Genomic DNA, 57,671 nt, shown 5'->3' with positions numbered 1-57,671 from the left:
TGATTAACGCGGAAGAGATCGACAGCCCGTTTGCCGGTAAAACTGTGGTGCTCACCGGTAGCTTAAGTCAGATGTCGCGTGATGACGCTAAAGCTCGACTGGTCGAACTGGGCGCGAAAGTGGCGGGCAGCGTGTCGAAGAAAACCGATCTGGTGATTGCCGGAGAAGCTGCAGGCTCTAAACTGGCGAAGGCGCAGGAACTGGGTATTGAAGTCATCGACGAAGCTGAAATGCTGCGTTTGCTGGGGAGCTGAGGTGGAAAAAGAGCAGCTGATTGAAATTGCCAATACGGTGATGCCGTTTGGCAAGTACAAAGGGCGTCGCTTAATCGACCTGCCGGAAGAGTATCTGCTGTGGTTTGCCCGCAAAGATGAGTTTCCGGCAGGCAAACTCGGTGAGTTAATGCAAATCACGTTGCTGATTAAAACCGAGGGGCTGGCGCAACTGGTCCAGCCCCTGAAACGTCCGCTTTAAACTTTTCCGGCGCTGCTTTCCTGCTGCGCCTGTAGTTGCTCGGTCTGGCGCTTATAACGACGCGCCAGCACCGCGCAGACCATCAGTTGGATCTGATGGAAAATCATCAACGGCAGTACCATCATACCGATCACCGATGTGGGGAACAGAATGTTCGCCATCGGAATACCATTCGCCAGACTCTTTTTCGAGCCACAGAAGACGATAGTGATTTCATCTGCCTTATTGAAACCCAGTCGACGCGCCATAAAGACGTTAATCACAATCACAATAGCCAGCAATACGCAGCTAACTACCACAATAAACAGCAGCGAACCCCAACCGACTTTGTGCCAGATGCCGTTAACGACGGCTTCGCTGAATGCCGTATAAACGACCAAAAGAATGGATGTCTGGTCGGTTTTTGCTATCCACTTTTTATTGCGTGCGACCCAGTTACCAATCCACGGGCGAGAAAGATGTCCCAACACGAACGGCAGCAGTAGTTGCAACATAATCTTACCGACCTGTTCCAGACTGCCTTCTGCTCCGTGGATATTCATTACCAGACTGACCAGCAACGGCGAAAGGAAAATCCCCAGCAGGCTGGATGCCGACGCAGAACAAACCGCCGCCGCGACATTACCGCCCGCCATTGAAGTAAAGGCGATTGCAGACTGCACGGTAGCCGGGAGAATGCACAAATAGAGAAAACCGGAATAGAGCATCGGATCGACATTTACCGGTTTCCACCAGGCAAACAGTACGCCCAGAATCGGAAACAGTACGAAGGTGCTGCACATTACCCACAAATGCAATCGCCAGTGACTACCGCCAGCAATTATCGCCTCACGCGACAGCTTCGCACCGTGCATAAAGAACAACAGGGCAATAGCTGCCGTGGTCAGATTTTCAAAGAAGGGGACAAAACCGCCGCTGGCCGGAAAGAAAGAAGCCAGCAATACCACCGTGATCAAGGTTAAAGTGAAAGGATCGAGGATACGAAAAAGTTTCATAAAGACTCCAGATGACCGATGCTTTCATTGTGCGTTGTTCTGATTGATAAATAAAACTGAATTGCTTATCAATTTGTGCGTGGTAATGGGAAGTCAGAGGGAGCTTCACCTGGTTGGCAAATAGGGGCTGTTAACTGAGGAAACTATGTGACAGCCGAAAAAATCACAGAAGGTTATTACTGCTGATGTACATAGCAGTTTTAGCGTGGTCAGCGCTGGTTTTAGAACGGGTATTTTATTGAATAAAGAATGTTACACGGAGTTCGCTGCGCTCAACTCGAACCTGCTGCAGGTTCGAATCTTTGAGTATTGCAGATAGCAAAAAAGCGCCTTTAGGGCGCTTTTTTACATTGGTGGGTCGTGCAGGATGACTCGCTTCGCTCGCCCTTCGGGCCGTCGCCGCAAGCGGCTCCGTTGTTTCGCTGCGCTCAACCCGAACCTGCTGCAGGTTCGAATCTTTGAGTATCGCAGATAGCAAAAAGGCGCCTTTAGGGCGCCTTTTTACATTGGTGGGTCGTGCAGGATTCGAACCTGCGACCAATTGATTAAAAGTCAACTGCTCTACCAACTGAGCTAACGACCCGAAGTGGTGGGTGATGACGGGATCGAACCGCCGACCCCCTCCTTGTAAGGGAGGTGCTCTCCCAGCTGAGCTAATCACCCACTTCGGTACTTCACATTTTTACAAGAAATTTAGCTGGCGAGAAAGTGGTGGGTGATGACGGGATCGAACCGCCGACCCCCTCCTTGTAAGGGAGGTGCTCTCCCAGCTGAGCTAATCACCCACTTCTCAATTTCTTGCTACACGGCGGAGACTACATAAAGTAGTTGGTGGGTGATGACGGGATCGAACCGCCGACCCCCTCCTTGTAAGGGAGGTGCTCTCCCAGCTGAGCTAATCACCCCCGCTGTGTGGAGTCGCATTATAGGGAGAGTTGGAAATGAGTCAACGCATTTTCTAAAGAAATTGTTCGTTCGTCGTAAATTTAAGCAAGGCGATCACAAAACAGACCGTATTGCGCAATTTGTCAACGAAAACAATAATGCGTAAGGTAGCAACCCGAACTACATTGAGGAATCAGGCTGGAGTGATAGAATATCGCCCACTCAATTTTTCCAGGATTTGCCGGTTGTCGGCATCTTTCTAAACGTAAGGCCATTTCATGAAAATCAAAACTCGCTTCGCGCCAAGCCCAACAGGCTATCTGCACGTTGGCGGCGCGCGTACTGCTCTTTACTCCTGGCTTTTTGCACGTAACCACGGCGGTGAGTTCGTGCTGCGTATTGAAGACACCGATCTTGAGCGTTCCACGCCGGAAGCTATCGAAGCCATTATGGATGGCATGAACTGGCTGAGTCTGGAGTGGGATGAAGGCCCGTACTTCCAGACCAAACGTTTCGATCGCTATAACGCGGTGATCGATCAGATGCTGGAAGAGGGTACTGCCTATAAATGCTACTGCTCTAAAGAGCGCCTCGATGCGCTGCGTGAAGAGCAGATGGCAAAAGGCGAGAAGCCGCGTTATGACGGCCGTTGCCGCCACAGCCATGAACATCACGCTGATGATGAACCGTGCGTTGTACGTTTTGCTAACCCACAGGAAGGTTCCGTTGTTTTTGACGATCAGATCCGTGGTCCGATCGAGTTCAGCAACCAGGAGCTGGATGATCTGATTATCCGCCGTACCGATGGTTCTCCGACCTATAACTTCTGTGTGGTGGTTGACGACTGGGATATGGAAATCACTCACGTCATCCGTGGTGAAGACCATATCAACAACACGCCGCGCCAGATCAACATCCTGAAAGCACTGAAAGCGCCCGTACCGGTTTACGCGCACGTTTCTATGATCAACGGTGATGATGGTAAAAAATTGTCCAAACGTCACGGTGCAGTCAGCGTAATGCAGTACCGCGACGACGGCTATCTGCCAGAAGCACTGTTGAACTATCTGGTGCGTTTGGGCTGGTCCCACGGCGATCAGGAAATCTTCACCCGTGAAGAGATGATCAAGTACTTCACCCTGAATGCCGTCAGCAAATCTGCCAGTGCGTTCAACACTGACAAACTGCTGTGGTTGAACCATCACTATATTAACGCGCTGCCGCCGGAGTATGTAGCTACTCACTTACAGTGGCACATCGAGCAGGAAAATATTGATACCCGTAACGGCCCGCAGCTTGCTGAGCTGGTGAAACTGCTGGGCGAACGCTGCAAAACGCTCAAAGAGATGGCGCAAAGCTGCCGTTATTTCTACGAAGATTTTGCTGAGTTCGATGCTGACGCCGCGAAAAAACATCTGCGTCCGGTAGCGCGCCAGCCGCTGGAAGTAGTGCGCGATAAACTGTCTGCTATCACTGACTGGACGGCGGAAAATGTTCACCACGCAATTCAGGCAACGGCGGATGAACTGGAAGTGGGCATGGGTAAAGTTGGGATGCCGCTGCGAGTAGCCGTAACCGGTGCAGGGCAGTCCCCGGCACTGGACGTTACCGTTCACGCGATCGGTAAGACACGTAGCATTGAGCGTATCAACAAAGCGCTGGCCTTTATTGCTGAACGCGAAAATCAGCAGTAATTAGCGTATAAAAAGATAAACGGCAGGAGATAATATCCTGCCGTTTTTTTATTTATGCTGATTCGTCAATATCGAGACGGGCGAGGAAATTGCGAATTCCTTCACGTGACAAAAATTGCGCGACTTTTTCCTGCTCAATGTCAGTCATATTATCTATCGCGTTGATAATTTGTCGATACGCCGGGGCGCGTGCTCCAGGAGCGTATTCGGCAATTCTCTCTTCAGCTTCCATCAACATTGGTGTGTTATGGAACGCAGGCGTGTTCTGAATAAACTCGCAAACCTGCGAATCGACCAGAATAAGTCTGGCACGACCTCCTTTCACGCCGGGAAATTTTTCCGTTCTCCAGCCTTTTTCTCTGACCCAACGGTTAACAGTTTGTTTAGCCACACCCAGGCATTCCGCCAGCTCTTCGGTGGTCATTTTATTACGTAATCTTTTCATATTATTTGCTGTCGCGAATCCCTAAGCGTTGTAATAATCCGATAATCCCTTCCCGCAGAAGCAAGGATGTAAACTGTTTTTGTTCAAGAGGCGTCATCTCTTTCGCCAGCGTCACCAGCAGCACTTCAAGAGGCGTATCGGCAGACAGTTCAGGTGCCTCTCTTTGATCGTCCGGACGTTCTGCATTACGAATATATTCACGAACTTGTTTATTGACGTGAATCAGCCGGGCCTTGCCACCCTGGACACCTGGTTTTGGTGATGTCGTCCAGCCTTGCTTGCGTACCCATTTATTAATGGTCTGGCGGCTATAACCGGTCAGCCTGGCAAGTTCATCTGGCGTCATCCTCTCCTTGAACATAACAATTCCCTGAATGATTGCGGGTCTATTAGTGGTTCATTTTATAACACCACTTTACAAGAAACCGTGACAGGAATAACTACTGAATGCGAGCGACTATCCAAAATAGTTCATTTGCCTGATTTTTCAGCGATTGAAACTACGCCTTGCAATTTGCCGTTGACACATTCGGGCGGAATTCATATGATGCCGCCCGTCAACTCGACAAGCTTTACGTGATGGGGCTATAGCTCAGCTGGGAGAGCGCCTGCTTTGCACGCAGGAGGTCTGCGGTTCGATCCCGCATAGCTCCACCAAATTTTGCACCCAGCAAATTTGGTACGTAAACGACTCGTGGGGCTATAGCTCAGCTGGGAGAGCGCTTGCATGGCATGCAAGAGGTCAGCGGTTCGATCCCGCTTAGCTCCACCAAATTTCAAACCCTCGCTGCGAAGCGGGGGTTTTTTGTCTCTGCTTTTTGCCGCTTTTGTAATACAGTCTACCTTCCAGGTTAGTGTTGCCTGTTGGAAACATCATTGGATGAAATATCGGCAACAGGTCGGTCCCTGTTTGCTTCGCGATGCGAATAAACATATTATTTGTGTGCCTTAAAACCCCGATCAGTGAGAGTAGTGTACTCATGTTTGTGGAGCATAACCTGATAAAAAATATCAAGATATTTGCACTAGCGTTTACGCTCACCGTGGTACTTATTCAGCTATCCCGTTTTATCTCGCCACTTGCTGTTATCCATTCCAGCTATATTTTCCTGGCGTGGATGCCACTGTGCGTAATGCTGTCAATCTTGTTTATCTTTGGCTGGCGCGGTGTCGTTCCTGTTTTATGCGGGATGTTTTGCACCAATCTGTGGAACTTTCATCTCTCTTTTTTACAGACCGCGGTCATGCTCGGCAGCCAGACGTTTGTCGTGTTGTGTGCCTGCGCAATATTACGCTGGCAGCTGGGGACGCGTTGGCGTTATGGATTGACCAGCCGATATGTCTGGCAACGTCTGTTCTGGCTTGGTTTGGTGACACCGATCGGCATCAAATGCAGCATGTATCTTGTGGGGAGCTTCTTTGATTTCCCGCTAAAGATATCTACCTTTTTCGGCGATGCGGATGCCATTTTCACGGTCGTTGATTTGCTAAGCCTTTTCACCGCAGTGCTGATTTACAACATGCTTTTTTACTATCTCACCCGCATGATTGTAAGTCCCCACTTTGCACAGATATTGTGGCGTAGGGATATCGCTCCGTCGTTGAGCAAAGAGAAACGCGCATTTACCTTAAGCTGGCTGGCAGCTCTTAGCGTGCTGCTACTTCTGATGTGCACACCGTATGAAAATGACTTTATTGCCGGTTATCTGGTACCTGTTTTCTTTATCATCTTTACCCTCGGTGTCGGTAAGCTTCGCTATCCGTTTTTAAATCTCACTTGGGCTGTTTCAACGCTTTGCCTTCTGAATTACAACCAGAACTTTTTGCAAGGGGTACTAACCGAATATTCGCTGGCATTTATTCTCGCAGTGCTGATTTCCTTTAGCGTTTGCCTGCTCTATATGGTACGCATTTATTATCGTAGCGAATGGCTTAACCGTCGCTGGCATTTGCAGGCACTGACCGATCCGTTAACGCTATTACCCAACTTTCGCGCACTGGAGCAATCGCAGGAGCAAGAGGCTGGTAAGAGTTTTTGCTGTCTGCGCATTGATAATCTTGAGTTTATGAGTCGCCATTACGGGTTAATGATGCGCGTTCATTGTATTCGCTCAATTTACCGTACATTGCTGCCGTTGATGCAGGAAAACGAAAAGTTGTATCAATTGCCGGGGAGCGAATTGCTGTTGGTACTGACCGGGCCGGAAACGGAAGGGCGGTTACAGCATATGGTTAACATTCTCAACAGTCGGCAAATCCACTGGAACAATACCGGGCTGGATATGGGCTATGGTGCTGCCTGGGGACGTTTTGACGGTAATCAGGATACTCTGCAGCCAATGCTGGGGCAGTTAAGCTGGCTGGCGGAGCAATCCTGCGCACATCATCATGTGCTGGCGCTGGACAGCAGAGAGGAGATGGTTTCCGGGCAGACCACTAAACAGGTGCTATTGCTGAATACCATTCGCACGGCGTTAGATCAGGGTGATTTGCTTCTCTACGCCCAGCCAATTCGCAACAAAGAGGGTGAAGGTTATGATGAGATCCTCGCGCGACTGAAGTATGACGGCGGCATTATGACCCCGGATAAGTTTCTGCCCCTTATTGCTCAGTTTAACCTTAGCGCGCGATTCGATTTACAGGTGCTGGAATCCCTGCTGAAGTGGCTGGCAACCCACCCTTGTGACAAGAAAGGCCCGCGCTTTTCAGTCAATTTAATGCCGCTCACTCTGCTGCAAAAGAATATCGCCGGGCGAATTATTCGTCTGTTTAAACGTTACCGTGTCTCCCCGGAGGCTGTGATTATTGAGATCACCGAGGAGCAGGCGTTTTCTAACGCAGAAAGCAGTATGTACAATATCGAACAACTGCATAAGTTTGGCTTCCGTATTGCGATTGATGACTTTGGCACAGGCTATGCCAACTACGAACGGTTAAAACGTTTGCAGGCTGATATCATCAAGATTGATGGCGTCTTCGTTAAGGATATCGTCACTAATACACTGGATGCGATGATAGTGAGATCAATTACCGATCTGGCGAAAGCGAAGTCATTGAGTGTGGTCGCGGAGTTTGTCGAGACGCAACAGCAGCAGGCGCTATTGCATAAGCTCGGGGTGCAATATCTGCAAGGGTATTTAATTGGTCGCCCGCAACCATTAGTTGATTAACAGGCGTAAAAATGCCGGGGAATTATCCCCGGCATTTGAGGTTGATGACAAACGGACAATTGCCTGATGCGCTGCGCTTATCAGGCCTACATGGAAACACAATTTATTGAATTTGCGTTGTTTTGTAGGCTGGGTAGGGCGTTCACGCCACATCCGGCATAAACAGAGCACACTTTGTCAACAAACTGAAGCCGGGGAATTATCCCCGGCTTTTTTAATGGATTCGCTTACAGTACCAGTGCTGCGATTGACGCAGACAGCACACTCACCAGCGTAGAGCCGTAAACCAGTTTCAGACCGAAGCGAGAAACCACGTTACCTTGCTCTTCGTTCAGGCCTTTAACGGCACCTGCGATAATCCCGATAGAAGAGAAGTTAGCGAAGGATACCAGGAACACAGAGAGGATACCTTCAGCACGCGGAGAGAGCGTGGACGCAATTTTCTGCAGATCCATCATCGCAACGAACTCGTTGGAAACCAGTTTGGTCGCCATGATGCTGCCTACTTGCAGTGCTTCACTGGAAGGAACACCCATCACCCATGCAATCGGATAGAAGATGTAGCCCAGAATGCCCTGGAAGGAGATGCTGTAGCCAAACCAGCCAGTCACGGTAGCAAACAGAGCGTTCAGTGCAGCGATCAGGGCGATAAAGCCGATCAGCATTGCGGCAACGATAATGGCCACTTTGAAGCCTGCCAGAATGTATTCGCCCAGCATTTCGAAGAAGCTCTGGCCTTCGTGCAGGTCGGACATCTGAATGTTTTCTTCGCTGGCATCAACACGGTAAGGGTTGATCAGCGACAGCACGATAAAGGTGCTGAACATGTTCAGTACCAGCGCAGCAACTACGTATTTCGGTTCCAGCATCGTCATGTATGCACCAACGATGGACATAGAAACGGTGGACATCGCCGTGGCTGCCATGGTGTACATACGATTACGGGAGATTTTGCCGAGGATATATTTATAGGCGATAAAGTTCTCGGACTGACCCAGAATCAGGGAGCTGACGGCGTTAAAGGATTCCAGTTTGCCCATGCCGTTGACTTTGGAGAGCAGGAAACCAATTGCACGGATAATCACCGGCAATACGCGAATGTGCTGGAGAATACCGATCAGCGCAGAGATAAAGACGATTGGGCATAGCACTTTCAGGAAGAAGAATGCCAGGCCTTGATCATTCATGCTACCAAAGACGAAGTTAGTCCCTTCGTTGGCAAATCCGAGCAGTTTTTCGAACATTTCGGAGAAGCCTTTTACGAAGCCCAGACCAACGTCGGAGTTCAGGAAGAACCACGCCAGTAACACTTCGATAACAAGCAGTTGAATAACATAACGGATACGAATTTTTTTGCGGTCGCTGCTTACCAGCAGTGCGAGAATCGCAACAACGGCAAGTGCCAGTACAAAATGAAGGACGCGGTCCATATTTGCTCCAAATATGAGGCAGGTTAAATTTCCGTGCACATTCTATGTAACATGGGTAAGGAAAACGAGATCTGACACACACTATAATGACGTCCTGTGACAAGCTTCAAAAATAGTGACCTGTCATACATATTTGCTATGTTGTGTATGGAAGCTGAAAGTTATGTAAATGTGCTAACATTAAACATAATTATAACATTCAAATAATCAATCTTTTCGTAGTCATAATCCTGGTCTATCAGAGAAATCACCACAATCCATTTAAATGAATTTGATAATCATTCTCGTTTGACATAGCATGAAACATAGCAAAGGCTATGTTTTAGAGGCACAAGATGACGAACTATCGCGTTGAGAGTAGCAGCGGTCGGGCAGCGCGCAAGATGAGGCTCGCATTAATGGGACCTGCGTTCATTGCGGCGATTGGTTATATCGATCCCGGTAACTTTGCGACCAATATTCAGGCGGGCGCCAGCTTCGGCTATCAACTGCTGTGGGTGGTCGTCTGGGCCAACCTGATGGCAATGCTGATTCAGATTCTCTCGGCCAAACTCGGGATTGCCACTGGTAAAAATTTGGCGGAGCAAATTCGCGATCACTACCCACGTCCGGTAGTCTGGTTCTATTGGGTCCAGGCGGAAATTATTGCGATGGCGACCGATCTGGCGGAATTTATTGGTGCGGCGATCGGTTTCAAACTCATTCTTGGTGTTTCTTTATTGCAGGGGGCGGTGCTGACAGGTATCGCCACTTTCCTGATTTTAATGCTGCAACGTCGCGGGCAAAAACCGCTGGAGAAAGTGATTGGTGGGCTTCTGTTGTTTGTCGCGGCGGCCTACATTGTTGAGCTGATTTTCTCCCAACCGAATCTGGTGCAGTTGAGCAAAGGTATGGCGATACCGAGTTTACCGACCTCGGAAGCGGTCTTCCTGGCGGCTGGCGTGTTAGGGGCGACGATTATGCCGCATGTGATTTATCTTCACTCTTCGCTTACCCAGCATCTACACGGTGGTTCACGCCAACAACGTTACTCTGCGACTAAATGGGATGTGGCGATTGCCATGACCATCGCTGGCTTTGTCAATCTGGCAATGATGGCAACGGCTGCCGCAGCGTTTCATTTTTCTGGTCATACTGGTGTTGCCGATCTTGATGAGGCTTACCTTACGCTGCAACCGATGTTAAGCAATGCTGCGGCAACGGTTTTTGGTTTAAGTCTGGTGGCGGCGGGGCTTTCGTCAACGGTAGTGGGTACGTTGGCAGGGCAGGTGGTGATGCAGGGGTTCATTCGCTTTCATATTCCGCTGTGGGTACGCCGTACGGTAACCATGCTGCCGTCATTTATTGTCATTCTGATGGGATTGGATCCGACACGGATTTTGGTTATGAGTCAGGTGCTGCTCAGTTTTGGTATTGCTCTGGCGCTGGTGCCGCTGCTGATTTTCACCAGTGACAGCAAGTTGATGGGCGATCTGGTGAATAGCAAATGGGTTAAACAAATCGGCTGGATGATTGTGGTGCTGGTGGTAACGCTGAATATCTGGTTGTTGGTGGGAACGGCATTGGGGCTGTAGTTGAATGAGCGTCGCATCAGGCACCACTGGCGGATGCGGCGTAAACGCCTTATCCGCCCTACGCGTTAAATGAAGTGGGTTTGTAGGCCTGATAAGACGCGCAAGCGTCGCATCAGGCATTGTGCTTCATTAGCGAATGTGTTTAATGACGATGCCCATGTCCACGGCCTTTTCCGCGATGATCATCACGGTCGCTCCAGCCTTCGCGATAGCCACGCTCATACGCTTTACGCTTATCCCAACCACGGTGATAGCCATTATCATGACGCCACCAGCGGTTTTTACGCCATTCATAATTACGGTGCCAGTAGTCACGATCGCGCCAGTGGCCACCGTCCCAGTAGTTACCATAATTATCGCGATCGCCAATTTGTAATTTAATTGATGGCAGCAAGGTAATTTCACCTGCGTTTGCTGCAAGCGGGATAAATGCCATCAGGGCGGCCGCCAGAAACAGTGACCTGAACATTGTTATTCTCCTTCACGATCGAAGCCGTCAGCGGCCTGTTAACGCAATATTACGGGGAGGTAAAGCCCCGTTTCATCGCCATAACTCTTAAATCATAAGGGAGAGCATTTTTTGCTAAAGGTTATCGTGGGGTGGCTGTTGTTTTGGACGATTCACCATCATCATCGGTTTACCTGCCAGTAATAACCATGCCGGAAGCATGACGATACACAATAGCGGTAACAATGTGGAATCAGGTACAACGACCGCCGCCATAAACAAACTTAGCCAGCCATCGCGCGTTACCACCAGTACGAGGCCGAGAATCGCGCAGGAGACGGTAATGGCCGCTGGAACGGCGGGAACGTGCGCATGCAGCATCAACCCTAACGCTACGCCGACAAATACCGCCGGGAAGATTCGCCCGCCGCGAAACCCGCTGGCGGCGGCAATGACCAGGGCGGCGAGTTTGATTACCGCCAGCAAAAAGTAATCGCTGGTGCTGAAAGCCTGATTTGTCACCATTTGCTGCATCTCGTCCAGCCCTTTAAATAGCGAAACAGGCCCACCAATAACACCCAGAATACCGAGAATAAACCCGCCAACCCCCAGCATGAGGACCGGATTTTTAATCTGATGCATCATCGCGTGCACCCGTGGGAAACACCACACTGCAACCATACCTGCCGCAATGGCGATCGCCGTCACAATTGCACCACTGATGATGTCTGCTAACTGCATCTGTCCGTAACGAGCAATGGGCAGCGAAAAATGAGGATGGAAAAACAATCCGGTGGTTAGCGCACCAGCCGCCGCTGCCATTAACGGCGCAAAGAGACGATCCCAAAGTGGAACGTCGTGGCTGCTATTTAAGGTTTGCGAAAATATCAACGCCGCCGCAACAGGTGTGCCAAACAGTGCGCCGATGGTGCCCGCAGAGGCTAAAATAGTCCACTCCATCCGGTTCACTCGTGGTAACAGACGCGCGCCAATCGCCACCGCGAGGGCGATATTGACGGTCATAATGGGATGTTCCGGCCCAAGACTGACGCCGCCAGCAAGACCGAGAATTAATGCTACGATCAGTCCTGGTAGCGCAGAGGGAGGGACTGGCGCGCCTATCAGCGCTTCACTGGCAGGATCCGGCCCGGCATGACCCCGGCTGAAACGGATGACTAGCCCAACAGCAGCCCCTGTCAGCGTTAAAATTCCGATGATCCAGAGCGGTGAATCCTGGGCTATCCCCAGACTTCCCGGCAGTCGTTGCCAGAGCAGATTCTGTAATACCGAGGCGATTTTCATTACCACCATCAGAATAAGACTGGACGCAATCCCAATTGCCAGAGCGGGGAGCGATAATAACAACATGGTTCTGGCTCGCGGATGGAGCATGTTCTATTCCTTTATGCGGGTTCAGATATTTAGTTTGCCCAGCTTGCACAAAGACATCGCTGCAATTGATGCTGAAACGATAAAGTAAATGTGTGACCCAGATCGATATTTACAGGGAGCCTGCCTTTTCGGCGTTGTTGTTATGCCCCCACGTATTTACAGTGTGAGAAAGAAGTATTTTGACTTTAGCGGAGCAGTTGAAGAATGACAAAGTATGCATTAGTCGGTGATGTGGGCGGTACTAACGCACGTCTTGCTCTGTGTGATATTGCCAGTGGTGAAATCTCGCAGGCTAAAACCTATTCAGGGCTTGATTATCCCAGCCTGGAAGCGGTCATTCGCGTTTATCTTGAAGAGAATAAAGTCGAGGTGAAAGATGGCTGCATCGCCATTGCTTGCCCAATTACTGGTGACTGGGTGGCAATGACCAACCACACCTGGGCGTTTTCGATTGCCGAAATGAAAAAGAATCTCGGTTTTAGCCACCTGGAGATTATTAACGATTTTACGGCGGTTTCGATGGCGATCCCGATGCTGAAAAAAGAGCATCTGATCCAGTTTGGCGGCGCAGAACCAGTTGAAGGTAAACCTGTCGCGGTGTACGGTGCCGGGACAGGGCTTGGGGTCGCACATCTGGTCCATGTCGATAAACGCTGGGTAAGCCTGCCTGGTGAAGGCGGTCACGTTGATTTTGCGCCAAACAGTGAAGAAGAAGCCATTATCCTTGAAATACTGCGCGCGGAAATTGGCCATGTCTCGGCTGAACGCGTGCTCTCTGGCCCTGGACTGGTGAATTTGTATCGCGCGATTGTGAAAGCGGACAACCGCCTGCCGGAAAATCTCAAGCCAAAAGATATTACCGAACGCGCGTTGGCTGACAGCTGCACCGATTGCCGCCGCGCGTTGTCACTGTTTTGCGTCATTATGGGGCGTTTTGGCGGCAATCTGGCGCTCAATCTCGGAACATTTGGCGGCGTCTATATTGCGGGCGGTATCGTTCCGCGTTTCCTTGAGTTCTTCAAAGCCTCCGGTTTCCGTGCCGCTTTTGAAGACAAAGGGCGCTTTAAAGATTATGTTCATGATATTCCGGTCTATTTAATTGTGCACGATAACCCTGGGCTTCTCGGTTCCGGTGCACATTTACGCCAGACCTTAGGCCACATTCTGTAAATCCTTCCTGTCATATCGGGAGGTGACTCTCCCGATAATCTTTTAAATCAATCAGTTAATTCAATTTTTCTTTGTGTCTCTTCACAAGGCCGACCTGCGTCACACTTCCGCACTACGGGATTAATTCTCCAGTAAATGCATTATTTGTCTGGTAACGGCAATTTGTTTTGCACGTTCATAATTTCATTCGTCAACTATAAACAAACGAGGAAATAACGATGAGTAAGAAACTGATTGCCTTATGTGCCTGCCCAATGGGCCTGGCTCACACCTTTATGGCCGCCCAGGCGCTGGAAGAAGCGGCAGTGGAAGCCGGCTATGAAGTGAAAATTGAAACCCAGGGCGCGGACGGCATCCAGAACCGCCTGACGGCGCAGGATATCGCCGAAGCGACCATCATCATTCATTCCGTGGCAGTAACACCAGAAGATAACGAGCGTTTCGAATCACGCGACGTTTATGAAATCACTTTGCAGGACGCAATTAAAAACGCTGCGGGCATCATCAAAGAAATCGAAGAGATGATTGCCGCTGAACAACAGTAATATTCGACAGGGATAATTGTTATGGCCATTAAAAAACGCAGTGCAACCGTTGTGCCTGGCGCATCCGGTGCGGCAGCGGCAGTTAAGAATCCGCAGGCCTCTAAAACCAGCTTCTGGGGTGAACTCCCGCAGCATGTGATGTCAGGGATTTCACGCATGGTGCCGACCTTAATTATGGGCGGTGTGATCCTCGCTTTCAGCCAGCTGATTGCTTATAGCTGGCTTAAAACTCCCGCAGATATCGGCATTATGGATGCTCTTAATAGCGGGAAATTTTCCGGTTTCGACCTCTCCTTACTGAAATTTGCCTGGCTGTCGCAGTCCTTTGGCGGCGTGCTGTTTGGCTTTGCCATTCCGATGTTTGCCGCTTTTGTGGCGAATTCTATTGGCGGCAAACTGGCGTTCCCGGCTGGGTTTATCGGCGGGTTGATGTCTACCCAGCCCACGCAACTGCTGAACTTTGATCCCAGCACTATGCAGTGGGCGACCTCTTCACCAGTCCCGTCTACCTTCATTGGTGCGCTGATTATTTCTATCGTCGCGGGTTACCTCGTGAAATGGATGAACCAGAAAATCCAGTTACCGGATTTCCTGTTAGCGTTCAAAACCACATTTTTGCTACCGATTCTTTCCGCCATTTTTGTCATGCTGGCGATGTACTACGTGATCACGCCGTTTGGTGGCTGGATCAACGGCGGGATCCGTACCGTGCTGACCGCTGCTGGTGAGAAGGGCGCGCTGATGTATGCGATGGGGATCGCCGCGGCGACAGCAATCGACCTTGGTGGCCCGATCAACAAAGCCGCAGGTTTCGTCGCCTTCAGCTTTACCACTGACCATGTATTACCAGTCACCGCACGTTCTATCGCTATTGTTATTCCGCCGATTGGTCTGGGTCTGGCGACCATTATCGATCGTCGCTTAACTGGCAAACGCCTGTTTAACGCCCAGCTTTATCCGCAGGGTAAAACCGCGATGTTCCTGGCGTTTATGGGGATCAGTGAAGGTGCGATTCCGTTTGCGCTGGAAAGCCCCATCACCGCTATTCCGTCCTATATGGTTGGCGCGATTGTCGGTTCCACCGCTGCTGTCTGGCTGGGTGCAGTGCAATGGTTCCCGGAATCCGCTATCTGGGCGTGGCCGCTGGTCACTAATCTGGGCGTCTATATGGCGGGGATCGCGCTGGGAGCAATCATTACTGCGCTGATGGTGGTGTTCCTGCGTCTGATGATGTTCCGCAAAGGCAAATTGTTAATCGATAGCCTGTAAGAAGGAAAAATCCAGATGACATTACTCGCTTCGCTGCGCGACTGGCTTAAGGCGCAACAACTGGATGCGGTGCTCCTTTCCTCACGGCAGAACAAACAGCCGCATCTGGGGATCTCCACCGGATCAGGTTATGTGGTGATTAGCCGTGAAAGTGCGCACATTCTGGTGGACTCGCGCTATTACGCGGATGTAGAAGCCCGCACGCAAGGCTACCAGCTGCATTTGCTCGACGCGATGCACACGCTTGCCACCATCGTCAGGCAAATCATTGCCGATGAGCAGTTGCAAACGCTCGGTTTTGAAGGCCAGCAGGTGAGTTGGGAAACCGCGCACCGCTGGCAGTCTGAACTCAATGCGAAACTGGTAAGCGCCACGCCGGATGTGCTGCGGCAAATCAAAACGCCAGAGGAGGTGGAGAAAATCCGCCTCGCCTGTGGGATTGCCGATCGTGGCGCAGAGCATATTCGCCGCTTTATTCAGGCGGGGATGAGCGAATGCGAGATAGCCGCTGAACTGGAGTGGTTTATGCGCCAGCAGGGCGCAGAAAAAGCCTCTTTTGACACCATTGTCGCCAGTGGCTGGCGTGGGGCGCTGCCGCACGGCAAAGCCAGCGACAAGATTGTTGCAGCGGGCGAGTTTGTCACTCTCGATTTCGGTGCGCTGTATCAGGGCTACTGCTCTGATATGACGCGCACCTTGCTGGTGAATGGCGAAGGGGTGAGCGCCGAATCTCATCCGCTGTTTAACGTCTATCAGATTGTTTTGCAGGCACAGCTTGCGGCAATCTCTGCAATTCGCCCCGGCGTGCGCTGCCAGCAGGTTGACGACGCCGTGCGCCGGGTTATTACCGAGGCAGGATTTGGCGACTATTTCGGTCATAACACCGGTCATGCTATCGGCATTGAAGTCCATGAAGATCCGCGCTTTTCACCGCGGGACACCACGACGCTACAGCCAGGCATGTTGCTGACCGTGGAGCCGGGGATTTATTTGCCAGGGCAAGGGGGCGTGCGCATCGAAGATGTTGTGCTGGTTACCCCGCAAGGCGCAGAAGTGCTCTACGCCATGCCGAAAACAGTGTTGCTCACGGGAGAGGCATAATGGATTTATCGCTATTAAAAGCGTTGAGCGAGGCAGATGCGATCGCCTCCTCGGAACAGGAAGTGCGGCAGATCCTGCTGGGAGAAGCGGATCGCCTGCAAAAAGAAGTGCGATTTGATGGTCTGGGATCGGTGCTGATCCGCCTGAATGAATCGACAGGTCCGAAGGTGATGATCTGTGCGCATATGGACGAAGTGGGATTTATGGTGCGCAGCATCTCCCGCGAAGGGGCGATTGATGTGCTGCCGGTTGGCAACGTACGCATGGCTGCCCGCCAGCTGCAGCCGGTGCGCATCACCACCCGTGAAGAGTGCAAAATTCCAGGCCTGCTTGACGGCGACCGGCAGGGGAATGACGTCAGCGCCATGCGCGTGGATATTGGCGCGCGCTCGTATGACGAAGTGATGCAGGCGGGAATTCGTCCAGGCGATCGCGTCACGTTCGATACCACTTTTCAGGTTCTCCCCCACCAGCGAGTGATGGGGAAAGCCTTTGATGACCGCCTCGGTTGCTATCTGCTGGTGACGTTACTACGTGAGCTGCACGACGCCGAACTGCCTGCGGAAGTGTGGCTGGTGGCAAGTTCCAGCGAAGAGGTGGGATTACGCGGCGGGCAAACTGCCACCCGCGCGGTGTCGCCGGATGTCGCCATTGTGCTTGATACCGCCTGCTGGGCGAAAAACTTTGATTATGGCGCGGCTAACCATCGCCAGATTGGTAACGGGCCGATGCTGGTGTTAAGCGACAAGTCGCTGATTGCGCCGCCAAAACTTACCGCCTGGGTCGAAACCGTGGCGGCAGAAATTGGCGTGCCGTTGCAGGCAGATATGTTCAGCAACGGCGGCACGGACGGCGGGGCGGTGCACTTAACCGGCACCGGCGTGCCCACAGTGGTGATGGGGCCAGCAACCCGCCATGGACATTGCGCCGCATCGATTGCCGATTGCCGCGACATTTTGCAGATGCAGCAACTTTTATCTGCCCTTATTCAACGTCTTACCCGTGAGACGGTTGTTCAATTGACGGATTTCAGATGATCTCCTGATTAACCCGGAGCGGTTATGTTAACGATTCAATTTCTCTGTCCTTTGCCAAACGGTCTGCATGCTCGTCCGGCGTGGGAACTTAAAGAGCAGTGCAGCCACTGGCAAAGCGAAATCACCTTCATCAACCATCGCCAGAACGCGAAGGCGGATGCCAAAAGTTCGCTGGCGCTGATTGGCACCGGCACATTATTTAATGACAGTTGCAGCCTGAACATTGGCGGCAGCGATGAAGAGCAGGCGCGGCGCGTGCTGGAAGAGTACATCCAGGTGCGCTTTATCGACAGCGTCCAGCCGACGCAGGCAGAACTGACGGCGCACCCGCTGCCGCGTTCATTAAGCCGCCTGAACCCTGATTTACTGTACGGCAATGTGCTGGCAAGCGGCGTCGGCGTGGGTACGCTGACCCTGTTACAGAGCAACAGCCTCGACAGTTATCGGGCAATCCCCGCCAGTGCGCAAGACTCCACCTGGCTGGAACACAGCCTGGCAACGCTTGCCGAGCAACTGAACCAGCAGTTGCGCGAGCGTGACGGCGAAAGCAAAACTATCCTCAGCGCCCATTTGTCGCTGATTCAGGATGATGAATTTGCAGGGAATATCCGTCGCCTGATGGCAGAACAGCATCAGGGGCTGGGAGCGGCGATCATCAGCAATATGGAGCAGGTTTGCGCCAAACTTTCTGCCTCTGCCAGCGATTATCTGCGCGAGCGGGTCAGTGACATTCGTGATATCAGCGAACAGTTGCTGCATATTACCTGGCCGGAACTGAAGCCGCGTAATAATCTGGTGCTCGAAAAACCGACCATTCTGGTGGCCGAGGATTTAACCCCTAGCCAGTTTTTGAGCCTCGATTTAAAAAATCTTGCAGGCATGATTCTGGAGAAAACCGGACGCACCTCGCATACTCTGATTCTGGCCCGCGCCTCGGCGATCCCGGTTTTGAGCGGCCTGCCGCTGGATGCGATTGCCCGTTATGCCGGACAACCGGCGGTGCTTGACGCCCAATGTGGCGTGCTGGCGGTAAATCCTGATGACGCGGTGAGCGGTTATTATCAGGTTGCGCAGACGCTGGCGGATAAACGTCAGCAGCAACAGGCGCAGGCCGCCGCGCAGCTGGCCTATTCCCGTGATAACAAGCGTATTGATATTGCGGCGAATATTGGCACTGCTCTGGAAGCACCAGGCGCGTTTGCTAACGGCGCGGAAGGCGTCGGGCTGTTTCGTACCGAAATGCTCTATATGGATCGTGACAGCGCGCCGGACGAACAGGAGCAATTTGAAGCTTACCAGCAGGTATTACTGGCGGCGGGCGACAAACCGATTATCTTCCGCACGATGGACATCGGCGGTGATAAAAGCATTCCTTACCTCAACATTCCCCAGGAAGAGAACCCGTTCCTCGGCTATCGCGCGGTACGTATTTATCCGGAATTTGCTGGCCTGTTCCGCACTCAACTGCGGGCGATTTTGCGCGCTGCCAGTTTCGGCAACGCCCAGTTGATGATCCCGATGGTCCACAGCCTTGATCAGATCTTATGGGTGAAAGGTGAGATCCAGAAAGCGATCGTTGATCTTAAGCGCGATGGCCTGCGTCATGCAGAAACGATCCCGTTGGGGATCATGGTTGAGGTGCCGTCGGTATGTTACATCATCGATCACTTCTGCGATGAGGTCGATTTCTTCAGCATCGGCTCTAACGATATGACCCAGTATTTGTATGCGGTCGATCGTAATAACCCGCGGGTATCGCCGCTATATAATCCGATCTCGCCATCGTTTCTGCGCATGTTGCAGCAGATAGTTACCACTGCGCATCAGCGGGGCAAATGGGTAGGTATTTGCGGTGAACTGGGTGGTGAAAGCCGTTATCTGCCGCTTCTGCTTGGGCTGGGCCTGGATGAGCTAAGCATGAGTAGCCCACGCATTCCGGCGGTGAAAAGCCAGCTTCGTCAACTGGATAGCGAGGCGTGTCGGGAACTGGCGCGTCAGGCATGTGAATGCCGCAGCGCGCAGGAAATTGAAGCGTTACTCACCACGTTTACGCCGGAAGAAGACGTTCGCCCACTGCTGGCGCTGGAGAATATCTTCGTTGATCAGGACTTTAGCAATAAAGAGCAGGCGATTCAGTTCCTGTGCGGTAACCTCGGCGTTAACGGGCGTACTGAGCATCCGTTCGAGCTGGAAGAAGATGTCTGGCAGCGGGAAGAGATTGTTACTACTGGCGTTGGTTTTGGCGTGGCGATCCCGCACACCAAATCGCAGTGGATCCGCCATTCCAGTATCAGCATTGCCCGACTGGTGAAACCGGTTGACTGGCAGTCAGAAATGGGCGAAGTCGAACTGGTGATCATGCTGACGCTGGGCGCTAACGAAGGGATGAATCATGTGAAAGTCTTCTCGCAGCTGGCGCGTAAACTGGTGAATAAAAACTTCCGCCAGTCGCTTTTCGCCGCAAGTGATGCGCAAAGCATCCTGACGCTGCTGGAAACGGAAATAACCTTCTAAACTTAGCCCTGAAAACGGGCGCTGTACTCTCCCGGCGTCAGGCCAAACTGACGCCGGAAGACGCGACAAAAATAGTCGCTATCCGGAAAGCCGCAACGCTGCGCCACTTCATGAATCGACAGATGATATTTCTGCAAAATCATCCTCGCTTTTGCCATTCGTACCCAGCGAACATACTCGATAAAACGCATCGTCCCATGCTGCGCAAACAGTTTTGACAGATGATTGGGCGTGATATTAAAAAATTGCGCCACGCTCTCGCGAGTGAGCGGCTGAGTGTAGTTATCCTGAACCCAGTTACAAATGCTGTGGTAGAGAAAATCGCTGCGCGGTTGCGAATTACCCGGTGGCATGTTGACCACGTTGCGGCAAAGATGCAGCAAACTTAACACCAACGGTTGAATGATACTCTGCTCCAGCGGCGAACGGCTGAGATGGGTGAGGGCGGTAAGCATCGCTTCACCTTCACCGCGTTGCTGGCTGGGAAGCTGGATCTGGCGAGCAGGATCCAGTAACGACGTGGTGCGGCTATCGTAAAACGATAACCCCAGCCAGGTCGGCGCAAACACCAGGCTTAACAGCATTACCGGTTTGTGGTTGACCGGTAAATTAGCCGCGCGCGCCGGAATAAACAGCATTTCTCCTTCCAGCATACGCTGCTGCTTTGCTTCCAGCAGATTGCCATATTCGCCGCGTAGCACAATATCCAGTCGGGGAAAATCAATACACAAACTGCCTACCGGCAGCGAGGCGGGCTGGCAGGCAAACCAGACGCGCCCAAGCAGTTGCGGGTTAAGCACCAGGCCGCTGAACAGATCGGCGAAAAATTGTTGATCGGCGGGCAAGCCTGCTGCTTTCATGAAAGTTCCCGATTACAGATGCATTAACTGGCGGAATTCTTTAACTTTGCTGCGGCTGACTGGCACTTCAAAATCCAGATCTTTCAGCCGCAGAATATAGGTATTATTAAACCACGGTTCTATCTCGCGGATTTTGTTCAGGTTGACGCAAAACGAGCGATGGCAGCGGAAAAAGTGCGACGACGGCAGTTTGCTGCAAAACTCGGTGATGTTCATTGGCATCACATAAGATTCACGCCGCGTATAGACAAAGGTCATTTTCTCGTGCGCTTCGGCGTAGTAGATATCATTGACCGGCGTCACGATGAGGCGTTCATCCTTCACCAGATTAATGGTGTCATTCTCACGCGTTAACGGCACGGCAGGCGTGCTGCTGGTTTGCTGTTGCTGCCAGGCGGCTTCCAGCTTTTGCAGCATCCCGGTAATCCGTGACTCCTGATACGGTTTGAGAATGTAGTCAAACGCCTCCAGTTCAAACGCTTCCACCGCATGTTCTTTCCACGCGGTGATAAACACAATAAACGGCTTATGGGCGAACTGGCTGATGTTTTGTGCCAGCAGCACGCCATCCAGCGACGGAATATTGATATCCAGAAAAATGGCGTCGACGCGGTTATGCTGCAAAAACTTCAACACGTCCAGACCGTCGTCAAAGGTGCCGACAATCTCCATCTGGCTGTGCTCTTTAATAAGCCAGCTAAGTTCCTGTTGTGCCAGGAATTCGTCTTCAACAATGATGACTTTCACAATATCACTCCGGCTCAAAGCAATAACGTAGCCTGTGAGGCGACAGGGGTGCGTTGGTTAGGAATGTAAAACGCAATTTCCGTTCCTGGTTCCAGGCGGCGGATATGCAGCCCCTCGCCATATAACAACTTCACGCGATGATGCACATTCAGCAGGCCGATTTTATTGCCCGGCATTTCATTCGCTTCGACCCGCTCAATCACCTTTGGATCGATGCCATGCCCGGTATCTCTTACCGCAATACGGACCCGATTACCGCACTCCGCAACGCTGATGGTGACAACACCTTTTCCCTTGCAAGGCTGAATACCGTGGACAATGGCGTTCTCCACCAACGGCTGGATAAGCAGGCTGGGAATGCAGCAATTCACCTCTTCATCAATATCATAGATAACCGTCAGCTTGTCGCCAAAGCGGGCCTGCTCAATGGCGATATAGTCTTTAATTTGGTACAGCTCTTTTTTGATATCAATTTGCTCATCGTCTTTTAATTCAATGTTATAGCGCAGATAGCGCGACAAATTAAAGATTAGCTGGCGAGCAGTGTCTGGATTCAGACGAATCGACGATGAAATAGCGTTCAGAGCGTTAAACAGAAAATGGGGATTAATTTTGCTTTGCAGGGCGCGAAGCTCTGCCTTATTTGCCATTTCCCGTAGCTGCTCGGCGCGAGAAACTTCCAGTTGGGTAGAGATGATTTGCGACAGACCGACCGCCATCTCCTGTAATGATGACGTAATCTGGTGCGCGTGGCAGTAGTAAATTTTCAGCGTTCCGGTCACAACGCCTTTCTCCCACAATGGGATCACCAGCATGGAATGAATCTCTGGTGTACGGTGGGCTTCATCATTGTTTTTAATAATGATTTTCCCATAATTCATCGCCTGGCGGGTAGTCGGGCTAATGAAGTCATCGCCATTCTGATAGTTGTGTTCGCCCACGCCGACATACGCCAGCACATGATCGGTATTGGTGATTGCCACCGCGTCAGCGTGAATGTCATCGCGGATAATTTCGCAAACTTTACGTAATGATTCGCTATTCACATGGCGAAACAGCGGCAGGGTTTTATTGGCGATATCCAGCGCCAGCTTGGCCTGGCGCGCGGCGCTGGCCTCTTTTTCGCCCTCAACACTTTGTACCAGCAACACAATAAAGCCGATACAGACACTGCCGAGGATCATCGGGATACCGATTTTGGAGACGATATCCAGCCCCAGCTCAGTGGTCGGCGCCCAGACAATCACCAGAATCATGGTCAACGTTTCACAGAGCATGCCGCCGAGAATACCGACGCGCCAACGCTGCGCTTTGGGGATTTTCAGGTTGATCCAACCAGAGATGCATCCCGCCAGAATACTGGTGATAAAGCAGGGGATAGCCGTCACGCCGCCGATATCAATTAAATAACGATGAATACCCGCGATTACCCCGGTAATGATGCCCACCCATGGGCCAAACAGAATCCCGCCCGACATCACCGCAATAATACGCACGTTAACCAGCGAACCTTCCACCGGTACGCCAGACCAGGTGCTGAACAAGGCGAACAGCGAGAAAATGGCGGTAACAGCGAGCAGCTCTTTCGCTGAGTGCGCCGACTTGTGCAACAGTTCGCGAAACAGGCGGATACGGATGAGGAAAAACAGGCAGATAAGCATTAGCGCTGCCCGATCGAAGACCGCCAGCAGCATGTTGAATATTTCGTGCACGGGTGACTCTGAATAAGGTTTAAACCTCTATGATAGGTAACCTGAAGGCTGATGACCAGTGCGCGACTTTTGAGGAAAAACCACAAATTTAAAAGGGGATTGAAAGCTAAATGGTGTACTGGCAATGCATCTCTTGTCAGCATCAAGCCAATTGGTAAATTTATTGAATTTATATTGTTAATGTAATGTGTGGTAATTTCTTGTTGGCGAATCTGACTTTCCTGTTTTTAAGGTTTTGTTCCTCTTTTTTCGCATTAATAAAAATTTTCCAAAACGCTGGACAGACAGAAATTAATCAGGCTATTTTCAAAACAGCCACCATCGTGGCAGCGTCGCTCGGACGGTCCGGGCGCTAACGTTAATCTGAGGAAATTATGGCTGACACTCGCCCTGAACGTCGCTTTACGCGCATTGATCGTCTCCCGCCCTACGTTTTTAATATTACCGCTGAACTGAAAATGGCTGCGCGTCGGCGCGGCGAAGATATTATCGATTTCAGTATGGGCAACCCGGACGGTGCGACCCCGCCGCATATTGTCGAAAAATTATGTACAGTGGCGCAGCGCCCGGACACGCACGGTTACTCTACTTCACGCGGCATTCCGCGGTTACGTCGCGCGATTTCACGCTGGTATCAGGAACGTTACGACGTTGAAATCGACCCGGAATCAGAAGCCATCGTCACCATCGGTTCGAAAGAGGGGCTGGCGCACCTGATGCTGGCGACGCTGGATCACGGTGACACCGTGCTGGTGCCGAATCCAAGCTACCCCATTCATATTTATGGCGCGGTGATTGCTGGTGCTCAGGTACGTTCAGTGCCGCTGGTGGAAGGTGTCGATTTTTTCAACGAACTGGAACGCGCTATTCGTGAAAGTTATCCGAAACCGAAGATGATGATCCTTGGCTTCCCGTCAAACCCAACCGCGCAATGCGTAGAACTGGAGTTCTTCGAAAAAGTAGTGGCGCTGGCGAAACGCTACGATGTGCTGGTGGTCCATGACCTGGCCTATGCGGATATCGTCTACGATGGCTGGAAAGCGCCGTCAATCATGCAGGTGCCGGGCGCACGTGACGTAGCGGTCGAGTTCTTTACGCTGTCGAAAAGCTACAATATGGCGGGCTGGCGTATTGGCTTTATGGTCGGCAATAAAACACTGGTCAGCGCGTTGGCACGTATTAAAAGCTATCACGATTACGGTACCTTTACACCGTTGCAGGTGGCGGCGATTGCGGCGCTGGAGGGCGATCAACAGTGCGTGCGCGACATTGCCGAACAGTACAAACGCCGCCGCGATGTGCTGGTAAAAGGGCTGCATGAAGCGGGCTGGATGGTTGAAATGCCGAAAGCCTCGATGTATGTCTGGGCGAAAATCCCGGAACCGTATGCGGCAATGGGCTCGCTGGAATTTGCCAAGAAGCTGCTTAACGAAGCGAAGGTTTGTGTCTCACCCGGCATCGGCTTTGGCGACTACGGCGACACGCATGTACGCTTTGCGCTGATTGAAAACCGCGACCGTATTCGTCAGGCGATTCGTGGGATTAAAGCGATGTTCCGCGCTGACGGCTTACTGCCCGTCAGCAGCAAACATATTCACGAAAACGCGGAATAAACACCATCGCCAGAAATGCAAACAGGAGCCTGATGGCTCCTGTTTTTCGTTTCGCAGTTTACTTTTAGATCATCAGGGCAAAAGTACCGGCCCAAACGATGACCATAAAAGAAATGCCCATAAAGAAATATTTCACTTTACATCTCTCCGCGTAATTACTGTTACGCCTGAATGACTTCATTACACCTGTTACAGTGAGCTGACACCCGCGGGCATCACCTCAGAATTCTGAGCATATTGGCTCGAGACGGCGCTAATGTACGCCTAAAACTAAATCGAAACAAGTGGCATTTTCTTATTTACTTTTAGTAACTTACGAGTGTCGCATATCGGCGACAGATTGATTTCTGGAAGTAATAATTCACGATTCAGCGAAGGGGAAAATCTTAAGAAAAAAGCCATAAAAACCATGATGTTATTATGGCTTATCTGAGGAGGGAAAAAGCCTGGGTTATTTGTTAAACGTATAACGAGGCTTCACCCACCGGACGCGTTTTGAAGCGGCGATGGATCCAGAGATACTGCTCTGGTGCGCGCATAATCTCTTTCTCAATAATTTTATTCATATAGGCGGCGGCCTGAATTTCATCAGCCGGATAGCCTTCCATTTCTGGCGTAATAAACAGACGGTAACCGCTATAATCGGTTTTTCGTACCATCGTCACAGTTAGCATAGCTGCGCCAGAGAGGCGAGAGAGAACGTAGGTGCCATTGGTTGTAGCAACATTTTCTACCGCAAAGAACGGCGCGAAGGAGCTACCTTTACGACCATAATCCTGGTCAGGTGCAAACCATACGGCTTCACCTTTTTTCAGCGCACTGACAATGCCGCGCAGATTATTTCTACCGATCATCGCTTTATTGGAACGCATGCGACCACGGGTCTGTACCCATTCCATCAGTTGATTATTATGCGGACGGTAAGTTGCCATCATCGGTTGGCAAAGCCCCATTACGCGGCCACCCAACTCCAGCGACATAAAGTGCACACCGACAACCATCACGCCGCGATTTTGCATTTGCGCGCGTTGCAGGTTATCCAGCCCTTCGACATCAAACCATTTACGCACGCGACGATCTGGCCAGAACCACGCCATTCCAGTTTCTACCAACGCCATTCCGAGCGAGCGAAAGTTGTCAGTAATCATCTTCTCGCGCTCTTCGGAGGAAAGCAGCGGGAAGCAAAGCTCAAGGTTTTTGCAGGCGATGGATTCGCGACGTTTCAAGAACGGTCTGGCCATTGTGCCGATACGCGTGCCAAGGAAGCACAGAACAGGGTAAGGAAGTTGTACCCAAAGCCAGAGTACGCCAAGACCAAACCACGTCAGCCAGTAGCGAGGATGCAGGAACTCGCGGGAAAATTTGCATTGTGGAAACATAGTTACCTTCTGTAGATACGAATTGTTGTATCGCAGAAGATTCCATGTCTACAGCGGTACACTCAATTGATTGGGCCATCATGTACGACAATGGTTCCTGTAAAGAGTGTAAAGACTAGTCAGGACATAACCACGAGGAGCATGAATACGGTATTTCTATTTTATCACCAGCTGATTATTTTCAGCTACTGATTATTTATCACTCAAGTGAATATTTTTCAGTGATTTATAGTTATGTTGATAATATATTGTTTTTATTGATATTTTGCTGAAATTGCCAGTGGTTAAGAATTGTCTTACTATTGGAGTAATTGAAGTAACACGTTTTTTAGCACGGCAGGAGGTTGAGCTATGATTTATTTATGGATGTTTCTCGCCCTGTGTATCGTCTGCGTTAGCGGATATATCGGTCAGGTATTAAATGTAGTTTCTGCTGTCTCTTCATTTTTCGGTATGGTCATCCTTGCCGCACTCATTTATTACTCCACGATGTGGTTAACCAGTGGCAATGAGTTGGTCACGGGAATATTTATGTTTCTTGCACCAGCCTGCGGATTGATAATTCGCTTTATGGTGGGGTATGGAAGGCGGTAGTGGAGCGAAAATTTTAATGGCAGGTGTTCAGAGCACCAACTGAAGAGATTGTTCACCTGTGACCATCCATTTCGTGAATATATAATGCCACTTTAGAGCAATCGGCTGGACATGATCGTTATTGTTGAGTTGGTGGCCGTTTTTACGTCATTTCCGATAAAAGGTCTTTGCGTAAAATTGTGTACAAACACGAAAAAAGAGAGTGTGAGAAATTCTGGGGCATTTCAGTAACTTGCAATCAGAAAGGAATGACGTATGTCCAGCCCTTCGATTTTGATAAAACCCTTAGGTGCTTCAGTCCGGAGCTAACGGATGAGGACGGCATTTTAGATCATTTAATCAAATAGTTAACCTCAGCTGCATTGACTGAGGAATTTGGCTCTCGTCTGGTTCAGTAGTTGGAAGCCAGGTCTAAAAACGGTTCCAGTAAAAAGATTATTAAAGCCACAAAGGGCAGTTTCGAATGGACTACGGACTACGTCACGCGACTCTAATCGCTCGGTTGATTCCCAATTAGTGAAAAAGGCGCTAGACCACGTTCCCCTATAAGATCGAACGGATTATCATTCTCTTGTTGTGCCTGGGGTACGCTGCAGGATCTCTGTAGTGAGATTGAAGATTTATATGCTTTCAGCGTGCCCGCTATGACCATTATCGCCATGACAAATAAGGCCATTTCTGAGTTAAACCAGTGGCAACAACGTCCACTGGAAAAGTTCTATCGTCTGTCTGGATGCCATTCAATATAAAATACAGGAAGATGACCGTTATCAGGACAAAGCAGTTAAGACGATACAAGAGCTGAATCTGGAAAGTAAAAAGAAGTTCTGAGTCTGTATCGGCTTAAAAAAGAATCGCTAGTTTCTGGTCATTTGTATTAAGTGACTAGCAAAATTAAAGCCCCAGCTTCGGGGCATAAATCATGCAATACTTTAGTGGCAGTGAATTTCGCTAATTAAGTTTGTTGGAACAATCATAACCCAGTTTGCTGGTTTGATTTGTATGGCTGAATTTGCGTTATCAATTTTTTCAGCGTGACATATTGAATAATAAAAATGATCATTTAAAAAAATGTTTTTCTTCGCCATTTCACTTTCTGATATTATGTCTGCATTCACAATATAAATACACAATAACACTCCGGAAATAAAATAAGATAAATAACTGATTGGTTTTGAGAAATTACATTGAGATAAACATGCTATGAACAATAAGATAGAGAGAAAGTTTGTTCCTACAAAATATCTATCGGGAAATGTGGTTTGATAGTTATTCAGGAGATCACTGAGGCCGATTCTACCAAAAACAGTCGTAACAAGACAGATAAAGAGTGCGATCGCTAAAGTAAGTAAATGCTTTTTTATTGTTACATCTTTAGTTTTGTAAATAATAGTTGTACAAAAGATAATATATACAAATGATAGAATTATCGATATTGAATCATTTAATTTTTCATACCACGGAAATACAAATGGATAAAGTAGCAGTCGAGCCGTTACCATTTCAATAATGTTATTAGGATTGTAGCCAGCGTCACCAAGTCCACCAGAGCCGTTGATTCGAGGAAGTATAAATAAAGCTAATATGACCATGGATATAGCTAAAGGTAGCATATCCTTAATTAAAATATATTTATTTTTAACATTCAATAATTTGAAGAAATAATAAACCCCTACAATTATAAATACGACAGGGTTTGTTGCGGCAGTTAACCAGATCATTATGTCAATAATAATTTTGGCAATTTTTTTATTGACGTACTCTCTCTGTATAATAAGAGCACTCGCTATAGCTGGCATATAAAAACCAATTTGTAGCAAATGACCGATATTTTCAGATTGAGAATGACCTAAAGGCAATAAGAGAGCTATGAAGTATGCTAAAATAGAAAATAATGGATTGGATATTTTAATGATTAAATGAAAAGCCATAACGGCCATTAGACTATAGAAAAAATACGATACTATAGCTAGGGATTGCGGAAGAAGTAATAATGGGCTCCCGCTTATAATACTGCTGATTGATGTTGATACAAACAAAAAGAAAATATTAAAGAATACAAAATAATCTTCTCTGGCATTAATGAAGGTTTCTAGCCAACCATGATTCAATGCATTAGCAACCCAGACGCCATCTTCCGCATAAAGCCAGGGGTTGATGATTGGAGTCGTATAACGCATAGCCAAAATTAGCATGCCAAATATTATTAAAATAATATAACTGCTGATGTTTATATTTCTCATTTTCCTTTTCTCTGATTATAAAATCCAAAACACGCTTTAAATAAGACAATCAATACGGAAAAATTTCCTTTGATTCCATTTATTTTTGTAGGTATTTCACCTTTAGGATAACGACGAATGGTCGGAATTTCTAAGCAACGATAACCAAGTTGTGGGACTCGGTATGAAAGATATGCCAGTAGTTCATAAGATGAGAAAATATCTCGGAACGGTGCAACACGCTCGTCAAGCAACATTTTACTACTATAACCCCTAAATCCTTGAGTGGTATCTGTCCATTTAAATCCTGAAAAGAAACTAAGCATAGGCGCATGGATAAAACGTATTGCAATATCTCGGGTGAGAGGAGTATTTTCTGCTAAACCACCATTAAGGAAACGAGACGCTTGGACGAAATGTACACCATTTTTTAGAGCTGTGATAAATTGTGGAATAGCTACAGGATCATCTTTGTCATTTCCATCAATAGTCACAATGCCTTCATAACCTCGCTCAAGAGCAAAAGCATAGGCACATCTTAGCTGTGCGCTTAGCTTACCCGGTGCTGTTTTCAGTATTAGACCACGAACGCCTTTTTCCTGTAGGATATTGGGATTCAGAGAACCATCGGTGCTACCACCATCAACAATAATTATATCCGCATAAGTTGATACATTTATGGCAGCCATTCTTGCTAATAGGTTATGTATACGATTGCCTTCGTTAATTACGGGGATAACGACGCAATAATTGTGTTTTTTACCAAGCCACATTTGGTTTTCGTAGGCAGGGACTTGCCATTTGGCGCGAAGTGTTTGAGATATGAATTCAGTCATAATGTTTACTTAACTTTAAGGGTAATAAGGGCGACACCACTCATCACCAACAGAATTCCAGTAATGGTAGACCAGTAAACTGGTTCGCGGAAAATAATGACAGAGAATAATGCGACACAGGCAATTGCACCAGAGGTCAGTATTGGGTGTGCTACATTCAAAGGTAAAAATGCCAGTGTAACAGCATATAACAAAAAGGCAATTCCATATAGAAATATCCCTAACCATAATGGCCAATTTGCAAGCGCGGCAAGAGGTTCAGCCAAACTTGGGAGCCTTCTGGGAGGGGTTATTGCTAATTTTATAAGAACACTGGCCGAGGCATTAGAAAATATGCCAAGAATTAAAATGAGCCACTTCATGCTATTCCCCCTTTCTACTGGCGATAATGAGAAATTGCGAAATCAAGAGCATCCTCAATAGAGGAAAGCGAATGCTTATTTTGGGGATCGAGCATTTCGATTGTTGCAATAGAGTTCGGTAATGCGTGATAGAGAGCATTAGCAATATGTGTATGGTTCGCACCACTACAGCCTAAAGGAGCCAGATCTGGCTCACTGAGATGAATATGACCTATAATGTCAGCGTCTTGCTGAAGGATATCATTAATATTTTCTTTGTTAATTATGATGGCACCAGTATCCAGCTGCATTTTAATTGCTGGGTGATTTACTTGCCGAACAACAAAAGCAGTTTCAGCACTGTCAATCATAAAGTTTGCCCCGTAACAGACTGGGTTAGGTTCAAGGCAAAAATAAACGCCTTCTTGCCGCGCAATATCACCAAGATGATTAAAGAAATTTATTGCAGTTTCAAGAGTGATACTATCAGATAATCCCTTTCGGTCGCGGTTTTTAGGTGATCCAAACACTAATGCTGGAATTCCTAAACCAGCAGCAATACGACTGATAGCCTGTAAGTGAACCAACATTTTTTTTTGTACTTCGTTGGTTGAAAAAAGATTTAACCCTTGGGTTCCAAATAATAATGATTGCATGCCAACTAATGAAATTCCATTGTCATGCCAGTAATTACGAACGGCAAATATTTCGCGTTCACTAGCATCTAACGGATTGGGGAAGTATTTCCCAGGGACAATATCTATTGCATCAATCTGTCTGGAATGTAGTAGGTGACAGATAGAATCATCATCGGTTATATTCCAGGCCAAACCTGAGAGTGAAAGTCTCATTTTAATTACTGCCTATTTCAGATTGTGCATAAGCGCGTATTGCCATCAATGATTCACGACGGTTATACTGATAGTCATGATCGTTAGTAAATAGGTGGCTATGGCAACTTTTCATATCGTAATATCCAGGTTTATCCTGAATGTGATTGCAAAACTCGAAGCCAAAACTATGTTGTGCTATATCAGCGACGCTTATTGGTGCCGCAGTCAAATGTACCAGTGATAATTTATGTTGTAGCGCAATGTTAATGTCATACCACAAGTTGATCATCGGGTAAAATTGAAAAACACTACGACTTTCGATTTGTAAAATATTATTTTTATGCAAAAAATCATAGATAATGTTTTTTTTGAGACCTGGCCCAACGAGGCCTGGTAATCGTATAATTAGATTGTCAGGGAATTGTTTGCTAACAAATTGTTCTAAATAATATCTGTGTGCACCATAAGCATGTAATCCTTCTGTTTCGATTGATGTAGTCTCATCAACATTAACTGGATCTTTAAATACATCCACAGTACTAATCAAAATAAATTTTTGACAAGATATGGTTTTTAATTTTTCAATTAGGTTATTGATTTTTTTTATGTCGTCGGCAGGGTCTTTATTTGCAAGCCATTTTTGTGCAGGGGCACCGGCACAAACTACAGTATCAAATGTTTTTCCAACAATTTCGTCGATGTTGGTTGAGCGATATAGTGCATCGAAACGACGTTGTCTTAATAAAGTTGTACCGACAAAACCGGTATATCCAATCAATGCGTCCATTCTTCCCCCATAGCCTGTGGTGTTAAACCATCACGACCAGTTTGTACATAATTAGACTCTAGTGGCAGAGAAGTGTGCATAACATTAAACCTATCGGTATTAACCATGACTTCACTTGTTCGTTCATAAACCACTGCATACTCTGCCTGTGAGTTGCTTTCATCTAGCAGGCGTCCCAAATACTCGCCAAAAAAAGCCATCATGACGAACTGAATTATAAATAATGAAGTTACAACTAATATAGACGTTGTCCAGCCTTCAACAACAAGCCCACTGAACAGATGGATCAACACGCTATAACAAGCAAATAGAAAACCTGCAAGACTTCCGCCGAAACCGAGAATAGACATCCAACGTAGCGGCTTCGTGGAGTTAAATATTACCAGGTGCATCAATCGATGCAATGATTTTACTACCCCGGCGCCCTCTGATTGTTTTAGAGGTTTGTAGATGAGGGCTTCGGCTGGATAGCCGGTTTTGTGAATACGAAGATAGAATTGGTGGTGAAATCGCCCGATTCGAGTAACGGCATTTACAGCGCGACGGCTTAAACAACGTAACCCCGTTGAGTTAGAAGGAATCTCATAATCTATGGTGCGCAATGCAACATTCATGAGTCGACGAAGTATCCGATAACGTAGTGAACGAACGCTATTCGAGACACCAATTACGACATCGGCACCTTCACGACATTTGTTAACACTTTGAGGTACGACTTCTACCGGATCGGCCAGTGGATTCCATAAAACAACAAAATCACCGATAGCACTTTCTAATCCAGCCGCTAACGCAACATCATGAAATACGGGAGTGGATAGCTGGATTATTCGTACACAAGGAATATCCTTCAACACACGATCTTCTACCTGTGCACTAGTATTGTCTAACCCCGGTGCTATAACGACTAATTCGTAATCACTGTATAGCGTATCCAGAAGTGAGGCTAGTTTAGATAAAGGAGTATAGATATCATTCAAGTGGTCTGGAATGACAATAACGACTGATACAAAAGATTCACTTTTCATTTTTATCAACTCAACTCGATCACGCGTTCTATTTCATGTAGAGCATCATAAATATTGTCAATTTTCCCACCCATCACGCAGTGAAGCCCCTTCAATATATAATTCGGGCGAAATAAAATTGGGCGAGAATCATCGCTATCACTTCGTGGAAGGATTGTTTTTACTTCCCAGATAGAGCTTTGATATTGGCATTCACCCAAACAAGGGATATAACGCGTGGCATCTCTTATCATATGCCCCCAGGCCGAATGCCGTTCATTCAGTTCATACTTTCTATATGCATCCTCGTAAGGTTTATTTGGTCTGTCATTCCATTGGTAATGGGGGGTGTATCGAACATGGCTGAAGGAATGTAGTTGAGCTGGTGGGAATGGCATAACAGAAAAAAAAGGGCCACACATTAGTGTTAACCCCATTTTTTTTAGCTCGTCTGGAACAGTTACAAGGCACATTTCCGTCATTTCATGACGAAGGGGAATTAATGTAAGCTCAGAGCCATTCAAGAGATAATTAATTCTTGAATAAGTACAATTGAAAAGATGATCAACATAGCTAATATCTGGTTGTCCAGATATTGTTGTGATTACCTCTAACCCCTCACCAGATTTGCTAACTTTTTCAACAACCGCGTCCGTTACAATAGTAACTTTTGCCGCTGAAAGCCGTTGTAGCATTATATTACGCAGCTTATGGGAATCAAATGCATACTCACGGGTAGTAAACACCGCATCGATAAGTACAGGATTAATCAAACGTTTCACTGACGGAGGAGCATCTTCACATTCAGCACCTATACGTTGACAAAATCGGCTAAATTGTGCACCTGTTATTTTACTTAACGCACCTGCAACAAGGTAATATTTGGCAAAATCATCTTCAATGCAGTCGCGAAATTCAGTAACAAAACGGGGGAAAGAGATACGAGAGCGTAACGCTGTCAAGATGCTGCGTGGATAATGATAGCCATTGTGCACTCGAGCCTGATTAACATAGGATGCTCGGGACATGAGTTCTTGACTTTTCTCATAAACTGTAACTTTACAACCCTTCAATGCAAGTTGTTCTGCCAGATACAAACCAAATAAACCGCCTCCTGCGATTGCAATATTTTTACTCCCCATAATCGAAACCTCCGAAAATACGTTAAAACTAGAAGTATTAATGTTTATAAGTATTAACGTTGATAAGTATTAATGTTGGTAAGTTTGGGCGTACAAAAATTTAACTGCGGCTATATTTTTAGATTATCCTTAATATTGGGATAATACTTAATTCGTTAGATGAATGAAAGTCTATTGTGAATTTTAGTGGTTTATTTAATTTGTTCATCTGAACAGAGGTGATATGCTCACCTCAGAACAATACAGGTGCACAAATGAAAAGCCGAAAATCTAGTCCTGAATTCAAACGCGAATCCGCTCAACTGATTGTTGACCAGAACTACACAGTGGCAGATGCCGCCAAACTATTGATGTTGGCCTTTCCACGATGACAAGATGGGGCAAACAACTGCGTGATGAGCGTCAGGGAAAAACACAAACAGACTTCCCGATAACTCCGAAACAAATCGAAATACGTGAGCTAAAGAAAAAGCTACAACGAATTGAAATGGAAAACGAAATATTAAAAAAGGCTACCGCGCTCTTGATGTCAGACTCCCTGAACAGTTCTCGATAATCGGGAAACTCAGAGCGCATTATCCTGTGGTCACACTCTGGCTACAGATACTGGAAAAACCGTCCTGAAAAACCAGACGGCAGACGGGCTGTATTACGCAGTTAGGTACTTGAGCTACATGGCATCAGCCACGGTTCGGCCGGAGCAAGAAGCATCGCCACAATGGCAACCCGGAGAGGCTACCAGATGGGACGCTGGCTTGCTGGCAGGTTCATGAAAGAGTTGGGATTGGTCAGTTGCCAGCAGCCGACTCACCGATATAAACGTGGTGGTCATGAACATGTTGCTATCCCTAACTACCTTGAACGGCAGTTCGCCGTAACCGAGCCAAATCAGGTGCGGTGATGTGACCTATATCTGGACGGGTAAGCGCTGGGCGTACCTCGCCGTTGTTCTAGGCCTGTTCGCAAGAAAACCAGTGGGCTGGGCCATGTCGTTCTCGCCGGACAGCAGGCTCACCATGAAAGCGCTGGAAATGGCATGGGAAACCCGTGGTAAGCCCGGCGGGGTGATGTTCCACAGCGATAGTAATAATGCCGGTATCAGTTTTTATCATCACTCTGTTTGCTGTTTAACCAGATTGGTGTGATTACTGATGCAGTTAAGACCTTCCCGCATCCTGACTCACACAGCGATCGACCTTTTGTGTCCTGCCCTGGACCTGTCGGTTGCCGGAAGCGCCTTCATGCGAGGCATCTCCTCACCGATGCGCGTGACTCAAGAAGGGCCTGACGGCTTGTCTCGTTACTGTCCTGTCCGGGGTATCTGTCTGGAGATTCAACTCTGTTTCCTCACAGGAGCTCTGTCATGGCAGGTAAAGTTACGGAAGCCGCTGTTGTGGGTGGCGTGGATACACATAAAGATCTGCACGTTGCCGCTGTCGTAGATCAGAACAATAAAGTTCTGGGGACCCGGTTTTTCTCCACAACACGGCAAGGTTACCGGCAGATGCTGGCATGGATGACTTCGTTTGGGGTATTAAAGCGAATTGGTGTTGAGTGTACAGGCACCTATGGATCAGGTCTGCTTCGCTATTTACAGAATGCCGGGTTAGAAGTTCTTGAGGTGACTGCGCCAGATCGGATGGAGCGACGCAAACGGGGTAAAAGTGACACGATTGATGCTGAATGTGCCGCTCACGCCGCATTCTCCGGAATAAGAACCGTCACACCCAAAACGCGCAATGGCATGATTGAGTCTCTGCGGGTATTAAAAACTTGCCGAAAAACAGCAATATCAGCCCGCAGAGTCGCTCTCCAGATTATCCATTCCAATATTATCTCTGCCCCGGATGAATTACGTGAACAGCTCAGAAATATGACGCGCATGCAGCTCATCAGGACTCTGGGATCCTGGCGGCCTGATGCCAGTGAATACCGCAATGTTACCAACGTTTATCGTATTTCATTAAAGTCCCTTGCCCGACGCTATCTCGAGTTACATGACGAAATCGCTGATTTGGATGTCATGATTGCGGCAACTGTCGATGAGCTGGCGCCTGAACTGATTAAACGTAATGCTATTGGATACGAAAGCGCTTCGCAGTTGCTGATCACGGCAGGAGACAATCCCCAACGATTAAGATCAGAATCAGGTTTTTCGGCACTGTGTGGTGTCAGCCCTGTTCCCGTATCTTCAGGAAAAACGAATCGTTACCGACTTAACCGGGGTGGAGATCGTGCTGCAAATAGTGCACTTCACATCATTGCCATCGGACGGTTGCGAACTGACGATAAAACGAAGGAATATGTCGCCAGACGAGTAGCGGAAGGGCATACAAAAATGGAAGCAATACGCTGTCTGAAGCGCTATATCTCACGCGAAGTTTATACATTACTGCGTAATCAAAACAGGCAGATCAACAGCATCCCGATAACGGCTTGACTCTTAGAAGGGCGTCCAGGGCAGTCATTATACGAGCACGCAGTTTCGGCAGTTACTGTGGCGATACCAGTTCAGGCAGAGTATGAGCCGGCGCGGAAACTGCTGGGATAACAGCCCAATGGAACGCTTCTTCAGGAGTCTGAAGAACGAGTGGATACCGGTGGTGGGTTACGTAAGCTTCAGCGAGGCTGCTCACGCCATAACGGACTATATCGTTGGATATTACAGCGCACTAAGACCGCACGAATATAACGGTGGGTTACCCCCAAACGAATCGGAAAATCGATACTGGAAAAACTCTAACTCGGTGGCCAGTTTTTGTTGACCACTTCAACTCTGGACGGGTAAACGATGCTTAAGTCTTGCCAGGAGCTTTCCGGATAGAGAACGGTCAGTATTCGAACATGGTTTGTTGTACAAGTGATGGTACTGTCAGAACGGCCTACTATATCAATAACTGTAATGGCCCCACCATGACCAGTTGTGCCTATGAGTTACCATCTGCAACTGATATTGGAATGGGGGTAGGAATGCATTTGCAGTCAGGTAACGATAATACAATTAACGATTTTATACCCGTGATCATTGGAACTGATTGATTTTTCAGCAATCGGAGATCATGCTGTCCAACATGAAAATATTCATCACTGAGCAACAAAAAGCTGAACTTGAACGCCTTCATGATTCCAGCCGTGACGGGCGAGTCAGAGCTCGTATTTAAGCTATTCTTCTGGCCTCCGAAGGCTGGAGTTCTGCCATGATTGCTCAGGCTTTACGCCTACATTAGACAACGATTGATCACCATATCAGTGAATTCCTGAATAAAGGGAAACTGAAGGCCGAAAACGGCGGCTCAGGCCGCAAACTCAGAGCTGAACAAATGGCCCTTTTTATCAGTCAGTTATCCGATAATTTATTTCACCGTACCCGCGATGTTATTGCGTTTGTCACCCGGACATGGAACATCATTTTCAGCATTCCGGGGATGAATAAGTGGCTGCATTGTAATGGTTTCACCTACAAAAACCGTCAGGCGTTCCCCATAAATTCTGTGAAGAGAAACAAAGGCAATTCATTGAATATTATGTGGAACTGAAAACAACTGTGGGTGATGAACCGATTCTTTTTATTGATGGAGTCCATCCGACTCAGGCCACTAAAATCAGCTATGGCTGGATACGCAAAGGCCAGAAAAAAGCAGTAAAAACAACAGGCAGCCGCACACGCCTGAATATCATGGGGCGCTAAATCTGAAAGCACTGACGTCACCGCTAATCTGCGAATATAAAACCATTAATGAATATAATGTATACCGTTTTTTCAATGAGATACGAAAGGTTTATCCTGATTATAACCAGAAAATCCACGTTATTCTGGATGGAGCAGGTTATCACCGTTCACAGTTAGTGAAAGACTGGACGGAAGTGGTAAATATCAGGCTGCATTACCTTCCCCCTTACAGTCCAAACCTGAATCCGATAGAAAGAATGTGGAAATTAATGAACGAACATGCGCGGAATAATCGCTACTTCAGCAGTACGCGAGTGTTCAGGGACGCAATATCTGTCTTTTTTAACCAGACGCTGCCGGATATAGCGGCTGACATCCAGAATTAATGATCACTTTCGGGTGTTCACACCCACATCTTGATGTTTATTGGGTATATATGCATACCAAAAGATGGGGGGGGATCAGATTGTTTCTGTTAAAGATAATAATTACGTAACTTTTAATAATCCAATGCTTTCGTGGGGGAAATCATATTCATGGAACTTCTACATACATGGCCCAGGTAATCATATTGTCATAAATGGCGGTAAATTTGGCACGGGAATGCCGCTAATTGGCTGTACAGATGACGCTGCAGGGTTAACTATTGGCAGGGTCAACTATTGTATATAACACTTCGGCTAATATCTATGCAGCATGAATTACATCTGTTCAGAATGCCTTGCAACTAGAGTCATTAAGAGAACGACGCTCTATTGATGGTGAGATTACGATAACATTTGGTGATTCGACAAATGGTATTTGACTTTTAGCTAGGGATGTTAAATATCATCAAAATGGAAGTTTGGTTACTATAGAGTTTATTATAAGACTGAACGTATTCGCAGAACAATCAGGTTAAATGAGAATGAAAAACCTACCGCACAAAGCCGCAAACCAAGTATCTGGCGTTATTTCCATAACTTTTGGTTTGACAACTGGGTGGCAAGTGTTTACGGCGAGCCATCGATCGCGGAAATGATTACATTGATTTTTACAAATTTAACAACCCTGATTGTGATCCTGTACATAAAAGCGATGTCAATGTTGATGCCACAATAAAAGGTTCTATAACTTATAGTATTGATTCTTATTGGGCATAGAAAACATTTAACAAAAATGGTTTATTAACACATTAATAAGGAAGTTGATGTTTATCATATTTTTACACCGTATATTGCGAATAGTATGATATGGGAAAAGAGAACTGGACTTTCGATCGGTATAGTATAAAATGCATGAAAAAACATTAGGATTTATCCGTGATTAAGTCAATACAAATCTTAAGAGCACTTGCTGCTTGGGCAGTTGTTTATCATCATATTTCTCAAGTCATGTTTCAATGGTCTGCATCATCCAAATTGATGCACACTATTGCACTTAAGGCTGGCAATGGTGTCGATATGTTTTTTATCATAAGTGGCTTTATTATTTATAAGTCAATATCGAAAAATAATATTACACCTACGTCATTTGCTCTCAATAGGATGGTAAGAATTATTCCTGCATATTGGTTCTACACATTGCTGGTAGTGGTAATATCATACAATTTTCACGGAGTTATTCCGTTTGCTGAGATTGGATTAAATAATGTATTAAAAAGCCTTGCTTTTATTCCGGTAATGAATCAACAGATAGGTTGGTATATTCCAACCCTAACGGTTGGGTGGACTCTTAATTTTGAAATGCTATTTTATACGTGCGTATTTATTTCTCTGTTATTCCCTGAAAAAAACAAAAAAATTTGCTGTATTCTAATTCCTCTTGTTGTAATGAATTTGTTTTCATGGCTTGGCAATAATGAGTCTACTGTATTTCTTTTCTATAATGATGAACTGTTGTTTGAGTTTGTTATGGGGGGGGTAATAGCTATATGTTATAATAATGGGCTATTCAGAAATATCGGTGTTAAAACTGCACTAACAATATCCGTATTATCACTGATAAGTATATTTTTTAGCAATGAATCAAAAAGACTTCTCCAAATTGGAATCCCTTGCGCTGCTTTAATTGTTTCCGCTTTATGTCTTGAAAACAATATTGGCAATAGCACTATATCAAGAATTGCATCTAAACTTGGAGATTGGTCATACTCGACATATCTTTCGCATGTGATCATTATATGTATAATAAATAAGCTATGTGATATCTATATGTTAGATAAATTATTGATGGTTGTACCAATTATAGTACTTATTCTTCTGTCTTCATACTTAAGCTATAAATATATTGAGATTCCATGCGGCTTAATTTTGAAAAGAAAATCTAAAATTAAATGCATCAAATAATTCTAAATAAAAAGATACGTTTAAGCGTAAGACAAAACTGAGACACACAAAGCTTTGCACTGGATTGCAAGGCTTTGTGCTATTCGAGATATAGTAAGGTTGGCTCGCTCCATTGCACCGCGATCTTCAAATCTGCGGATTACTTCAAGAAGTTGCATCGGCTCAATATCCTGAATTTCAAGACCGCCGATGATAGGTAAAATGTCGTCGTCAAACATTTTGGCAAGTTCAGTCGCATAGCCGACTGACCATACTTGCCTCTTATGCTCGTACCATTCCTTGTAAATCGCACTAAAGGAATTGTTGTTATACGAAGCCTTTTTCGCCTTTACCGGATCTATACCAACCGAGATATCTTTCCTCGCGGTCCATGCCTTATCCCTTGCCTCTTGCAAAGTCATAAGCGGATATTTTCCGACGGTCAGGATTTTCTCCTTACCGTCAATCTTGTAGCGAAGCTGCCATACCTTTTTCCCGGATACAGGAACATAAAGGTACAGGCCATTACCATCGAGAAGGCGGTATGGTTTTTCTTTCGGCTTTGCTGCTTCAATCTGCTTAACGGTGAGCATGGGTAAAAATCCGGTGGGTAAAATTATTTTATCCACTTTTTACCCGTCATGGTGTGCGGCTGTCAACGATCTGACGCGAACCATGACGAACCGTGAATATACGGAAGGCTTGATATTCAGGGGATTTTGCGGACTGGTACGGATGGGAGCGAACTGATAAATGGTGTCCCCTGCAGGAATCGAACCTGCAATTAGCCCTTAGGAGGGGCTCGTTATATCCATTTAACTAAGAGGACAGCGCGGCATGAGTATACCCGCTAATGGACTGCGGGGTAAGTACACTGCCGCTCGATTGCTTAAACGCTCGCCACTCATGCCGGATTTTTATCATTTTTCTTAATGTTTTCCGCACGTTCTGCTTTCTGACGTGCTTCTTCTTTTCGCTTATTGCTCATGTCGTTGCGAATTTGCGCATGACTCATCAACGCGAAGATAAAGGTGCCGCCACAGATGTTTCCCGCCAGAGTGGGAAGCGCAAATGGCCAGACAAAATCGCTCCAGTGTAGTGTGCCGTTAAATACCAGATAGAGGATCTCTACGGAACCGACAACGATATGAGTGGTGTCTCCCAGGGCGATAAGCCAGGTCATCAAAATAATCACTACTATTTTTGCCGCACCCGCCGCCGGAAACATCCATACCATAGTAGCTATTAGCCAGCCGGAAATGATCGCATTGGCAAACATCTCGCTGGGCGAGTTCTTCATCACATCCATGCCGATTTTGACAAACGCATCGCGGGTTTCTTCATCAAAAATAGGCATATACTCAAAAGCCCACGCCGCAATACCCGTTCCCAGAATATTACCTAACAGAACAACGCCCCAAAGTCGTAGCAATAAACCGATATTGCCCATTGTCGGTTTTTGCATTACGGGTAGTACCGCTGTCACGGTGTTCTCAGTAAATAATTGCTGGCGCGCCATAATAACGATAATAAAACCAAAGGTATAACCGAGATTCTCCAGCAAGAAACTCCCTGGCACGCCTTCCAGTTCGACATGAAATATCCCTTTTGCCAGTAGCGATGCACCCATCGACAGACCTGCTGCAATAGCTGACCACAGTAGCGCCATTGCGTCGCGTTCCAGCTCTTTTTCGCCGTCCTGACGAATATGTTCGTGGATAGCCATTGCCCGGGAAGGGAGCCGATCTTCATCTATTTCAATTTTTTTTCCGCGCTCTTTTTCTTCACTCTCGACTTCAATTTCGTCGCTGTGTTTATCAATTTTATCGTTATCCATGGTGAGTTCTCTTGATTAGCACGTATAGCTAAAGCGTAGCGGCTTTTTTGCTCGCAACTGGCGGGAGTTACTCTGAAAATGAATAAAAGGCAACGTTTGCCTTTTTCTGTTTCTATAGAATCAAGTAGCCTACAGGGCGGTGATTACCAGGCTATGATCAAATCAGCAAAACAGGGCGTATGGACATCATTTGACGTGCTGTTACAATCGCCCACACCTAAACAGGCGGATACGGTATCGTTCCGTCATGGATGGCAAACTGCATAAGCCATAAAAAAAACAGGGAGACATTTATGAAGCTTCGCCTGTCGGCGCTTGCTCTGGGAACTACGCTTCTGGTGGGGTGTGCGAGTTCCGGAACAGATCAGCAAGGGCGTTCTGACCCGTTAGAAGGGTTCAACCGCACCATGTACAATTTTAACTTCAATGTGTTAGACCCGTATGTGGTTCGACCGGTGGCTGTCGTGTGGCGTGATTATGTTCCGCAACCGGCACGTAATGGGTTAAGCAACTTTACTGGCAACCTTGAAGAACCTGCAGTGATGGTTAACTACTTCCTGCAGGGCGACCCTTATCAGGGGATGGTCCACTTTACCCGCTTTTTCCTGAACACTATTTTGGGGATGGGGGGTTTTATTGATGTTGCTGGGATGGCGAATCCGAAACTGCAACGAACGGAACCTCACCGTTTTGGTAGCACGCTCGGTCACTATGGCGTGGGGTATGGGCCTTATGTTCAGTTACCGTTCTACGGTAGCTTCACGCTGCGAGATGACGGCGGTGATATGGCTGATGGCCTCTATCCAGTGCTTTCGTGGTTGACCTGGCCGATGTCGGTAGGTAAATGGACGCTTGAAGGTATCGAAACGCGTGCGCAACTGCTGGATTCTGATGGCCTGCTTCGTCAGTCGTCCGATCCTTACGTCATGGTGCGCGAGGCGTACTTCCAGCGTCATGATTTCATCGCCAATGGCGGAGAACTCAAGCCGCAGGAAAACCCGAACGCGCAAGCGATTCAGGATGATTTAAAAGATATTGATTCTGAATAAGAAGCCAATAAAAAAGGTGAGTTGAAAAACTCACCTTTTTTCTTATTAAGCTAGCGTGTTATTAGAACGCGTAGTTAAAGTTAGTACCGAACAGCCAGGCTTTACCTTCAGATTCGAACTGATACGGGCCTTCGTTGATCTTCACGCTCTGACCGTGCATATAAGAGACACCAACATCGACAGATGCATCTTTATTAAATGCATATGTCGTACCTGCGCTCAGCCAGAAACGGTCCTGATCCGGAATGGAAATCGAACGGTTCTGTGCCGGAACGGGGCTGTCATCGAAGGCGATACCGGTACGGAAGGTCCAGTTATCATCGTAGTAATAAGTGGTACCCAGTGCGATGCGGTAAGCATCTTTAAAGCCTTCATGCTTCTGGAACAGCGTATCACCGCTGGTGGACGTAGCTTTCAACTCCTGGAATTGACTCCAGCTGGTGTAAGCCAGACTATAGTGAATCGCCCACTGCGGCGCGACACGGTTATAACCAGACACTTCCCACATTTCAGGCAGATTTAGCGTCAGATAACCTGACTGCGTAGCTCCGCCCGTAGCCGTTGGCAGACCGAAATTGTAGTTGTTAATAGCAATTGGCAGATCGCTACTGTAGTTACCTTTGAAGTCAATTTTAACTTCAGAACGGTAGGTCAACGCGTAGCGATTATTTTTATCCAGTTCATACAGGATGCCGGCATTCCAGCCAAAGCCCCATTTGTTACCATTCAGATGGGCAATTTTCTCATCGCTTGGGATACTATTAGCCATGCCCGCCAGTTGCTGTCCTTGTAGAGTCGCCCCGGCGGGAGATTGCATAATCTGACCTGCAACCAGCTGCCCCAGATCGCCTGCGAAGCGTTCAATTTTCGCACGGGCATAGACGGCATTCAGACCGAGACCAAAACTCCATGCGTTATTTAAGCGATAGGCGCCGCTTAAGTTCATGTTGATGGTCTCGAGGTCGGTTGTACCACCGACAGAACCGCCTGCATAAGTATCGTTAAACTCTGTCGCCAGGCCATAGTTAGAGGTAATGGAAGCTCCCCAACCAAATTGATCGTTAATTGGCGCAACAAAGTGGGCGTTCGGAACCCATGCCGTAGGCGCGATATTATCCGCGTCCAGGCTACGACCAGACGGAGACGTTCCGCTGATATTTACATCCGGATCAATATAAACCGCGCCCGCTGAAAAAGTTGGGCGGTCAAACATGGTAATCAACGCGGGGTTACGGCTGACGTTACCGGCATCATCGGCAATTGCGCCTTCCCCTGAATAAGCCCGGCCCAGGCCTGAGGAAGAAAATTCGTTTAACTGAAAGCCTGCCGACCAGGCCTGGGTGGAGATAAGTGCCACTGCGACTGCGATAGCAGACTTTGTAAACAGGGTTTTCTGGCTCATGACCATAACCTCAATAATTTATTTTTATACAAACTATGTTACGTGCTGTAACAGGAGCGCGAAGTGTAGGGTCTGATGTACATCTTAGAAATCAGACCAGTGGCGAGAGTATAGGTCGGACCAGATGGAATGTTGCAAGTATGTTTCTATGTTTTTTCAAATATGATCTAAGAAACGCGATCCAGCTGGCAAAATTTGGAGGTAGTGCACTCATAGATTTGGGTGAATTTTGTTTTAGATCATTTTTAAGTGTGATTTCGGTCACTTATCCGATTTTGCAGAATTAACAACTGGAGTGGCACTTTTCAGAAGCGTAAAATATCCGCAACGTTTATCTGGCACCTTAGGTGCACATACAGAGGAAATCAACGATGAGTAAATGTAGTGCTGATGAAACCCCGGTTTGCTGCTGTATGGATGTTGGCACCATTATGGACAACTCCGACTGCACCGCGTCTTACAGCCGTGTGTTTGCAAACCGCGCAGAAGCAGAACAAACGCTGGCGGCGCTGACTGAAAAAGCCCGTAGCGTGGAATCCGAACCATGCAAAATCACCCCGACTTTCACTGAAGAGTCTGACGGTGTGCGCCTGGATATCGATTTCACTTTTGCCTGCGAAGCTGAAACACTGATCTTCCAGCTGGGTCTGCGTTAATTCCTCTCGGGTACGTACGCCCCTGCCAGCAACAGGCAGGGGCGTTTTCTTTTCTTTCTCCTGTCTTCACTGTGTCATAGCTCCCACTTTCCCTTTTCTCCGCTTGGCTAAATGTAAAAAAATGGTTAAGACTATGATCAGGTCAGACCACTTTATATCTTATTTTTACAGGGGAGTGTTATGGGTCAGGTTTTACCGCTGATTACCCGTCAGGGCGATCGTATCGCCATCGTTAGCGGGTTACGTACGCCTTTTGCCCGCCAGGCGACGGCTTTTCATGGCATTCCTGCTGTTGATTTGGGGAAGATGGTCGTAGGCGAATTGCTGGCACGCAGCGAAATTCCCGAAGAAGTGATTGAGCAACTGGTCTTCGGTCAGGTTGTGCAAATGCCGGAAGCGCCCAACATTGCGCGTGAAATTGTTCTCGGCACTGGAATGAATGTGCATACCGATGCTTACAGCGTCAGCCGCGCTTGCGCTACCAGTTTCCAGGCGGTTGCAAACGTCGCAGAAAGCCTGATGGCGGGAACTATTCGAGCGGGGATTGCCGGTGGGGCAGATTCCTCTTCCGTATTGCCAATTGGCGTCAGTAAAAAACTGGCGCGCGTGCTGGTTGATGTCAACAAAGCACGAACCATGAGCCAGCGCCTGAAACTTTTTTCTCGCTTACGTTTGCGTGACTTAATGCCGGTGCCTCCGGCAGTGGCGGAATACTCCACTGGATTACGGATGGGCGACACCGCCGAACAAATGGCAAAAACGTACGGCATCACCCGTGAACAGCAAGATGCGTTGGCCCACCGTTCGCATCAACGTGCCGCCCAGGCGTGGTCAGAAGGTAAATTAAAAGAAGAAGTCATGACCGCTTATATCCCGCCTTATAAACAGCCTCTCGCGGAAGATAATAATATTCGCGGCAATTCCACGCTTGCCGACTACGCAAAGCTGCGCCCGGCGTTTGATCGCAAACACGGGACGGTAACGGCGGCAAACAGTACGCCGCTGACCGATGGCGCGGCCGCGGTGATCCTGATGACTGAATCCCGGGCGAAAGAATTAGGGCTGGTGCCGCTGGGATATCTGCGCAGCTACGCATTTACCGCTATAGATGTCCGGCAGGACATGCTGCTCGGTCCGGCCTGGTCAACACCGCTGGCGCTGGAACGTGCTGGTTTGACAATGGCCGATCTGACGTTGATTGATATGCACGAAGCGTTTGCCGCCCAGACGCTGGCCAATATTCAGTTGCTTGGCAGCGAACGTTTTGCTCGCGACGTACTGGGGCGTGCACATGCCACTGGCGAAGTGGACGATAGCAAATTTAACGTGCTTGGCGGCTCGATTGCTTATGGTCATCCCTTTGCGGCTACCGGCGCACGGATGATTACCCAGACCTTACATGAACTGCGGCGTCGCGGCGGTGGGTTTGGTTTGGTGACTGCCTGTGCCGCAGGTGGGCTTGGCGCGGCAATGGTTGTGGAGGCGGAATAATGGAAATGGTATCAGCGTTTACCCTCAATGTCCGTCTGGACAACATTGCCGTTATCACCATTGATGTTCCCGGCGAGAAAATGAATACCCTGAAGGCGGAATTTGCCTCGCAGGTGCGCGCCATTATTAAGCAACTCCGTGAAAACAAAGAGTTGCGCGGCGTGGTGTTTGTCTCCGCTAAACCAGACAACTTCATCGCTGGCGCAGACATCAACATGATCGGCAACTGCAAAACGGCGCAAGAAGCGGAAGCACTGGCGCGGCAGGGCCAACAGTTGATGGCGGAGATTCATGCTCTGCCTGTTCCGGTTATTGCCGCTATTCACGGCGCTTGCCTGGGGGGCGGGCTGGAGCTGGCGCTGGCATGTCATGGCCGTGTCTGTACTGACGATCCTAAAACTGTGCTCGGTTTGCCGGAGGTTCAGCTTGGATTATTGCCAGGTTCAGGCGGAACTCAGCGTTTGCCACGCCTGACAGGTGTCAGCACAGCATTAGAGATGATCCTCACCGGAAAACAACTTCGGGCGAAACAGGCATTAAAGTTGGGGCTGGTGGATGACGTCGTTCCGCACTCCATTTTGCTGGAAGCCGCTGTTGAGCTGGCAAAGCAGGATCGTCCATCTTCCCGCCCTCTACCTGTACGCGAGCGTATTCTGGCGGGGCCGTTAGGTCGTGCATTGTTGTTCAAAATGGTAGGCAAGAAAACAGAGCAAAAAACTCAGGGTAACTATCCAGCGACAAAACGCATTCTTGACGTTATTGAAACCGGTTTAGCGCAGGGGACCAGCAGTGGCTATGACGCCGAAGCTCGGGCGTTTGGTGAACTGGCGATGACGCCGCAATCGCAGGCGCTGCGCAATATCTTTTTTGCCAGTACTGAAGTGAAGAAAGATCCCGGCAGTGATGCTCCTCTTGCGCCATTAAACAGCGTGGGGATTTTAGGCGGCGGGTTGATGGGCGGTGGAATTGCCTACGTTACTGCCTGTAAAGCGGGTCTGCCGGTAAGAATTAAAGATATCAATGCCCAGGGCATAAATCATGCGCTGAAATACAGTTGGGATCAGCTGGAGGGTAAAGTGCGCCGTCGTCATCTCAAAGCCAGCGAACGCGACAAGCAACTGGCTTTAATTTCGGGGACGACGGATTACCGTGGCTTTGCCCATCGAGATCTGATTATTGAAGCGGTGTTTGAAAATCTCGAATTAAAACAGCAGATGGTGGCAGAAGTTGAGCAAAACTGCGCTTCTCATACCATTTTTGCATCGAACACGTCCTCTTTACCGATTAGCGATATTGCCGCGCACGCCACGCGACCAGAGCAAGTTATCGGCCTGCATTTCTTCAGCCCGGTGGAAAAAATGCCGCTGGTGGAAATCATTCCTCATGCGGGGACATCGGCGAAAACCATCACCACCACGGTAAAACTGGCGAAAAAACAGGGCAAAACGCCGATTGTGGTAAAGGATAAAGCTGGGTTTTATGTCAATCGCATCCTGGCGCCGTATATTAATGAAGCTATCCGCATGTTGACCGAAGGCGAACGTGTTGAGCATATTGATGCCGCGCTGGTGAAATTTGGTTTTCCGGTGGGGCCAATCCAACTTTTGGATGAGGTAGGAATTGATACCGGGACTAAAATTATTCCTGTACTGGAAGCAACTTATGGAGAACGTTTTAGCGCGCCTGCAAATGTTGTTTCTTCAATTTTGAATGATGATCGCAAAGGCAGAAAAAATGGCCGAGGTTTCTATCTTTATGGCCAAAAAGGGCGTAAAAGCAAAAAACAGGTCGATCCCGCCATTTACCCGCTAATTGGTGTACAAGGGCAGGGGCGACTCTCCGCACCGCAGGTTGCTGAACGGTGTGTGATGTTGATGCTGAATGAAGCAGTACGTTGTCTGGACGAGCAGGTTATCCGAAGTGTGCGTGACGGGGATATTGGCGCGGTATTTGGAATAGGCTTCCCACCGTTTCTTGGTGGCCCGTTTCGATATATCGATGCTCTCGGCGCGGGGGAAGCCGTTGCAACAATGCAACGACTGGCCACGCAGTATGGTTCTCGTTTTACCCCTTGCGAGCGTCTATTAGAGATGAGCGAGCGCGGGGAAAGTTTTTGGAAAACAAGTGCAACTGACCCTCAATAAAAGGGTCAAAGCTATATGAATCCGCGCTGAATGGCGGAGTGTTGGTTAAAATGTAAACACATATTGACTATACTTGCGCCATTGAGGTAAAAAACAGCGTTTCATTCGGTGAATGGATAAGGCACAATGCCGGCCACCGCCTTGTTTCTCTGGTTTCAGATGAACGGGGCGGGTGAATCTGGTTAACAAAAGCGGTGCAATATGCAAGTTTTTATCATGCGTCACGGCGACGCAGCCCTCGATGCCGCCAGTGATTCGGTTCGTCCTCTGACCACTAACGGTTGTGACGAATCTCGCCTGATGGCGAACTGGTTGAAAGGTCAAAAAGTGGAAGTCGAACGTGTTCTGGTGAGCCCGTTCCTGCGAGCCGAGCAAACACTGGAGGAAGTAGGGGATTGTATGAACCTGCCTTCCAACGTGGAAGTTCTGCCGGAGTTGACGCCCTGCGGCGATGTAGGGCTGGTCAGTGCATATTTACAGGCGCTGACCAATGAAGGTGTCGCTTCGGTACTGGTTATCTCCCACTTACCGTTAGTCGGGTATCTGGTTGCCGAGTTATGTCCGGGCGAAACGCCGCCTATGTTTACCACTTCGGCCATTGCCAGCGTAACGCTTGATGAAAGCGGAAACGGCACATTCAACTGGCAGATGAGTCCGTGTAATTTGAAAATGGCAAAAGCAATCTGATGTGATCGTAAAGTGCCCGATGGCGCAAGCTATCGGGCCTGAATTTTTCATACCTTATTGAAATTCTCCCAATAACGATGCAGATGGCGTCTTTTTAGCGTTTAATCGCCGATTTGTATAAAGTTACATCTAGAAACATTCATTAACTTTTCTTGTATTTTATTTCCAGAGTTAACCACTGTGAACGCAAAATAAGAGAGTAGAAAAGAGATACTTTTTGGTCTTGATTTTATATTAATTATAGTGTTTTAATATTGTATCGGCAAAAAATAAAAATACAATCGTGTTATTTGCTGTTGGTTGTTTTTTGCTCTTTAATCATTCACTCCATGATGTGTTTATACCATATTTTAGCCATTTGCCACGTAATTCCAGGAAAGTTCTCAAAATATTATTTGTTTTGTTAATTATTTAAATATTTCTAAATATTGTTGTTAGTAAATTTAAATTGTGCCACGCGCTCTATAATATCAACATGCTCGCCACGCCAAAGAATATCATCTCACGAGACCTCAGAAATCCTATTCAATGGTGGGTTATAAGCCACTGCAAATTACACTGAAAGTTATTATATTCAGTATTAATATGTCAGTTGGCTGACATTTTAATCATTTATGATTTAAGGACAAATAATGAGTAAGTTTGTAAAAGCAGCCGTCGCCACAGCAATGCTTATGGGGGCGCTGACTTCAGCATCGGTCGTAGCCGCAGGGAACAACGGTACAGTGAGATTTTTCGGTATAATTGAAGACTCTCCGTGCTCAATTGTTCCTGATGACCATAAGCTGGAAGTGGATATGGGGAGCATCGGTACCGGTTCTTTAACGGGTGGCAAAACTACCACACCAAAAGATTTCCAGATTCGTTTACAGGATTGCAATTTCAATACTGAAACAACGATGACCACGACATTTACCGGTAATCCATATTCCGGTAATCCAAATAATTACTCCCTGTCTAACCTGGATAATGGCACCGAAGTTCCAAACGTAAGTCTGGTGATTGGCGACCAGCGTGGTAAAGGCTATGACCTGGGCAAAGGTATCGATCAGGCCATCGCAATGGACAGTTCAACGGGTAAAGGCAAACAGAAACAAACGCTGAAATTTAAAGCCTGGTTAGTAGGTGAAACTGCTGCGGTAACACCAACTCCGGCTCCGTTTGAAACGCTAACAACATTCCAGATTACGTATCTTTAATGTGACTCCCCCATAACTGCAAAGTTATGGGGTTTTTAAATGAAAGAGAATTAAATTATAATAATTACGGATGGATACGTAAATGCCCGAACATTCTTTTCTCCGTTTACGGGGGCTTTCGTGGTGGATTGCTCTGGCAATTTCCGGAAGTCCATTTTATGCCCTGGCAGATGATACCATTCAGTTTGATGCCCGATTTCTCGAGTTAAAAGGGAATACCAAAATTGATTTGGGTCGTTTTTCCCAAAAAGGTTATGTTGAGCCGGGTAAATATAATTTACAGGTTCATGTAAATAACCAATCCTTACCTGATGAATACGATATCTACTGGTACGCAGTCGAAAACAATCCTGATAAATCGTATGCCTGCTTACCGCCTGAACTGGTTGCTCAGTTAGGCTTTAAAGAAGATATCACGAAAAACTTGCAATGGATTCGTGATGGTCAGTGTCTGAATACTGAACCGTTAAATGGCATGGAAATGACTGGTGATTTAAGCCAGTCAGTTCTCGTGATTTCTTTGCCACAGGCTTATCTTGAATATACCGACAGTGAATGGGATCCACCTTCACGTTGGGATGAAGGTATTCCCGGTCTTATTGCCGATTACAGTATCAACGCCCAGACCCGGCATGAAGAAGGTGGGGATGATACTAACGATATTAGTGGTAATGGTACGGTTGGCGTTAACGTTGGCCCGTGGCGCCTGCGTGCCGACTGGCAGAGCGACTATCAGCATACCCGCAGTAACGATGATGGTGATGCTAACGATAGCGGCACGCAAAAAAACTGGGAGTGGAGCCGTTATTACGCCTGGCGCGCCTTGCCGTCATTAAAAGCCAAACTTTCGCTGGGTGAAGATTACCTCAACTCCGATATTTTTGATGGCTTTAGCTACATTGGCGGTAGCATCAGCACCGACGATCAAATGTTGCCGCCAAACCTTCGCGGCTACGCCCCGGATATTTCCGGTGTAGCACATACCACCGCGAAAGTTACGATAACGCAAATGGGGCGCGTCCTTTATGAAACCCAGGTCCCCGCAGGCCCGTTCCGTATTCAGGATATTGGTGATTCGGTATCTGGTACTCTGCATGTCCGCATTGAAGAACAAAATGGTCAGGTGCAGGAATATGACGTCAGCACGGCTTCCATGCCGTTTCTGACCCGACCAGGCCAGGTGCGATATAAAGTGGCGATGGGCCGTCCGCAAAACTGGGATCATCATGTCGAAGGGAGTTTCTTCTCGGGAGGCGAGGCATCATGGGGGATAGCCAATGGCTGGTCGCTCTATGGCGGTGCGTTAGCGGATGAAAACTATCAGTCAGCGGCAATTGGGCTTGGACGCGATTTGGCGCTGTTTGGCGCGTTAGCGTTTGACGTTACCCACTCCCGTACTCGTTTTGACGACAACAGCGTATACGGCAACAAAACGCTGGATGGTAACTCTTATCGTGTCAGTTATGCCAAAGATTTTGATGAACTCAACAGCCGTGTGACCTTTGCCGGATATCGCTTCTCTGAAAAAAACTACATGACCATGAGCGAATACCTGGATGCTAACAACGCCGATCGGGCGCGCACGGGTAACGACAAAGAGATGTATACGGTCACTTACAACCAGAACTTCAGGGATGCGCGTGTTTCGGTCTATCTCAACTATTCCCACCACACCTACTGGGACCGCGAAGATCAAACCAACTACAACATGATGCTTTCTCATTATTTCAATATGGGAAGTATCAGAAACATGAGCGTTTCTCTGACCGGTTATCGCTATGAATACGATAACAATGCCGATAAAGGTATTTATCTTTCCTTAAGCCTGCCGTGGGGTGACAGCAGCACCATTAGTTACAACGGCAACTATGGCAGTGGTGCCGACAGCAGCCAGGCGAGCTTGTACCATCGAATAGATGACGCCAGCCACTATACGGTGAGCACAGGGACCAGTGAAAACCACGCCAGTGTAGATGGTTATTACAGCCACGATGGCACTATGGCAAAAGTTGATCTGAGCGCCAACTATCATGAAGGGCAATACACTTCCGCGGGCATCTCTTTACAGGGCGGTGCAACGCTGACTGCCCACGGCGGCGCGCTGCATCGCACGCAGAACATGGGCGGCACGCGTTTGCTGATTGATGCCGATGGCGTTGCCAATGTGCCAGTAGAAGGCAACGGTGCTGCTGTTTATACCAACATGTTTGGTAAAGCCGTGGTGGCCGATGTTAACGACTACTACCGTAATCAGGCTTATATCGATTTGAATAACCTGCCAGAAAATGCTGAGGCCACCCAGTCGGTGGTCCAGGCAACGCTAACGGAAGGTGCCATTGGTTATCGTAAATTTGCGGTGATCAGTGGGCAGAAAGCAATGGCGGTATTGCGATTGCAGGATGGTAGTCATCCGCCATTTGGTGCGGAAGTGAAAAATGTTAATAAACAGCAAGTTGGTCTGGTTGATGATGAAGGGAATGTCTATCTGGCGGGCGTTAAACCGGGTGAACGCATGACGGTATCCTGGGAGGGAGAATCCCACTGCGATATCAGTCTGCCGGACCCGCTACCGGATGATCTCTTCAATGGCTTGCTGTTGCCATGCCAGCAAATTGGGGGAAGTGCTCCCGCAATATCACATGATATTCAGCCCGTCATTCAGGAGCAGACACAACAGGTGACACCAATGGAACCACCAATCTCTGTTTCATCGAATTAATAACGTGATTAAGGAATGATCCATGTCTAAACATATCTCTTCAAAAAAGATCGTCACTGCATTGACGTTGATGGCGGCGGCTGCAAGTTTTTACGCACAGGCTTCAGTGACGCCCGATCGTACCCGTTTGATTTTTAACGAAAGTGACAAATCTATTAGTGTTACCCTACGTAATAACGATCCTAAACTTCCTTACCTGGCGCAAAGCTGGATTGAAGATGAAAAGGGTAACAAGGTGAGTTCACCATTAGCTGTTTTACCTCCTGTACAGCGTATTGATGCGATGATGAACGGTCAGGTGAAAATTCAGGGATTGCCAGATATCCACAAATTGCCTGCCGATCGCGAAACGATGTTCTACTTTAACGTTCGCGAGATCCCGCCTAAATCGAATAAAGCTAACACGCTGCAAATTGCTCTGCAGACACGTATCAAACTTTTCTGGCGTCCTAAGGTACTGGAAAAAAGCAGCACACAAACTCCCTGGCAGCATAAAGTGACCCTAACCCGCAGCGGCCAGGAATTTACCGTCAATAACTCAACGGCGTATTACGTCATCATCAGCAACGCCAGTACGCAGAAAAATGGCAATCCAGCGGCGGGTTTCTCGCCGTTAGTCATGCCGCCCAAAACCAACGCCCCGTTAAACGTGAAAATGGATAGCACACCAGTGCTGACCTATGTCAACGACTATGGTGCGCGTATGCCGCTCTTTTTCCGCTGTAGCGGTAGTGCCTGCCTGGTGGATGAAGAACTAAGCAGCAAAGGCTGATTCCAGGAGAATCCGATGAGAAAGATGTTTCTGGTTAAATTACTGCTGGTTTTTGGTGTGGTGAGCCATCCTGCGGCAGGCGGAGAATCGAAATCCGTTGATCTGATATTGCGGGTGCTGGTCGATGCTCCGCCACCTTGTTCAGTAACGGGTAGTGCTGTGGAGTTTGGTGATGTGATCATCAAAAAGATCAATGGCACCAACTATCGCATGAATGCTGAGTACAAATTGGACTGTAAGGGAAGTCTAAGTGACGACCTGCAAATGCAGTTTAAGGGAACGACTACCACGATTAATGGCGAAACAGTGTTGAGTACAGGAATTTCTGGATTTGGGATTCGAATTGAAAGTGCGTCTGATAATTCGCTGTTTCCGATTGGCGAAAACAACTGGACGCCTTTCAACATCAACAGCCAACCGAAACTGAAAGCGGTGCCAGTAAAAGAGAGCGGTGTATCACTCGCGGCATCGGAATTTAACGCCAGTATGACGATGGTGGTGGATTACCAATGAAACGACTCGGTTTTTTTGTGATTTGTGGTTGCTGTTGCGTGGTACAGGCGGCGACACCAGACATTACTTTTCACGGAACTTTGGTATCACCGCCAGTTTGTACCATTAGCGGCGGGAAAACCATTGAAGTGGATTTTGGCGACATCCTTATTAATGTCATTGACGGTGTTAACTTTCGTCAGACTGTACCCTATGAGATCACCTGTGATTCTGGAGTTCGTGATGCGGTTTGGGAGATGACTCTGACCTGGAAGGGGACTCCCACCAATTACAATACGTCGGCAGTCCAGACCAGCGTTACCGACCTGGGCATTGAAATGCAACAAAATGGCAGTCCGTTTGAGCTGGATAAACCTCTGAGTATTGATCCTGCCAGCCCCCCAATGCTCAAGGCGGTACCGGTGAAAGCCAGCGGCGCGGTGTTGGGAGACGGAGCATTTTCCGCGTATGCCACGCTACAGGTGGATTACCAATGAAAACACAAGAATATGTTCTCGCAACGCTGCTGGGGAGCTTAATGCTGATCTGTGTAGCGCCGGTGCAGGCGGCTGACAACCTGCATTTTTACGGTAATTTATTGAATAAAACCTGTACACCGGTAGAGACACAAGGATTGCTGGCGGAAGTACAGTTTCCTACGGTGAGTGCACAAGATTTAGTGGTCGCCGGGCAGTCGGCCCGTGTGCCGGTGGTTTTTCAACTGAAAGACTGTAAGGGACCAACGTCATACAACGTAAAGGTAACCTTGACCGGCACGGAAGATAGCGAACAGCCGGGTATTCTGGCGCTGGATGCGTCATCGGGTGCGCAGGGAGTTGGTATAGGTATGGAAAAAAACGACGGCACACCTGTTGCCATCAACAGTTCTACTGGAGCGACCTTTGTACTTAATAACGGCAGCAATAGTCTTAATTTCCGGGCCTGGTTACAGGCAAAAAGCGGTCGTGATGTGACTCCTGGCAATTTTACCGCCCAGCTAACCGCAACGTTTGAGTACCTTTAAAATGAAAAAATTACGCCATGTTTTTTGCTTACTAGTGTTGATACTAATGGTACCCACCGCGATGGCATCAACAATATTTCGTGATATGCACACGTTGATGGGGTATGCCGGTAACGGTAATACCGCAATCTGGTATGAACTTAATGTCCAAACTTTATCTGGCGTCTATCAGGGAACATATCACCGGGATGGTTATACTCTTTATACCGGAGATATTCCCAATATATCCTGGAATGGGCCAGGGACAGCACCAGAAATTAATGTGAAAAGTGGGGATTATATTGACTCATCGAATTGCCCAGGGTTGCCGACATCGGGAGGTTTTAGTTGTAGTAAGGTTATCATGGATATTATCGTTGAAGGCGATCCCGGTAGCTGTCCCTGGATAGTGACCAGTAATATCAAAACACAAGCAAGAGCGACTGGTACTGTTTACCTGGGGCCTTCAGCGTTTAACTCCACCTGTCCGCCAGTTCCTTTAGACCCTTATGATGTTTCATGGAGTCCAAATTCGGTAGTGCATAGCAAGCTGTTATCATTGAAATCCACGGGAGGGATAATCGAAAATACACTCCCTACCTTTTTGATGAAGGATGGCAAGTTGTGTGATGGTAGCCAATTTAACGAGCGTGGCGCATATTGTCGTTTTATTTCGCAAATGATCACTTTTACGTCATATGGTTGTACAGATAGCAAAGTGACAACCATACCAAACCGACATGCGATAACCGACAAACAACTACATGATATTGTGGTGCGTGTCGATACTACTACACCGCAGCCAATAGATTCCACTTGCCGATTCCAGTATGTGCTGAATATGTTGTAGCGACCAAACCGGATACGGCGTTTATGCCGTATCCGGTTTTGCGTTCAGGGCAACTCAGGCGGCAGCCACTCTTCCACCTCAATCAACACCAATAACGCCGCATCACCACCGTACTCTTTGGGGGCCTGGTGAAACGCCATCACATGCGGATGTTGCGCCAGCCACAGTGGTGTTTGTTGCTTCAAAATATGCTTACCATGCCCATGCATCACACAGGCGCAAAACACATGTTCACGGCGGCAGGCGGCAATCAACGCGCCCAGCTCCTGTTTGGCTTGTAGCTGCGTCAGACCGTGCAAATCAAGAAACAACTCCGGTGAATAATCACCGCGCCGCAGTTTCTTCGCCTCAAAATGGCTTACATCCGGGCGGACATATTTCACCGGGCCTTCGGTATTCAATAACGGCTGAAACTCATCTGAGAAATAATGGCTGGCATCGGCCTGTTCCTGAATCAACCGCTTAACCGGCACTTCGCTGACTTTTTTACGCTGCGGTCGGTGGACAATCGTGTCCTGCTTAATCTTGCGAGTCCCCGCCATCAACTGGCGAAACAGAGCCTGGTCCTCCTCGCTAAGTGTTGTTTTCTTTTTCATTGATGTGTCTCTATTTCTAATTTCCCTACAGTTTACCCGACTCGTCGCGCAATCGATCGTTTTAAACGTATTTTTCCTCACTCACCGCGCGTGAATGCTGATTTATCGTCATCTTCATGGCAAACTAGCCGCCGAAATTATTGCGATCATGCCCTGGAGGAATACGTGGATAAAATTTTCGTTGATGAAGCAGTAAATGAGCTGCAAACCATTCAGGACATGTTGCGCTGGTCGGTTAGCCGCTTCAGTGCGGCAAATATCTGGTACGGTCACGGCACCGATAACCCGTGGGATGAAGCCGTACAGCTGGTGTTGCCTTCGCTCTATCTGCCGCTGGATATTCCGGAAGATATGCGCAATGCGCGTCTGACCTCCAGCGAAAAACACCGCATTGTTGAGCGCGTGATCCGCCGCGTCAACGAACGCATTCCGGTGGCTTATCTGACCAACAAAGCGTGGTTCTGCGGCCATGAATTTTACGTCGATGAACGCGTGCTGGTGCCGCGCTCGCCGATTGGTGAACTGATCAACAATAAATTTGCTGGACTCATCAGCAAGCAACCGCAGCACATTTTAGATATGTGT

At 47.9% G+C, this 57,671-nt stretch carries 50 protein-coding genes, 7 tRNA genes, 1 other RNA gene and 4 pseudogenes (2 of these 62 only partly in view); 34 read left to right on the top strand and 28 right to left on the bottom strand.

The window, feature by feature from the left end:
- On the top strand, positions 1–254 hold the end of the coding sequence (gene ligA, locus FEK50_RS07070) for an NAD-dependent DNA ligase LigA (RefSeq protein ID WP_130257430.1). 1,762 nt of this gene lie to the left of the window's left edge; the window shows 254 of its 2,016 coding nt (coding positions 1,763–2,016); its start codon lies off the left edge, out of view; its stop codon occupies positions 252–254.
- 1 nt (position 255) lies between these two features.
- Entirely contained in the window at positions 256–474 is a 219-nt protein-coding gene (locus FEK50_RS07065) for a DUF3820 family protein (protein ID WP_130260674.1), read from the top strand.
- On the opposite strand, the gene FEK50_RS07060 is transcribed toward FEK50_RS07065, so the two are convergent.
- From FEK50_RS07060 to FEK50_RS07035, 6 genes are all read right to left on the bottom strand, one after another.
- Positions 471–1,469 (bottom strand): bile acid:sodium symporter family protein, encoded by a 999-nt coding sequence (locus tag FEK50_RS07060; protein WP_131162077.1) that lies wholly within the window; start codon positions 1,467–1,469, stop codon positions 471–473. The genes FEK50_RS07065 and FEK50_RS07060 overlap by 4 nt on opposite strands.
- A 351-nt stretch (positions 1,470–1,820) precedes the next feature.
- Positions 1,821–1,946: non-coding RNA, RtT sRNA (locus tag FEK50_RS07055), on the bottom strand.
- Positions 1,947–1,976: 30 nt separating this feature from the next.
- Positions 1,977–2,052: transfer RNA gene (locus tag FEK50_RS07050), tRNA-Lys, on the bottom strand.
- Positions 2,053–2,056: 4 nt separating this feature from the next.
- A tRNA-Val gene (locus FEK50_RS07045) sits at positions 2,057–2,132 on the bottom strand.
- Positions 2,133–2,178: 46 nt separating this feature from the next.
- Positions 2,179–2,254: transfer RNA gene (locus tag FEK50_RS07040), tRNA-Val, on the bottom strand.
- Between the two features lie 44 nt (positions 2,255–2,298).
- Positions 2,299–2,374: transfer RNA gene (locus tag FEK50_RS07035), tRNA-Val, on the bottom strand.
- Positions 2,375–2,632: 258 nt separating this feature from the next.
- On the opposite strand from FEK50_RS07035, the gene gltX reads away from it, so the two are divergent.
- The gene (gene gltX / locus FEK50_RS07030; RefSeq protein WP_131162076.1) at positions 2,633–4,048 is read left to right on the top strand and encodes a glutamate--tRNA ligase; all 1,416 of its coding nucleotides are present in this window, start codon (positions 2,633–2,635) and stop codon (positions 4,046–4,048) included.
- 52 nt (positions 4,049–4,100) lie between these two features.
- On the opposite strand, the gene FEK50_RS07025 is transcribed toward gltX, so the two are convergent.
- Both FEK50_RS07025 and FEK50_RS07020 read right to left on the bottom strand, forming a co-directional pair.
- Entirely contained in the window at positions 4,101–4,493 is a 393-nt protein-coding gene (locus FEK50_RS07025) for a YfeC-like transcriptional regulator (protein ID WP_131162075.1), read from the bottom strand.
- A 1-nt stretch (position 4,494) separates the two neighbouring features.
- Positions 4,495–4,854 (bottom strand): YfeC-like transcriptional regulator, encoded by a 360-nt coding sequence (locus tag FEK50_RS07020; protein ID WP_130207360.1) that lies wholly within the window; start codon positions 4,852–4,854, stop codon positions 4,495–4,497.
- Between the two features lie 220 nt (positions 4,855–5,074).
- Between FEK50_RS07020 and FEK50_RS07015 the strand changes: the two genes are divergently transcribed.
- From FEK50_RS07015 to FEK50_RS07000, 3 genes are all read left to right on the top strand, one after another.
- Positions 5,075–5,150, top strand: a tRNA-Ala gene (locus FEK50_RS07015).
- A 39-nt stretch (positions 5,151–5,189) separates the two neighbouring features.
- Positions 5,190–5,265 (top strand) — tRNA-Ala (locus FEK50_RS07010).
- Between the two features lie 208 nt (positions 5,266–5,473).
- Positions 5,474–7,663, top strand: coding sequence for a sensor domain-containing phosphodiesterase (locus tag FEK50_RS07000; RefSeq protein WP_130207356.1), 2,190 nt, complete (start codon positions 5,474–5,476; stop codon positions 7,661–7,663).
- 227 nt (positions 7,664–7,890) lie between these two features.
- Here FEK50_RS07000 and nupC read toward each other — a convergent pair whose 3' ends face one another.
- On the bottom strand, positions 7,891–9,093 hold the full coding sequence (gene nupC, locus FEK50_RS06995) for a nucleoside permease NupC (protein ID WP_131162074.1): 1,203 nt from the start codon (positions 9,091–9,093) through the stop codon (positions 7,891–7,893).
- A 335-nt stretch (positions 9,094–9,428) separates the two neighbouring features.
- On the opposite strand from nupC, the gene FEK50_RS06990 reads away from it, so the two are divergent.
- Entirely contained in the window at positions 9,429–10,667 is a 1,239-nt protein-coding gene (locus FEK50_RS06990; RefSeq protein WP_131162073.1) for an Nramp family divalent metal transporter, read from the top strand.
- A gap of 142 nt (positions 10,668–10,809) precedes the next feature.
- On the opposite strand, the gene ypeC is transcribed toward FEK50_RS06990, so the two are convergent.
- Together ypeC and FEK50_RS06980 are read right to left on the bottom strand one after the other, a co-directional pair.
- Positions 10,810–11,136, bottom strand: coding sequence for a DUF2502 domain-containing protein YpeC (gene ypeC / locus FEK50_RS06985; RefSeq protein ID WP_130207352.1), 327 nt, complete (start codon positions 11,134–11,136; stop codon positions 10,810–10,812).
- 114 nt (positions 11,137–11,250) lie between these two features.
- Positions 11,251–12,507: an ion channel protein gene (locus FEK50_RS06980; protein ID WP_131162072.1), complete on the bottom strand. Its 1,257-nt coding sequence runs from the start codon at positions 12,505–12,507 to the stop codon at positions 11,251–11,253.
- Between the two features lie 204 nt (positions 12,508–12,711).
- Between FEK50_RS06980 and glk the strand changes: the two genes are divergently transcribed.
- The 6 genes from glk to ptsP all read left to right on the top strand — a co-directional run bounded on the left by glk (position 12,712) and on the right by ptsP (position 20,143).
- Positions 12,712–13,677: a glucokinase gene (gene glk, locus FEK50_RS06975; RefSeq protein ID WP_130207348.1), complete on the top strand. Its 966-nt coding sequence runs from the start codon at positions 12,712–12,714 to the stop codon at positions 13,675–13,677.
- Positions 13,678–13,895: 218 nt separating this feature from the next.
- On the top strand, positions 13,896–14,222 hold the full coding sequence (locus tag FEK50_RS06970; RefSeq protein ID WP_000038455.1) for a PTS fructose transporter subunit IIB: 327 nt from the start codon (positions 13,896–13,898) through the stop codon (positions 14,220–14,222).
- Between the two features lie 21 nt (positions 14,223–14,243).
- Complete coding sequence (locus tag FEK50_RS06965; RefSeq protein ID WP_131162071.1) at positions 14,244–15,491, top strand: PTS fructose transporter subunit IIC; 1,248 nt, start codon at positions 14,244–14,246, stop codon at positions 15,489–15,491.
- A gap of 15 nt (positions 15,492–15,506) precedes the next feature.
- Positions 15,507–16,592 (top strand): aminopeptidase, encoded by a 1,086-nt coding sequence (gene ypdF / locus FEK50_RS06960; protein WP_131162070.1) that lies wholly within the window; start codon positions 15,507–15,509, stop codon positions 16,590–16,592.
- On the top strand, positions 16,592–17,629 hold the full coding sequence (gene ypdE / locus FEK50_RS06955) for an aminopeptidase (RefSeq protein WP_131162069.1): 1,038 nt from the start codon (positions 16,592–16,594) through the stop codon (positions 17,627–17,629). The genes ypdF and ypdE overlap by 1 nt, the downstream gene beginning before the upstream one ends.
- A 24-nt stretch (positions 17,630–17,653) precedes the next feature.
- Positions 17,654–20,143, top strand: coding sequence for a phosphoenolpyruvate--protein phosphotransferase (gene ptsP, locus FEK50_RS06950; protein WP_135524377.1), 2,490 nt, complete (start codon positions 17,654–17,656; stop codon positions 20,141–20,143).
- Between the two features lie 2 nt (positions 20,144–20,145).
- Here ptsP and FEK50_RS06945 read toward each other — a convergent pair whose 3' ends face one another.
- From FEK50_RS06945 to ypdA, 3 genes are read right to left on the bottom strand one after another with little or no spacing between them, the layout of a single operon-like run.
- The gene (locus FEK50_RS06945; RefSeq protein WP_131162067.1) at positions 20,146–21,003 is read right to left on the bottom strand and encodes an AraC family transcriptional regulator; all 858 of its coding nucleotides are present in this window, start codon (positions 21,001–21,003) and stop codon (positions 20,146–20,148) included.
- Between the two features lie 12 nt (positions 21,004–21,015).
- The gene (ypdB, locus tag FEK50_RS06940; protein ID WP_130237839.1) at positions 21,016–21,750 is read right to left on the bottom strand and encodes a two-component system response regulator YpdB; all 735 of its coding nucleotides are present in this window, start codon (positions 21,748–21,750) and stop codon (positions 21,016–21,018) included.
- 14 nt (positions 21,751–21,764) lie between these two features.
- Positions 21,765–23,462 (bottom strand): two-component system sensor histidine kinase YpdA, encoded by a 1,698-nt coding sequence (gene ypdA, locus FEK50_RS06935; protein ID WP_131162066.1) that lies wholly within the window; start codon positions 23,460–23,462, stop codon positions 21,765–21,767.
- A gap of 374 nt (positions 23,463–23,836) precedes the next feature.
- Here ypdA and alaC point away from each other — a divergent pair, with 374 nt between their 5' ends.
- Positions 23,837–25,075: an alanine transaminase gene (gene alaC / locus FEK50_RS06930; RefSeq protein ID WP_130207332.1), complete on the top strand. Its 1,239-nt coding sequence runs from the start codon at positions 23,837–23,839 to the stop codon at positions 25,073–25,075.
- A 64-nt stretch (positions 25,076–25,139) separates the two neighbouring features.
- Here the strand turns inward: alaC and ypdK are convergent, their stop codons facing one another.
- Together ypdK and lpxP are read right to left on the bottom strand one after the other, a co-directional pair.
- Positions 25,140–25,211 (bottom strand): membrane protein YpdK, encoded by a 72-nt coding sequence (gene ypdK / locus FEK50_RS06925; RefSeq protein WP_010723117.1) that lies wholly within the window; start codon positions 25,209–25,211, stop codon positions 25,140–25,142.
- A gap of 322 nt (positions 25,212–25,533) precedes the next feature.
- Positions 25,534–26,454, bottom strand: a complete 921-nt coding sequence (lpxP, locus tag FEK50_RS06920; protein ID WP_130260687.1) for a kdo(2)-lipid IV(A) palmitoleoyltransferase — start codon at positions 26,452–26,454, stop codon at positions 25,534–25,536.
- 351 nt (positions 26,455–26,805) lie between these two features.
- Between lpxP and FEK50_RS06915 the strand changes: the two genes are divergently transcribed.
- Positions 26,806–27,048 carry a YfdY family protein gene (locus FEK50_RS06915; RefSeq protein ID WP_131162065.1) on the top strand — a complete coding sequence of 81 codons (243 nt, stop codon included), beginning with the start codon at positions 26,806–26,808 and terminating at the stop codon, positions 27,046–27,048.
- 932 nt (positions 27,049–27,980) lie between these two features.
- Here FEK50_RS06915 and FEK50_RS06905 read toward each other — a convergent pair.
- The 7 genes from FEK50_RS06905 to FEK50_RS06875 are packed head-to-tail and all read right to left on the bottom strand — an operon-like array spanning position 27,981 to position 34,213.
- Positions 27,981–29,291, bottom strand: a complete 1,311-nt coding sequence (locus FEK50_RS06905) for a hypothetical protein (protein ID WP_131162064.1) — start codon at positions 29,289–29,291, stop codon at positions 27,981–27,983.
- On the bottom strand, positions 29,288–30,106 hold the full coding sequence (locus FEK50_RS06900; protein WP_130207322.1) for a glycosyltransferase family 2 protein: 819 nt from the start codon (positions 30,104–30,106) through the stop codon (positions 29,288–29,290). The genes FEK50_RS06905 and FEK50_RS06900 overlap by 4 nt, the downstream gene beginning before the upstream one ends.
- A gap of 5 nt (positions 30,107–30,111) precedes the next feature.
- Positions 30,112–30,468 carry a multidrug transporter gene (locus tag FEK50_RS06895; RefSeq protein WP_130216894.1) on the bottom strand — a complete coding sequence of 119 codons (357 nt, stop codon included), beginning with the start codon at positions 30,466–30,468 and terminating at the stop codon, positions 30,112–30,114.
- A 14-nt stretch (positions 30,469–30,482) separates the two neighbouring features.
- Entirely contained in the window at positions 30,483–31,298 is an 816-nt protein-coding gene (locus FEK50_RS06890) for a TIM barrel protein (protein WP_131162063.1), read from the bottom strand.
- A gap of 1 nt (position 31,299) precedes the next feature.
- Entirely contained in the window at positions 31,300–32,067 is a 768-nt protein-coding gene (locus FEK50_RS06885; RefSeq protein ID WP_131162062.1) for an NAD-dependent epimerase/dehydratase family protein, read from the bottom strand.
- Positions 32,055–33,092, bottom strand: a complete 1,038-nt coding sequence (locus tag FEK50_RS06880) for a glycosyl transferase family 2 (protein ID WP_131162061.1) — start codon at positions 33,090–33,092, stop codon at positions 32,055–32,057. Before FEK50_RS06880 ends, FEK50_RS06885 begins: the two co-directional genes overlap by 13 nt.
- 5 nt (positions 33,093–33,097) lie before the next feature.
- A complete protein-coding gene (locus tag FEK50_RS06875; RefSeq protein ID WP_131162060.1) occupies positions 33,098–34,213 on the bottom strand; it encodes an FAD-dependent oxidoreductase in 1,116 nt (371 codons plus the stop codon).
- 254 nt (positions 34,214–34,467) lie between these two features.
- Here FEK50_RS06875 and FEK50_RS06870 point away from each other — a divergent pair.
- From FEK50_RS06870 to FEK50_RS06845, 5 genes and pseudogenes are all read left to right on the top strand, one after another.
- Positions 34,468–35,295, top strand: a pseudogene (locus FEK50_RS06870) (IS3 family transposase); the annotation flags it as partial.
- Between the two features lie 281 nt (positions 35,296–35,576).
- Entirely contained in the window at positions 35,577–36,653 is a 1,077-nt protein-coding gene (locus FEK50_RS06860; RefSeq protein ID WP_131162059.1) for an IS110-like element ISEc21 family transposase, read from the top strand.
- A gap of 16 nt (positions 36,654–36,669) precedes the next feature.
- A pseudogene (locus FEK50_RS06855) lies at positions 36,670–36,978 on the top strand (integrase core domain-containing protein); the annotation flags it as partial.
- Positions 36,979–37,272: 294 nt separating this feature from the next.
- Positions 37,273–38,303: pseudogene (locus tag FEK50_RS06850) on the top strand (IS630 family transposase).
- A gap of 881 nt (positions 38,304–39,184) precedes the next feature.
- Positions 39,185–40,210, top strand: a complete 1,026-nt coding sequence (locus tag FEK50_RS06845) for an acyltransferase (RefSeq protein ID WP_131162058.1) — start codon at positions 39,185–39,187, stop codon at positions 40,208–40,210.
- A gap of 98 nt (positions 40,211–40,308) precedes the next feature.
- Here the strand turns inward: FEK50_RS06845 and intS are convergent.
- From intS to FEK50_RS06830, 3 genes and pseudogenes are all read right to left on the bottom strand, one after another.
- Positions 40,309–40,782: pseudogene (gene intS, locus FEK50_RS06840) on the bottom strand (prophage integrase IntS); the annotation flags it as partial.
- Between the two features lie 161 nt (positions 40,783–40,943).
- Positions 40,944–41,018 (bottom strand) — tRNA-Arg (locus tag FEK50_RS06835).
- 75 nt (positions 41,019–41,093) lie between these two features.
- Entirely contained in the window at positions 41,094–42,026 is a 933-nt protein-coding gene (locus FEK50_RS06830; protein ID WP_131162057.1) for a formate/nitrite transporter family protein, read from the bottom strand.
- A 78-nt stretch (positions 42,027–42,104) separates the two neighbouring features.
- Here FEK50_RS06830 and FEK50_RS06825 point away from each other — a divergent pair, with 78 nt between their 5' ends.
- Positions 42,105–42,293 (top strand): hypothetical protein, encoded by a 189-nt coding sequence (locus tag FEK50_RS06825; RefSeq protein WP_130207306.1) that lies wholly within the window; start codon positions 42,105–42,107, stop codon positions 42,291–42,293.
- A 26-nt stretch (positions 42,294–42,319) separates the two neighbouring features.
- Complete coding sequence (gene mlaA / locus FEK50_RS06820) at positions 42,320–43,075, top strand: phospholipid-binding lipoprotein MlaA (RefSeq protein WP_130207304.1); 756 nt, start codon at positions 42,320–42,322, stop codon at positions 43,073–43,075.
- Positions 43,076–43,136: 61 nt separating this feature from the next.
- Here the strand turns inward: mlaA and fadL are convergent, their stop codons facing one another.
- Positions 43,137–44,477 carry a long-chain fatty acid transporter FadL gene (fadL, locus tag FEK50_RS06815; protein ID WP_130207302.1) on the bottom strand — a complete coding sequence of 447 codons (1,341 nt, stop codon included), beginning with the start codon at positions 44,475–44,477 and terminating at the stop codon, positions 43,137–43,139.
- A 371-nt stretch (positions 44,478–44,848) separates the two neighbouring features.
- Between fadL and FEK50_RS06810 the strand changes: the two genes are divergently transcribed.
- The 11 genes from FEK50_RS06810 to FEK50_RS06760 all read left to right on the top strand — a co-directional run bounded on the left by FEK50_RS06810 (position 44,849) and on the right by FEK50_RS06760 (position 56,490).
- Complete coding sequence (locus FEK50_RS06810; RefSeq protein WP_130207300.1) at positions 44,849–45,133, top strand: YfcZ/YiiS family protein; 285 nt, start codon at positions 44,849–44,851, stop codon at positions 45,131–45,133.
- A 180-nt stretch (positions 45,134–45,313) separates the two neighbouring features.
- On the top strand, positions 45,314–46,624 hold the full coding sequence (gene fadI / locus FEK50_RS06805) for an acetyl-CoA C-acyltransferase FadI (protein WP_131162056.1): 1,311 nt from the start codon (positions 45,314–45,316) through the stop codon (positions 46,622–46,624).
- Positions 46,624–48,768, top strand: a complete 2,145-nt coding sequence (fadJ, locus tag FEK50_RS06800; RefSeq protein WP_131162055.1) for a fatty acid oxidation complex subunit alpha FadJ — start codon at positions 46,624–46,626, stop codon at positions 48,766–48,768. The genes fadI and fadJ overlap by 1 nt, the downstream gene beginning before the upstream one ends.
- Positions 48,769–48,969: 201 nt before the next feature.
- A complete protein-coding gene (sixA, locus tag FEK50_RS06795) occupies positions 48,970–49,455 on the top strand; it encodes a phosphohistidine phosphatase SixA (protein ID WP_130207294.1) in 486 nt (161 codons plus the stop codon).
- A 632-nt stretch (positions 49,456–50,087) separates the two neighbouring features.
- Complete coding sequence (locus FEK50_RS06790; protein WP_130207292.1) at positions 50,088–50,654, top strand: fimbrial protein; 567 nt, start codon at positions 50,088–50,090, stop codon at positions 50,652–50,654.
- Between the two features lie 82 nt (positions 50,655–50,736).
- Positions 50,737–53,373: a fimbrial biogenesis outer membrane usher protein gene (locus FEK50_RS06785; RefSeq protein WP_131162054.1), complete on the top strand. Its 2,637-nt coding sequence runs from the start codon at positions 50,737–50,739 to the stop codon at positions 53,371–53,373.
- Positions 53,374–53,443: 70 nt separating this feature from the next.
- Entirely contained in the window at positions 53,444–54,145 is a 702-nt protein-coding gene (locus FEK50_RS06780) for a fimbria/pilus periplasmic chaperone (RefSeq protein ID WP_240780274.1), read from the top strand.
- 15 nt (positions 54,146–54,160) lie between these two features.
- Positions 54,161–54,658, top strand: a complete 498-nt coding sequence (locus tag FEK50_RS06775) for a fimbrial protein (RefSeq protein ID WP_131162052.1) — start codon at positions 54,161–54,163, stop codon at positions 54,656–54,658.
- Positions 54,655–55,134, top strand: coding sequence for a fimbrial protein (locus FEK50_RS06770; RefSeq protein ID WP_131162051.1), 480 nt, complete (start codon positions 54,655–54,657; stop codon positions 55,132–55,134). Before FEK50_RS06775 ends, FEK50_RS06770 begins: the two co-directional genes overlap by 4 nt.
- A 41-nt stretch (positions 55,135–55,175) precedes the next feature.
- Positions 55,176–55,661 carry a fimbrial protein gene (locus tag FEK50_RS06765; RefSeq protein WP_131162111.1) on the top strand — a complete coding sequence of 162 codons (486 nt, stop codon included), beginning with the start codon at positions 55,176–55,178 and terminating at the stop codon, positions 55,659–55,661.
- 1 nt (position 55,662) lies between these two features.
- Positions 55,663–56,490, top strand: coding sequence for a StfH/YfcO family fimbrial adhesin (locus FEK50_RS06760; RefSeq protein WP_130260695.1), 828 nt, complete (start codon positions 55,663–55,665; stop codon positions 56,488–56,490).
- A 44-nt stretch (positions 56,491–56,534) separates the two neighbouring features.
- On the opposite strand, the gene smrB is transcribed toward FEK50_RS06760, so the two are convergent.
- On the bottom strand, positions 56,535–57,086 hold the full coding sequence (smrB, locus tag FEK50_RS06755) for an endonuclease SmrB (protein WP_000730816.1): 552 nt from the start codon (positions 57,084–57,086) through the stop codon (positions 56,535–56,537).
- Between the two features lie 165 nt (positions 57,087–57,251).
- Between smrB and prmB the strand changes: the two genes are divergently transcribed.
- A protein-coding gene (prmB, locus tag FEK50_RS06750) for a 50S ribosomal protein L3 N(5)-glutamine methyltransferase (protein WP_130207278.1) crosses the window boundary here: on the top strand, positions 57,252–57,671 show its 5' end (the start). 513 nt of this gene lie beyond the right edge of the window; only the first 420 of its 933 coding nucleotides appear in the window; its start codon is at positions 57,252–57,254; its stop codon lies off the right edge, out of view.

The organism is Escherichia sp. E2586 (assembly GCF_005781105.1).
Taxonomy (GTDB): Bacteria; Pseudomonadota; Gammaproteobacteria; order Enterobacterales; family Enterobacteriaceae; genus Escherichia.
This window is presented reverse-complemented; position numbering and strand designations above follow the sequence as displayed.

What these genes read in the sequence shown, in the direction of transcription:
- ptsP (WP_135524377.1), top strand. Translation starts at nt 17,654, where the DNA reads ATGTTAACGATTCAATTTCTCTGTCCTTTGCCAAACGGTCTGCATGCT.
- FEK50_RS06970 (WP_000038455.1), top strand. Translation starts at nt 13,896, where the DNA reads ATGAGTAAGAAACTGATTGCCTTATGTGCCTGCCCAATGGGCCTGGCT.
- FEK50_RS06875 (WP_131162060.1), bottom strand. Translation starts at nt 34,213, where the DNA reads ATGGGGAGTAAAAATATTGCAATCGCAGGAGGCGGTTTATTTGGTTTG.
- ypdF (WP_131162070.1), top strand. Translation starts at nt 15,507, where the DNA reads ATGACATTACTCGCTTCGCTGCGCGACTGGCTTAAGGCGCAACAACTG.
- ypdE (WP_131162069.1), top strand. Translation starts at nt 16,592, where the DNA reads ATGGATTTATCGCTATTAAAAGCGTTGAGCGAGGCAGATGCGATCGCC.
- FEK50_RS06765 (WP_131162111.1), top strand. Translation starts at nt 55,176, where the DNA reads ATGCTGATCTGTGTAGCGCCGGTGCAGGCGGCTGACAACCTGCATTTT.
- FEK50_RS06965 (WP_131162071.1), top strand. Translation starts at nt 14,244, where the DNA reads ATGGCCATTAAAAAACGCAGTGCAACCGTTGTGCCTGGCGCATCCGGT.
- FEK50_RS06775 (WP_131162052.1), top strand. Translation starts at nt 54,161, where the DNA reads ATGAGAAAGATGTTTCTGGTTAAATTACTGCTGGTTTTTGGTGTGGTG.
- FEK50_RS06890 (WP_131162063.1), bottom strand. Translation starts at nt 31,298, where the DNA reads ATGAGACTTTCACTCTCAGGTTTGGCCTGGAATATAACCGATGATGAT.
- FEK50_RS06945 (WP_131162067.1), bottom strand. Translation starts at nt 21,003, where the DNA reads ATGAAAGCAGCAGGCTTGCCCGCCGATCAACAATTTTTCGCCGATCTG.
- FEK50_RS06860 (WP_131162059.1), top strand. Translation starts at nt 35,577, where the DNA reads ATGGCAGGTAAAGTTACGGAAGCCGCTGTTGTGGGTGGCGTGGATACA.
- FEK50_RS06885 (WP_131162062.1), bottom strand. Translation starts at nt 32,067, where the DNA reads ATGGACGCATTGATTGGATATACCGGTTTTGTCGGTACAACTTTATTA.
- FEK50_RS06780 (WP_240780274.1), top strand. Translation starts at nt 53,444, where the DNA reads ATGGCGGCGGCTGCAAGTTTTTACGCACAGGCTTCAGTGACGCCCGAT.
- lpxP (WP_130260687.1), bottom strand. Translation starts at nt 26,454, where the DNA reads ATGTTTCCACAATGCAAATTTTCCCGCGAGTTCCTGCATCCTCGCTAC.
- FEK50_RS06770 (WP_131162051.1), top strand. Translation starts at nt 54,655, where the DNA reads ATGAAACGACTCGGTTTTTTTGTGATTTGTGGTTGCTGTTGCGTGGTA.
- FEK50_RS06790 (WP_130207292.1), top strand. Translation starts at nt 50,088, where the DNA reads ATGAGTAAGTTTGTAAAAGCAGCCGTCGCCACAGCAATGCTTATGGGG.
- FEK50_RS06830 (WP_131162057.1), bottom strand. Translation starts at nt 42,026, where the DNA reads ATGGATAACGATAAAATTGATAAACACAGCGACGAAATTGAAGTCGAG.
- glk (WP_130207348.1), top strand. Translation starts at nt 12,712, where the DNA reads ATGACAAAGTATGCATTAGTCGGTGATGTGGGCGGTACTAACGCACGT.
- FEK50_RS06825 (WP_130207306.1), top strand. Translation starts at nt 42,105, where the DNA reads ATGAATAAAAGGCAACGTTTGCCTTTTTCTGTTTCTATAGAATCAAGT.
- fadJ (WP_131162055.1), top strand. Translation starts at nt 46,624, where the DNA reads ATGGAAATGGTATCAGCGTTTACCCTCAATGTCCGTCTGGACAACATT.
- alaC (WP_130207332.1), top strand. Translation starts at nt 23,837, where the DNA reads ATGGCTGACACTCGCCCTGAACGTCGCTTTACGCGCATTGATCGTCTC.
- FEK50_RS07020 (WP_130207360.1), bottom strand. Translation starts at nt 4,854, where the DNA reads ATGTTCAAGGAGAGGATGACGCCAGATGAACTTGCCAGGCTGACCGGT.
- FEK50_RS06900 (WP_130207322.1), bottom strand. Translation starts at nt 30,106, where the DNA reads ATGACTGAATTCATATCTCAAACACTTCGCGCCAAATGGCAAGTCCCT.
- smrB (WP_000730816.1), bottom strand. Translation starts at nt 57,086, where the DNA reads ATGAAAAAGAAAACAACACTTAGCGAGGAGGACCAGGCTCTGTTTCGC.
- FEK50_RS06760 (WP_130260695.1), top strand. Translation starts at nt 55,663, where the DNA reads ATGAAAAAATTACGCCATGTTTTTTGCTTACTAGTGTTGATACTAATG.
- FEK50_RS06915 (WP_131162065.1), top strand. Translation starts at nt 26,806, where the DNA reads ATGATTTATTTATGGATGTTTCTCGCCCTGTGTATCGTCTGCGTTAGC.
- mlaA (WP_130207304.1), top strand. Translation starts at nt 42,320, where the DNA reads ATGAAGCTTCGCCTGTCGGCGCTTGCTCTGGGAACTACGCTTCTGGTG.
- FEK50_RS06990 (WP_131162073.1), top strand. Translation starts at nt 9,429, where the DNA reads ATGACGAACTATCGCGTTGAGAGTAGCAGCGGTCGGGCAGCGCGCAAG.
- FEK50_RS06880 (WP_131162061.1), bottom strand. Translation starts at nt 33,092, where the DNA reads ATGAAAAGTGAATCTTTTGTATCAGTCGTTATTGTCATTCCAGACCAC.
- nupC (WP_131162074.1), bottom strand. Translation starts at nt 9,093, where the DNA reads ATGGACCGCGTCCTTCATTTTGTACTGGCACTTGCCGTTGTTGCGATT.
- ypeC (WP_130207352.1), bottom strand. Translation starts at nt 11,136, where the DNA reads ATGTTCAGGTCACTGTTTCTGGCGGCCGCCCTGATGGCATTTATCCCG.
- FEK50_RS07025 (WP_131162075.1), bottom strand. Translation starts at nt 4,493, where the DNA reads ATGAAAAGATTACGTAATAAAATGACCACCGAAGAGCTGGCGGAATGC.
- gltX (WP_131162076.1), top strand. Translation starts at nt 2,633, where the DNA reads ATGAAAATCAAAACTCGCTTCGCGCCAAGCCCAACAGGCTATCTGCAC.
- FEK50_RS06905 (WP_131162064.1), bottom strand. Translation starts at nt 29,291, where the DNA reads ATGAGAAATATAAACATCAGCAGTTATATTATTTTAATAATATTTGGC.
- fadI (WP_131162056.1), top strand. Translation starts at nt 45,314, where the DNA reads ATGGGTCAGGTTTTACCGCTGATTACCCGTCAGGGCGATCGTATCGCC.
- FEK50_RS06810 (WP_130207300.1), top strand. Translation starts at nt 44,849, where the DNA reads ATGAGTAAATGTAGTGCTGATGAAACCCCGGTTTGCTGCTGTATGGAT.
- fadL (WP_130207302.1), bottom strand. Translation starts at nt 44,477, where the DNA reads ATGAGCCAGAAAACCCTGTTTACAAAGTCTGCTATCGCAGTCGCAGTG.
- FEK50_RS07000 (WP_130207356.1), top strand. Translation starts at nt 5,474, where the DNA reads ATGTTTGTGGAGCATAACCTGATAAAAAATATCAAGATATTTGCACTA.
- FEK50_RS07060 (WP_131162077.1), bottom strand. Translation starts at nt 1,469, where the DNA reads ATGAAACTTTTTCGTATCCTCGATCCTTTCACTTTAACCTTGATCACG.
- FEK50_RS06895 (WP_130216894.1), bottom strand. Translation starts at nt 30,468, where the DNA reads ATGAAGTGGCTCATTTTAATTCTTGGCATATTTTCTAATGCCTCGGCC.
- FEK50_RS06980 (WP_131162072.1), bottom strand. Translation starts at nt 12,507, where the DNA reads ATGCTCCATCCGCGAGCCAGAACCATGTTGTTATTATCGCTCCCCGCT.
- sixA (WP_130207294.1), top strand. Translation starts at nt 48,970, where the DNA reads ATGCAAGTTTTTATCATGCGTCACGGCGACGCAGCCCTCGATGCCGCC.
- FEK50_RS06785 (WP_131162054.1), top strand. Translation starts at nt 50,737, where the DNA reads ATGCCCGAACATTCTTTTCTCCGTTTACGGGGGCTTTCGTGGTGGATT.